Below are 56,489 nucleotides of genomic sequence, written 5' to 3'. Positions count from 1 at the left end.
CACTGGGGACCGCGTTGCTGCTGCCACGCACACGCTGGGCCGATCTGGGCGATCAACTGATCGCGGTGCTCGGGTTCTTCCAGAACTGGCAGCTCGCCAGCACCGCAAGCGACTACCTGGCCGCCGACGGCTCGGTCACTCCCCTGCAGCACCTGTGGTCGATGGCCGTACAAGGTCAGTTCTATCTCCTGGCCATCGCACTGGTCTCCGTGATCGCTTATGTCGCTTCACGCGTGAATCCCAACTATTTCCGCCCGTCACTCGCGGTCACCCTTCTGGTTCTGACCGCAGGATCTTTTCTCTACGCACTCGCCAAATCTTCGCGTCACCAAGCCTGGGCGTACTACGACTCCGGCGCCAGGTTGTGGGAATTGACCCTCGGTGGTCTGCTGGCCGTTCTGATGACCAGCACACGCAGTCGGCAGATCGCATCCCTGCCGTTCTCGGTCAGAGCGACGATCGGCTGGGCGGGTCTTTCGTCGATCCTGTTGTGCGGCATAGTGCTCGACGGCGCCCAGCAGTTCCCCGGCCCGTGGGCGCTGGTGCCGGTGCTGGCCACTCTTGCGCTGATCCTGTCCGGAGTCGGCGACGACACGCCTTGGACGTCGAAGGCGCTCGCCCATCCGGCACTGACGTGGCTCGGCTCGTTCGCATTCGCGCTGTACCTGATTCACTGGCCGATTCTGGTGTTTGCACTCGTGATCACCGGACGCCCCGAAGCCGGCCTGCTCGGCGGGGCACTGATCATCGCCCTCTCCGTCGCCGGGGCGCTTGCACTCCGACGCCTGATCGAGGTTCCGGTGGAACGTGGAGGCCGCTCGCGCCGGTACACCGTCCTGGCATGCGTCGTCACCGCTGCCGTGGTCCTCGCCGCTTCGGTCGCCTGGCAGTCGTACGCGAGCAGCCAGACGACGGGCCAGCGGGCGGTCGACACCCTCGACCTCCCGACCCATCCCGGCGCACTCGCGCTCACCGACGGTGCCGAAGTACCCAAGGCGTCGATGGTTCCCTCGATCTTCGATGCGCCACTGGACCTTCCGGCCAGTACGCTCGACGGCTGTATCGCCGATTTTCTCGAGCGGGACGTCGTCCACTGCACCTACGGCGAGGCCGACGCCGACAGAACCATCGCCCTCGCAGGTGGTTCGCACTCCGAGCACTGGCTCACTGCGCTCGACGAACTCGGCAAGAGTCACGGGTTCCGCGTCGACACGTATCTGAAGATGGGCTGCCCGCTCACCATCGACTCCATGCAGACGTTGTCGGACAACGACTATCCGGATTGCGTCGACTGGTCGCGTGGAGTGCTGACCGAGTTGGCCGACGCCTCACCCGATTTCGTGTTCACGACGGCAACCAGGCCGAGTTCCGACGGCCCTGGCGACGTGACGCCCGAGTCTTACGTACACGTGTGGGAGGAACTGGAGCGCGACGGTATCGACGTACTCGCCATCCGCGATACCCCCTGGCTGCACCACGACGGCGTCGCCTACCGCGCGATCGACTGTCTGGCGACAACCACGTCACCCGATCACTGCGCGATGCCACGGTCCGAAATGCTCAGCGACGTCAATCCGGCGCTGTCGGCAATCGGCGATCTGACCAACGTCCGTCTACTCGACCTCAGCGACGGCGTGTGCGGACCGGAGCTGTGCCGCGTCGTGGAGGGAAATGTGTTGGTGTATCACGATTCCCACCACCTGACAGCCAGCTACGTGAGAACGCTGTCCGCTGAACTAGGGCGCCAACTGAGCGTCCAGACCGGTTGGTGGTGACGCCGGCCGTCAGCCCATCACATCGTCGGCACCGGGGATGAGTCGGTGCTCGAACGGCGGGTTGACGGTTCCCCAGCGCAGGCACTCCCAACCGCCGTCGACCGAAGGCAACAGTTCGACAGTCTCGGTGTTGGCCAAGTGGTTGTTGGCTGCGAACAGACCGGGGACACCGGCAAGCTGGGCTGCGACAAGACGGATCGCTGCACCATGACTGACCACGACGATGTCGCCGCCGTCTCGGGAGCCTTCGAGAAATTCTTCGCGCAGCGCATTGACGACGGGGACGTATCGCTCCAGGACGTCGTATCCCGTTTCACCACCGGGGATGCGAGCGCCGAGGTTGCCGGTGTGCCAGTGATGGAACGTCTCCATGAACAGTCGGTGCGCGGCCTCGTCGGTACGATCTTCGAGGTCACCGGCCTGCACCTCGTGCAATCCGTCCCGCACATCCAGGGAGACACCGGCGGCCTGCTCCACGAAACCTGCGGTCTGCCGGGCACGCAAAGCCAAGGACGATACGAGCGCCAGAGGAGGCGCCGAAGCCAGTCCGATGCCCAAAGTCTCGGCCTGTGCCAACCCTTCCGGCGTGAGCTTTGCTCCGGGTAGTGCGGTGTCGAGACGTTTGGCGACATTCGCCTCCGTCTGACCGTGCCGAACGAGGATAAGCCTTCCGGTCATCGTTCTCCCCCTCCATGCTTGAGTTCGTCGATCCACCGAATCGCTTCTTCGTCCGAAGGAGGTTGTGGCCCGGTCGAATTCGCTGTCGCCCACGACCCCAGGAAGCGGACTCCGGATTTACGATGCAGCGCACGCATCGCCTCGGCCACCAGCGAGTCCTCGACGTGTCCGACGCAGTCCACGAAGAACCGGTACGTGCCCAATTCCGTTCGCATCGGCCGTGATTCGATCCGAGTCAGATCGATACCGCGAGCGGCGAATTCGGAGAGTGCACGCACCAGGGAGCCGGGCGCGTTGTCGAGGTGAAGCACCAGCGCGGTGCGATCGGCACCGGTCCGCGCCGGAACCGGGGCCGGCTTGGTGACCAACACGAAACGTGTGCGGGCGCCGCCTACATCGGCGACGTTGTCCGCCAGGCTCTCGAGTCCGAGCATCTGACCGGCCAAAGCCGTGGACACACCGGCGTCGACGGTTCCGGCCTGCACATCCAGGGCCGCACCGGCGTTGGACGAGGCCAACACCACCTCGGCCTGGGGCAGGTTCTCGGCGATCCATCCGCGGACCTGCGCGCCCGCATGCGGGTACGCGCCGATCGTTCGGACCTGATCGGCGGTGGTCCCGGCCCGAACCAGGATGGAGAAACTCACGTCCAGATCGGTTTCGGCGACGATCTGCAGCGGCGAACCGAGAGCGAGTGAATCGAGCGTCGGAGCTACGCCGCCTTCCACCGAGTTCTCGAAGGGAACCACGGCTCCGTCCACGGAACCGTCGCGAACCATGTCGAGAGTCGCCGGCGGACTGCCTGCCGGTACTCGCTCGACGGTTTCGCCGAACGCGCCCTCAGCCTCCAACTGGGCGAGAGCTATCTCCGTGAAGGTTCCCGACGGACCGAAATACGCGATTCTTGGCACGCCTAAAAGATTACGCACCGACCCACGCCGGTCACTGCAAACCCGCGGCACGCAAAGCCGTTTCCACTGCAGGCAGATCCGCGACCTCGATCGTGAGCAGCACCTCACGCATGGCCGACGCGGCTTCGGGGATCAGCGCGGCAAGTTTTTCCGGCTTCGGATCGACCATCGCGGCGCGCACGTCGTCGCCGCGCAGTGCAGCGACGGTGCCACACAGCAGGGCGATCACCTCGTCGCCGTCGGCCGCGCGGGCTACGAAACCGACGGACTCGTGCGCGAGTACCGCCAGGAAATCAGCCACTTCGGTGGGCGTAAGACCGGCGGCGAGTCCGGGGATCCGGCCACCTTCGCACAGACGCAGCGCCGCTTCAGCGGGTGTCAGATCCTCTTCGCCGCCGTCGACGTACACAGCGAGCGGAGCGGGCAGGCGCAGTGCGATCGCGTCGTCGATCTGGTCGGTGGTGACGTCGACGTCGAAACGGACGGCCTCGTACGACGCTTCCGTGTCCGCACGCAGTTCTTCCGGATCGATATCGAGACGGACGACAACCCGGCCTGCTGCTTCGCCGCCGATCAGAGCCGACGCCGGAACAACCGGGAGAAAGAGTGCTTCGAGGAGTCCGCGCGAGTTTCTCGGGGCTGGCAGCCCGAGTGAGAGAGGAATGGCCACAGACAAACCGTAACCCCGGCGCAGGCGGCGGATTCCACGCGAGTTGCGCAAAAGTCTTGCGATTCACACCGAAGCGCCTTAGGTTAGGGTTACCTCATCATCCGATGGAGTTCGAGAGAACACCCGCCAAGGGGGCAGCATGGCAACGAAGACCAGCACCGGCCCGTCCACCGCCGAACGCGTCCGCAGCGCCTGTGTGCGCGCACAAGACGCAGTTCTCGCCATCGAAGGCAGCGATCCCACCGTCACGTCGGTGCATCACCTGCGTTCGAACGGTGACGTCGTCGTTGCAGTCCCACATGCCTCCGCAGCTGCGGCCCTGGCCTGGAACTCCGGCGGCGGCGGCCTGCCTGCCGTCCTCGAGATCACCGATCACGCACCACTGCGGCTGCGTGAGCCCGTACGCTCCCTCGTGTGGCTTCGCGGCTCGTTGCACGCCGTGCCCGACTACGAGGCACGCGTTCTCGCCGACGACGTCGCATCCGAACATCCACACCCGGGGCTCCTCGACATCGGCCACACCTCGGTCCTCCTTCGCTTGAGCCTGGCCTCGGCTGTAGTCGCTGATTCAACGGGGGCAGAACCCGTCGCCGTGGACGAACTGCTGAACGCCAGCCCCGATCCCTTCTGGGAAATGGAGACCGCATGGCTGCAGCATCTCGACGAAGACCACCGCGACCTCGTGGACCTGCTCGTGCGCAAGCTTCCCCCGTACATGCGCACCGGACGCGTTCGCCCACTCGGCATCGACCGCTACGGACTTCGCCTGCGGGTCGAGGATCACACCGGTGACCGCGACGTGTGGATGCCGTTCGCCAACCCCGTCGACGACGCTCCCGCGCTGAGCCGCGCCATCCGCATGCTGGTCGGGTGCCCTTTCCTCAACGGCCTCCGATCGGGCGGCGCATCAAACGGCTAGCGTTGCGCGGGTGAATGCCCGCGAAACCGTCCGCACCTGGTTACGGCCGCCGACTCCCGTCCCGGCCGGCCCGGCCCTCGATCCGGCCGCCAGACGCGGAGTCTGGATCGAGATCACGATCGTCCTGCTGGTCACCTTCGGACTCAGCGGATTGTCCGGGATCCTCTCGCTCGCCGAATCCTTGGCGACGCCGGTTGCGCTCTCGGATCAGACGGTTGCACTCAACCCGTCGCGGGCCGCCATCGACTGGATCGACCTGGCGCGCCAATTGCTGGGCGTCGCAAAGCTTCTCGCGTGGGCAGCGCTGGGACTCTATCTACTGTGGCGTTCGGGGGTCGGTCCACGTGCTGCGGGACTGACCCCCAAGCCTCGATTCGGGCGCGACATAGCACCGGGATTCGGCCTCGCCGCTGTGATCGGTCTCCCCGGTCTGCTGTTCTATCTCGTGGCTCAGGCACTGAGCATCAACCTCACCGTCCAGGCCAGTGCGCTCGACGATCACTGGTGGCGGGTGCCGATCCTCGTACTGTCCGCGATCGCGAACTCCGGTGCCGAAGAGGTGCTGGTCGTCGCCTACCTGATCACTCGCCTCCGAACGCTGGGTTGGAGCGAGAACAAATCACTGCTCGCGTCGTCACTCCTGCGCGGCAGTTACCACCTCTATCAGGGGTTCGGTGGCGGCGTCGGAAACGTGATCATGGGGCTCGTGTTCGGCCGGTACTGGCAGCGCACCGGGAAACTCTGGCCGCTGGTCATCGCCCACGCTCTCATCGACATGGTGGCGTTCATCGGTTACGCCCTCCTGCGCGATCACGTCTCCTGGCTGCCGTGACCGGTACCGTGAACTGGTGACCGGCGACTCCGAATATCCTCAGCGCCCTCCGCGGCGCCAGCCGCCAGGGCCACCTCCGCGTGGACCGATGCCTCCGAGGCAGAACCCTCCACGCCAGAATCCACCCCGTCAGGGCCCACCCCCGCAGCGGCGTCCACCGATGCCGCCGGAAGGGCCGACGGTCATTCGCCGCGACGGACGCCCGCAGCAGCAGAATCCGGCCAATCAGGCCTGGTCACAGGTCCCACCACAAGCGCCGCAGCAGCCCAGGCGTGAGGACTGGGCGCCGACCCAGCGCCCGCAACCGTTTCAGGACGACCCGCGCAGGCAGGGTCCGCCGCGTCAGGATCCGCAGCGCCAGGCGAAGTACGCGCCCGCACCGCCGCGCCGTACCCCGCCGAACGCCCCGCCGCGCCCTCCAGAACCTCCGAAGCAGCGACGCCCCCGCAAGCGTCGTAGCTGGGGTAAACGTATCGGCATCACGTTGTTGGTCTTGCTGCTCGCGCTGGCCGGCGCGATCTACTACGTCGACAGTTCGCTCAATCGAATCGACGCGCTGCCCGACTACGCGGGACGCGTCGCCGATACTCCGGGCACGAACTGGCTGATCGTCGGCTCCGACAGTCGTGAGGGGCTCACCCCCGAGCAGGAGCAAGCCCTTGCGACGGGCGGTGACACCGGCCCCAAGCGCACTGACACGGTCATCTTGGTCCACGTCCCCAAAAGTGGGAAGACGACCATGGTCAGCATCCCTCGCGATTCGTACGTTCCGATTCCCGGCTACGGGTCGGACAAGATCAACGCCGCCTTCGCCTTCGGTGGCGCTCCATTGCTGGTGCAGACCGTCGAAGAGGCAACGGGGCTTCGCATCGACCACTACGCCGAGATCGGATTCAGCGGGTTCGCCGGCATCGTCGACGCCGTCGGTGGCGTCAACGTGTGCCTGGCACAGCCGATCGACGATCCGCTGGCCGGGATCAACCTCCCCGCCGGATGCCAGGACTTGAAGGGTTCGGATGCACTCGGGTTCGTGCGAACTCGCGCGACGGCGCTCGCCGACCTCGACCGCATGAACAACCAGCGCCAGTTCATGTCGGCGTTGCTGTCGAAGGCGACGAGTCCGACCACGTTCCTCAATCCGTTCCGGTTGTGGCCACTCGTCTCCGATACCGCCAAATCTCTACAGGTCGACGAAGGCGATCACATCTGGAATCTGGCCTCACTCGCCTGGGCGCTTCGCGGCGGGATGACCACCACGACGGTTCCGGTCGCCGGTTTCGAGGACGTGGACGGTTCGGGCAACGTGTTGTTGTGGGACAAGGCGCGCGCTTCGCAGTTCTTCGACGCCCTGGCCAACGATCAGCAGATTCCACAGGATCTGATCACCACGGGGTAATCGCCCTGAGTTCCGGTAGTACCGCGGGAGGACAAGCCCGGCGAACAAATCGCTTTCCGGCAGGACGCGGAATCGGCGGCCGAAAAATACCGTGAAGGTATGAACACAACACACCGCCGATTCCGCACTCTCGCCGTCGTTGCCGCCGCCGTCGGAGCTGCTGCACTCGTGACGTCCTGCTCCGGAACCTTCGAGAAGTTCGACGACTCCAAGGCGTACAAGAAAACCGAAACCTTCTCTTTTGCACAAGCATCCAACGGAATCGACACACTGCCGAGTTGGGTTCCCGCCGGCGCAACGGGTATCGACGAGGTCATCCGCACCACCGGCAACGAACGCATCCTGCGAATGACTGCGAACATCGCGGAGATAGATCACAACAGCTGCATCGCACGACCCACCGTCGAAACTCGTCCCGCATCGTTGTCCGCACAGTGGTGGCCGACGGGGGTCGAGAAGGGCAGTTCTTTTCAGTGCGGCGATTGGTACGTCGGCGAAAAGGACTCGTTCGTCTACGGGTACCGACCGGAAACTGTGGGCTTCGTCATCGATCAGCTCGACAAGAAGTAGCTCCCTCTCAGCGGCGACGACCCAGTAACCTGTTGGGATGACACAGGCGAAGAACTCGAGCGAATTCACCACTCTGCTGCGTCAGCAGATCCGTAACGAGTTCACTGCATCGCAGCAGTACATCGCGGTAGCGGTGTACTTCGATGCACACGATCTTCCGCAGATGGCCGCGCGCTTCTACAGCCAGGCCACCGAGGAACGCGGTCACGCGATGATGATGATCCAGTACCTGCTCGACAACGACCTCGACGTGGACGTTCCGGGCATCGACGACGTCGTGACGAAGTTCGACAGTGTCCGGGCTCCGGTCGAGTTGGCACTCGAGCAGGAGAAGACGGTCACGGAGCAGATCACGCAGCTGGCACGCACCGCGCGCGATACCGGCGACTACCTGGGCGAGCAGTTCATGCAGTGGTTCCTCAAGGAACAGGTCGAGGAAGTGGCAAGCATGACAACACTTCTCACCATCGTCGACCGCGCCGGCGACAACCTGTTCCACCTCGAAACATTTGTCGCACGCGAGATGAACACCCCGGCCGCTGCCGACGCAATGGCGCCGACGCCCGCCGGCGGCGGCGTCTGAGGGCCACCGGCCTACCGAGTCTCAGGCCGCTCGGCGGCGTTCAGTGATCTGAGGAAATTGTTGTACGCCTCCAGATCACTGTCGCCGTCGATCTCGGCGCGGCGGTCCAGGTCGGCATTCATCCGTTTGTCGTCGCGGTTCCAGCGCATCGCGAAGATCACGACCACCACCAGCGCGACGGGCTCTCCGTACGACCACGCGAGGGCGCCCGCCAGCTGCTGATCCTGCATCACGTCCACGCCCCACTCGGGAGGCGGATCCACGAACGTGGTCAGCAGCGGCTTTGTCGCCATCATGAGTACGACGCCGATGAACACGTGCAGCGGCATCTCCACGAACAGGTCGAAACACCGGCCGAGGTAGCTCTGTCGCACCGGCAGTGGGCCGGTGGCGAGCACCGGCATGATGAAGAGCAGACCGCTGGCGAGAAAGAAGATTTCGAGAAAGACGTGTCCAGCCGGTAACGCCGAGACGGTGTCGAAGATCGGCGACAGGTAGATCCCGTAGTAGCTGAACAGAAATACCGGGATCGTGAACCCGGGGTGCAGCATCCACCGCGCCGGTGGGCTACGCAATGCCGAGAGGGCAAGCGCGAGAATGCCTTTTCCTATTCCTCGGTGCGGCGTCGAACGTAGTAGCAGCAGTCCCGGCGAGCCCAGTACCCAGAGCGGCGGGATCGCCATCGAGAGCGTCAGGTGTTGGAACATCCAGACGCTGAAGAGTTCGTAGCCGTAGCTCTCGACCTTCAGTCCGGTTACCGCGATCAGCAGCAGGCACCCACCGAGGAAACACGCTGTCCGATACCACGGCCATGGTCGCCCACTCGCGCGAACTCGCTGAGCGCCAGTCCAATACCAGAGTGCAAGAACAACTCCCAGGGCAGGAAGAAGCGGGAGGGATGAGGTATCCCACTCCAGCATCTGCCCGATCGACGGCGGCGGCGTGTCATTCACGAACGCTTCACCGGCGGGTCCTCCTTCGTCTCCATGCGGGTACCGTCGACTCTACACCTAACTACTATGTTGGATAGTATTTAGGAATTCGACGGAAGGTACGGGTGCACAGCAGTGTCCAGAAGCATGAAGATATCCGCCGCCCTGATCGCGGTGTTCGCGGTAGCACTGATCACGTTCATCACCGTCGATCCGATTCGGGCAGACAACGAGAACGCCGATCGGGCAGCACAATCCACCGCCGTCCTCACCGACGACGCGTACCGATTGACCTCGGCCGCCGATGGCAAGGTGAACCTGGTCGAATTCCTCGACTTCGAATGCGAAGCCTGCCTCGCACTGTACCCGACGATGGAGCGGATCAGAGCGGAGTACGAGGATCGAATCACGTTCGGCATCAGATACTTTCCGATTCCGAGTCACACCAACAGCACTCTCGCGGCGCAGGTCGTCGAATCCGCATCTCGCCAGGGCAAATTCGTCGAGATGTACAAGCGAATGTACGAGACGCAGTCGCAATGGGGTGAATCCGCCGAATCACAGGAGGCGCTGTTCCGTTCCTACGCACAAGATCTCGGACTTGACATGGCCCGATTCGAATCCGACCTCGGCAGCCGCGGCGTCCGCGAGCGGGTCGAGCGCGACTTCGAAGAAGGCCGACGCCTCGGCGTCCAAGGTACTCCGACGCTGTTCCTCAACGACGTGAAGCTGGACCAGATGCCGAGCTACGAGCAGTTGAAAGCCCAGATCGATTCGGCCTTGGGAGAATGATCAGGTCAGAACAGCGCAGATCCCCGCGGAGACGGCCACCGTCACGGCTGCGGCAACGGCCGTCGTGACAGCGGCCGGCACACAGGCCGCCACCGCGCAGGTCAGTCGCCGAGGCGACGCCACGTCGCCGTCGACCAGGGAACTCAATCGCACCGCGGTCGCGCTGCCGCGATCGCTCAAGCTCCAGTCCGGCTGAGGAAGCGGCGATTTCGACACCACGGCAAGGGCGGAACGCACCGCAGCCGGGCTGGTGACGCGAGCGGCGTGTCTGTCCGCCGACAGTTCGACGATCGCGCCGACGGCAGCGGGTGCCGCCGCGAACAACGGCACTCGCGGAAGAACAGCGGCCAAGACTTCGCACGCACCGACAATTCGGTGATGACCGCCGCTCAGGTGTGCACGCTCGTGCGCGAGGACAGCATCCCGCTCGCCTCCACTGAGAGCGGATGACAAGCCTTGCGTCGCAACAACAAATCCAGGCTTTCCGGCGACGCTGTACGCCATAGGCAGCGGATGATCCAACCACAACACGTCGGACTCCGAGTTGTCGCGGCGCGCGACGATCGAGAGAACATCACGATGGAAATCTCGGACCCTCGCGTGCTCACGTGCCTGCTTGCGGCCGGCCAGCACGATCCGAACGGCGATCACACCCACCACAGCAACGGCTGTGCCGGTGATCAGTTCACCCACCCATGAACTCGTGCCGTGCGCGAAGGCGCTGAAACACCGAGCGATACCGTCGACCAGCCCCTCGACCGGCGCGTGGCTCGGCCACACCAGAACCAAGACCGCGGAGAGAGCGAGATACAAAGCCGACGCCATGCTGCCGAGCCACGCCGCGAGCAGCACCGCCGGTGACAACGCCGAGGAAACGGCTCGCAACACTCTCGGAACCAGGAATCCCACGAGCATCGCACCGAGAAACATCGGCAACGCCAATGTCATTGCACACCTTCCCCGGAAAGACCCCGGCGCAGGGCCTCGTTCTCGGCATCTGTCATGGTCTTGGCGAAGTGCAACAGCACGGCAGCGGAATCGGAACTGCTGTCCAACAATTCGCGCAGTGCTCTGGATGTGGCCTCTTCACGGCTGCGACTCGGCCGATAGAAGTAGGCGCGACTCTTCTTCTCACGACTCACCCAGCCCTTGTCGTAGAGATGCGTCACGACGGTCAGGATGGTGGTGTACGCAAGTTGTCGACGCTCACCCAGGGTCTCGACCAGATCCTTGACCGAGAGCGCGTCGTCGGACTGCCAGAGCACATCCATGACCTCGGCTTCGAGTCCGCCAAGCCCCTGCATTGCTCCTCCATCGCGTCGTGACAGAACTTCAGTCGCCCGTGGTCTTCTCCCCGAACGACACGCCCCGGGAATTCAGGTACGCGAGCGGATCGGTCTTCTGTCCGTCAGATTGCCACACCTCGTAGTGCAGGTGTGGTCCTGTCGATTGTCCACGATTGCCCACGGTCGCGATCAACTCACCCGCCCGCACCTTCTGACCCGCAACCACGAGCGCCTCGTTGATGTGTCCGTAGACGCCGACGGTCCCGTCGTCCTGCTGGATGCGGACCCAGAGCCCGAATCCCGCGGCGGGACCGGATTCGAGCACAACACCGTCGGTCGCCGACACGATGGGCGTTCCGATCGCGTTCGCGATGTCGAGGCCGTAGTGGGTGGTTCCCCACCGTGGACCGAAGTTGGACGTCATCGTCCCGCTGACGGGGGCCATCACCTGTGGCTTTTCGGCCTCGAACGCCAGCGCCGCTCGCTCGGATTCGAGTTGTCGCGTCTTGCCGAGTTGTTCGGCTATTCCAGCAAGATCCGTCGGCCGGACAAGGTCGAGGATCTCCGGCGCCGACACCGCAGATGCATCCTCGACTGCAATCGGCGGCGGCGACGCGTGCCCGATGGAAGTGCCGGACGCGAGGATTGCACCCGTCGCCACGGAAACCGCGGCCATGCGCCCGCCGGGTCTGATCGGCTCGGATTTTCGATGTCTTCCCACTTCTCGGTCCTCGCGTCGATGACAAATGAAGGTCTACGCCGCCACCTTACAACTATGTTGCATAGTTTTTAAGACATGCACTATTGCGCATATATGCATATGTGTCTAGGCTGGCGTCGACGAAAGGACCTTCGATGTCACACGGACACGGGCACGGAATCTCCCCCGCCGAGGCTGCGACCAGCAACAGCGGCAAGCATGTCAACAAACTGTGGATCGCCGCCGGCCTCGGGTTGGTGACCTTCGTGCTGCAGGTGACGGTCGGCCTCTTGACCTCGTCACTGGCCCTGCTCTCGGACTCGGCGCACGTGTTCACAGACATCTTCGGCATCTTCATGGCGCTCGCCGCGATCCTCGTCGCACAGCGTGCCGCCCGGCGCCCCGACCGTACTTTCGGCATGTACCGCACGGAAGTGTTTGCGGCACTGGCCAATGCGATCCTGCTCTTCGCAGTCGCCGGGTGGGTGCTTTACGAGGCCGCCAGCCGCTTCACGGATCCGCCCGAGGTTCCCGGCCTTCCCGTCGCGACAGTCGCCGTCGTCGGTCTGGCGATGAACGTCATCGCCTTCCTCATGCTGCGCAGCGGCGCGAAGGAAAGCATCAACATCCGCGGCGCCTACCTCGAAGTCATGGCGGACATGGTCGGGTCCATCGGCGTCCTGGTCAGCGGCTTGGTCACGCTCGCGTTCGGTTGGCGCTACGCCGACCCCGTCATCGGCGTCGCGATCGGCCTCTTCGTCTTGCCACGTGCCTTCAACCTGGGCCGCCACGCCGTTCGCATCCTCCTCCAGCAGGCTCCCGACCGCATCGACGTCACCTCGATCATCGAGAAGATCAACGCTCTGCCGGGAGTCGTCGACGCGCACGATCTGCACGTCTGGACACTCACCTCGGGGATGGAAGTTGCTTCCGTTCACGTCACCGCGGTCAGTGACGCCGATCCCACAACGGTGCTCGCAGCAACCCGAACCTTGCTTGCCGAGGAATTCGAACTGGGGCACGCCACCGTACAGGTGGAACAACAGGGAAGCGACGGTAAATGCGCGGAACTCGCCTGGTGAAATGGACATTCCAAAATGAAACATTCGAATTCACCAGGCTCGATAACCTCACCGAATTCGAAGAAAAATTAGGTCTTCTTTAGTTTGGGAACGCTTACCACAATAAGGTCATACTGGGATGACAGGGCCTCTGACCTGCACTATCTTGGAATTCATGACTTCTGGGGAGACTCACATGACCAAATTCCACGCACTACTCCGAGACCAGATTCGCAACGAGTTCAACGCTTCGCATCAGTACATCGCGACAGCGGTTTACTTCGACAATGCGGACCTGCCACAGCTGGCAAAGCACTTCTACAAGCAGGCTGTGGAAGAGCGTAACCACGCCATGATGATCGTTCAGTATTTCCTCGATCGCGACATCAACGTCGAACTCACCGGCGTCGACGCCGCGAAGGCCGACTTCAAGGATGCCCGTGAGCCCATCGCTCTCGCGCTGACGCAGGAGAAGACGGTCACCGAGCAAATCGTCCAGCTCGCGAGCACTGCCCGCGAAGAAGGCGACTACCTCGGCGAGCAGTTCATGCAGTGGTTCCTCAAGGAGCAGGTCGAGGAAGTTGCAAGCATGACAACACTTCTCACCATCGCGGACCGCGCAGGCGCCAACCTGTTCGACCTCGAAGACTTCGTGTCCCGCGAGATGAGCACCGTCGGTGACACCACCGGTGCACCGAGCGCAGCCGGCGGAACCATCTAGCCTGCAGCACTCACGGATTTTGCCCTCGAGCCGAACGGTTCGCTTCCTGCCAGCAGGATCGAACTGATCAGCTCGGGGGCATCTGTCATCGGTACGTGCCCAAGGCCGGGCAGAACCATCAACTTTGCCTGCGGGAACGGCTTTTTCACGCGCTGCGCCTGATACACGGGCAGGATGAGATCGCGTCGACCCCACGCAACCGTCACCGGCACAGTGGGATCCACGATGGGCGGCAGCACGAAGTCCATCTCGAGACCGAGATCGACGAGTTCGTTCGACACGAGCGAACGGCAGTCGGCCAACGCCGCCGCATAACCGACATGACTCGGATGAGCGAAGAACGCGGCGAGCGCCGGATAGCGAATCAGCTTGTACCGCAATGCGCGTGGCAATCCGTCACCCATGAGCTTGGCCGTGCCGCGCAGTGCACGGAACGTGTTGATCGCTCGCACCTGATCGAGGTGATTGACAAAGAACCCGGCCGGCGAAAGAGCTGTCGCCGACGCGACATCTCCGCGCGCTGCCAGCGAGAGGGCAATCCAGCCGCCGAGGGAGTTTCCCGCGACGTGGGCACGCTCCCCCGCCGGCGTCACTTCCTTGACGAACTCACTGACATCGTCGATCAGCTGTCCCATGACGTCCGGACCGAGTTCGGGCAGCAGCGACTCTCCGTGACCCGGCAGGTCGACGGTGACGACGCGGCGGTACGGCGTCAGCTGGTCCAAAAGCGAATCCCACGCCTGCCGTCGATGGACGATGCCATGGACGAGCACAAGCGTGGGACCACTACCGGAGATGTCATGCGACAAGGTCATGTCACCAACATTAACCGTAACTTCGCGTAACGCCTATAGTTCGGGCGAAAAAATCAGCGCAGCGTGACCTGACGACCACGAAGTCCGTCGCGCGAGCGAAGCTCGGCCGAGGTCAGCGGAGCATCGACGGCCAGAGCCTCGGCAAGACGCTCACCGAGCTCGACGGTTGCCGCTACCCACTCGTTTGCATGCTTTTCGCGGTCGAGGTCGAAGACGGGAACCAACAGGCCGTGGGTGCGGAACGAGCCTGCGTAGCGCGAGCCCTCACCCAGATGCAGTCCACCGGTCGCGTGCACGCGCGCCAGCGCGAGCATCAGGTCGTCTTCGCTCTCGGGACGAACCCAACGCAGGTGCGCCTTCTCGCCGGCGTCGACCCACCACGCGGCAACGAGGCCGTCGCCTTCGAGGCGTGCAGAGGGCATGATCGCCGAGTTGGCGTGCTGCACGGTGGCGGCAACCTCGGGATCGGTTTCGACGCCCTCGGGGATCCACCAGTTGAAGTTCTGGTGCACGGTGATGTCGAGCAGGGCCGAGGGATCGACGACAGCGGTGACTGCGGGGGTCTCGGAATCGGGGTTCGCGGCAGAAAGCGCGTCGCCGGGGGCCGCGTCCTTGATCCAGTTCACCGAAGCGGCGAGGTCTGCGCCGAGGTCGGCCGAGTGCGCCTGAACCTGGACACCGACAAATCCTGTGGCCGTCTCGCCCTCGTCACGGACGAGTGCGGCAACAGCGCCGGGGAGGACCGTTGCCAACGTGACGGGACGGTCGGAGCCGATGACCGGCAACGGAGCCGTGGCGGACGGAACGAATTCGCGCAGCGCAACCAGATCGCACTCGGCGGCAAGGCCCTCGAACGGGCGGCTGACTACGCCGGCAGCGGCTTCACGCTCTGCTTGGCGTGCCGCCAGCTTCTCTGCGCGTGCGCTGCCCTGCTTCGGTCCACTGTTTCTTTTGCTCTTCTTGGCCACGAGGGCAAAATCTACACGCTGCCCAGCCATTGCTTCGTGCGCCCGGGATGGTTGGTGGCAACCCAACTGACCCCGAGCTCACGACACAGGTCCACATCCGCCTTGTCGTCGACGGTCCAGCAGTACGTCGCGCGACCCGCAGCAGCGGCCCGATCGACCAGATCGGGATGTTCGCGCAGTGCCTTGATCGACGGCCCGATCGCCGTAGCGCCCACAGCCGTCGACGCACCGCCGCCGAGGTACCGCGACGCGTCACCGAGCAGGACCGTCGGCAGCAGCGGTGCCGAACGACGCACTCGCCAGACCGCACTCGCCGAGAAAGACATGACGACAGCGCGCGAGTGATCGGCCGACGGCGGTGACGCGATCCCGAAGCGGTGCAGTTCCGCCAGGAGTTTGGCTTCGACCAATCCGCCGAACCTCACGGGGTGCTTGGTCTCGATGAACAGCTTCACCGGGCGCGCAAAATCCAGAGCGAGGGTGATGAGGTCGGAGAGAGTCAGCAGTTCGGCCGGTTCGCTCGTCGACCCGTAGTCCAGAGCGTTCAGCGAATCGAGCGTCATCTCGCTGACGATCCCCGTCCCGCTGGAGGTGCGGTCGACCTTGCGGTCGTGAACGCAGACCAGGTGTCCGTCGCGGGTGAGCCGGACGTCGCATTCGAGCCCGTCGGCACCCTCCTCGAGGGCCAGTTCGTAGGCGGCGAGGGTGTGCTCCGGCCGCGCAGCCGACGCACCTCGGTGCGCAACGACGAGTGGACCTCGACGATCTGGGCTCACAGGGCAGCGGTCTCCTTCTCCTCCAGCACCGTCTTCTCTTCCAGCACCGTCTTTTCTTCCAGCACCGAGCGCGGCACTGGCACCCACCGGGTTTCCGATTCCGGTTCACCGCGCCAGCTCTTGCGCTCGATCCGGCGGATCACGACGAGTGTCAACGCCGCGGTGACGGCAGCGATCAGTGCGATGAAAGCGTTCAGCAGAACCCCGTCGGCCATTGCCTGAATCCCCGGGCGTGATCGCCAGTACGCGTTGACCACCAGCAGCAGAGCGCTGAATGCCCAGAAGCCCCACCAGATCTTGACCAACAGGGTTCCGCGCGGATCGCGGCGGACCAACTCGAAGAGATAAACGGCCGGCATCACCAGGTTGAGGATCGGCACAGCGCAGCCGACGACAACTTCCGACGCTGTGCGTGGATCGGATTCCCGGGCACCTGCGAAGTGTTCACGACGCCGACGAAGCAGCCAGCACACAGCGGCGATTGCCGCGAAGACCGAGATCAGCAGTCCACCCAACTGAGTGAAGTACACGGCGGCGTCGGAGACCGTGAGCAGCGGCTGCGGGATCAGCCTGGTGCGGTTGCGGACCAGGATCGCGTATCTGCCCAGTTCGGCGAACACTGCCAGTCCGTAGAGGATCGTTGCGAGCGTCAGCAACGGCCCGACTCGGTCGGCCATCCGGTCCGCTCGCGAGGGCGGCACCGGTGAGTTGTCGACGACGTCCTGGAGTCCCCACTGCGGGACAGCGTCGTAGCGCGGAGTGGAGAAGCTACGACGCACTGGTGCGTCCCCCACGCCGCGGGGGTCGGACGGGGAGCGCGCGATCCAGCGGAAGCCACGGCGGTTGGGCGGTTGGTAGATCTCGGTGCGGGTGGGGATCAGCAGGACGCCGCTGCAGCGCGGGCACCACTGCGTCGGGCCGCCGACGACAGGCCAGCGTGCGGCGCACCGGGCGCAGACCTGAACGACACTCACAACTTCGATTCTGTCACGCCGTATCGGTAACGGCAGCAAATGGATTCACTCCCGATTTGTGATCGAACCTCCACCGCGTTCACCTGCATTGTTCGAATAATGTGACCTCCGCCACTTAAAAACTCGAGTTATCCACAGTTTCCACAGGTTCATCCACAGTTCTGGATGAATGAATCGGGCTTTATCCACAGGTCACGGGCAAGACCCTGAGAATTTGCTGACAGGTGTTAGCGAACGATGCACAGGCTCGAGGATGAATTTGACACCGCAGGTCAGTGAACTTTCGGGCGTCGACGTCATTTATCCCGGCAAAGTTCACAATCCATTCAGAAATTGCTCCCGAAAAGACAGAAAAGACCGGTATCCCCTTTTTGTGAGAAGTCGGTTTTTGACACACCTGGAAGCATGACCGTCGATGACTTCTCCACAGCCCGAGCCAACTCTGACGTTCACCCCGAGACGGGTCACGCAGCTCGCGTTCGTGTTGATCGGATGTCAGCTCGTCATTCGCGTCTGGGTTGCCGCGAGCAATTACTTCTACTGGGACGACCTCATCCTGATGGGCCGCGGAGGACGCTTCCCACTCTTCGCGAGCGAACTCCTGCTCTACGACCACGACGGTCACTTCATGCCCGCGGCCTTCTTCTTCACCGGGTTGATCGCCCGTATCGCGCCGTACAACTGGGCGCTGTCGGCAACGCTGCTCGTCATCGGTCAGGCCGCCGCGTCGTTGGCGCTTCTGCGCACTCTTCGGTTGGTCCTCGGCCGGCGACCGGCACTGTTGATTCCGCTGCTCCTGTATCTGTTCGTCCCGCTGACACTTCCGGCGTTCTCGTGGTGGGCAGCCGCGCTCAATGCATTGCCGCTCCAGATCGCGCTGGCCTGGGCATGCGGCGACGCGATCAAGCTGTACCGCACCGGGCAGGTGCGCTACGTGTTCTCGGGCACCGCGGTTTTTGTCGTCTCCTTGCTGTTCTTCGAGAAAGCAGTGCTCGTTCCGTTCGTGGCACTCGCTTTTCTGGTGCTGTACTTGCGCACACAAGGTGAAGGAACGCCGATACGAAGTGCGGTCACGAAGTGCCGACGCCTGTGGACGGCCTGCGCCGCCGTGCTCGCGATCTGGATTCCGGTGTATCTGACAACTGTCGAATCTCCGATCACCGGATACGGCCGTTCGATGTCCACCGAACTGCTGCATCACGGAACGTCTTTGGGGATGCTTCCCACTCTTCTCGGCGGCCCCTGGCGCTGGGAGCGGTGGATCCCCAGCCCCGCCTGGGCCGATCCGCCGACGCTTTTGGTGGTCGCAGCCTGGGCCGCGCTGCTGACGACGGCCGTGATGACAGTGCGTGCCCGACGCGGCGCTGCCTGGATCTGGGCTGCCGCGGCGCTGTACTTCCTGGCCTCCGTGGTGGCGATGACCGCTACCCGATCCGACGCCGACACCACTTACGAGTTGGCGCAGACCTTGCGTTACTTCACGGATTCGGCGACGGTGTTCGCCCTCGCCGCCGCTCTTATTCTCGCTGCGCCTCGGCGACGTCCGGCCCGTTTGCCCGTCGCAGTCGCCGCCGGCCTGTCAGTGCTCTTCGTGATCAGTTCGCTCGTCTCGACCGTCACGTTCGTCGACATCTGGCGCGAGAACCCGACCCGCGACTACCTCGCGAACGCGCGAATGTCGTTGTCACAGAATCAGGATGCTCCACTGCTCGAGCAACCCGTCGCGATCGAAGTGCTCCTTCCCGTCGCCTTTCCGAACAATTTGGCAAGCAACGTTCTCGCGCCGCTGCCTGATCGCCCCGAATTCTCTTCCAGCACTCCGATTCTGCGCACCATCGACGGCAGCGGTCAGATCGTCGATGCCGAAGTGACCTGGACGAGAAGGATTCCCGAAGGAACGGCGCCGAACTGCGGCACCCGTGCCGAAGGCCCGACCGAGCTCCCCCTCGACGGCCCCCTGGCCGGCTGGGAATGGACGGTTCAGCTCAATTACCTCGCCAGCGCCGACGGAACGATCGATGTTGCGTTGGAGTCCGGCGACGCAGTATCCGTACCCGTCACCCAAGGTTTGCACTCGGTGTTCGTGCGCCTGGTCGGCCACGGAAACAGTGTGAAGATCACGCCGACAACACCGGGACCGACCCTGTGTTTCGGCGCCGGACAAGTCGGTGCCGTCGTCCCGACCTCCGCAAAATAGTGGCAGAGTGGAAGTCATGGAGCTGCGTATATTCACCGAACCCCAGCAGGGCGCTACCTACGAACAACTACTGACTGTTGCCCAGACCGCCGAAAAACTCGGCTACGGCGCATTTTTCCGCTCGGACCACTATCTCGCCATGAATTCCGACGGCCTTCCCGGGCCCACCGACGCGTGGATCACGCTCGCCGGAATCGCCCGCGAAACATCCACCATCCGCCTCGGCACTCTGGTGACGTCGGCTACGTTCCGTCACGCCGGACCGCTGGCCATCTCGGTCGCACAGGTCGATCAGATGAGTGGTGGCCGCGTAGACCTCGGCATCGGTGCCGGCTGGTACGAGGAAGAGCACCAGGCGTACGGCATCCCGTTTCCGGCGCTCAAGGATCGCTTCGAATTGCTCGAGGAAACTCTCGACGTCGTGACCGGTCTGTGGCGTACGACGGTCGGCGACACGTTCGACTACGACGGTAAGCACGTGCAGATCAAGAACTCTCCCGCGCTTCCCAAACCGCACCAGGTCGACGGTCCGCCGATCCTGATCGGTGGCACGGGCAAGAAGAAGACTCCAGCGCTCGCCGCTCGGTTCGCAAACGAGTTCAACATCCCGTTCAAGTCCCTCGAGGAAACGAAGGACATCTTTGCGCGGGTTCGTCAGGCTTGCGTCGAGCACGAGCGCGATCCGAACGAATTGGTGTACTCCAACGCTCTCGTCCTGTGCTGCGGCCGCGACGAGGCGGAGATCAAGAAGCGCGCCGAGGCTATCGGACGCGACGTCGACGAGCTACGTGAGAACGGTCTGGCCGGAACACCTTCGGAGCTGGTCGACAAGATCGGCACTTTCGCCGACGCCGGTTCACAGCGCGTGTATCTGCAGACTCTCGATCTCGCCGATCTGGATCATCTCGAACTCGTCGCAAGCGAGGTCATGCCCCAACTGCAGTAAGGAATGGGCCGGGATCTACAGCGCGTTCGCGTCGAGGAACGCGCGTAGGTCTCGGTCCCACTGGGCCGAGCGGGAACGGTCGAGAAAGACGCGCACCAGCATGAAAGCGATGACCAGCAGCGACATCACGCTGAACCAGGTGAAAACCCCGGTCACCACGGCTGCGACGTCGGCAGCACTCTGAGTGATCGGAGCTACGGTCTTGTCGCCCTGATCATTGACGTAGATGGGGACCTCGGTGCCGGCGGGCGTCGCCGAGTCGACAGTGACATCACCCGTGTGAACCTGGCCGTTCCAGTTCCACTGCGCGCTGGCCATTTCGGTGGTCGGCGCAATGTAATCGGCTGTCGAGGCGGTGGTCTGCGTCGAATCTGCTGTCGTCGTCGCCGAAATACTGTGTAATTCGGCGGATTGTTTGGCGATCAGTGCGTTCTGGCTCGAAGCAGTCGCAGCCCCTGCCCATACCGCGAGAGGCAGGAGAAGAATCGCGAAAATGATCAGACCGAAGGACATGAACCCTTCGATCCGATCACTGCGGCGAACCATCGGATCGTGGCCTACATGAATGGTGCGTCGGAGCAGCGACGCAGTTCCTCGCGTACTACCTGACATTGTGAGCTCAGTTCTCTCGACGACACACTCTTACATCGAGATTCCCTTTGTTTCGATCTAGTTGCAAGTGTTAACGAGCTGAATCACATGTGTCCTCCAACACCTGTCCAGTTATTCGCTCGGCGGAAGGATGTCCGTCTGCGCCGGAACCTGATCCTGACGGAGCAATCCGACCGGGCAACTGACGCCCGTGGCATGCACCGGGCAGTAACCGCCGGGATTCTTCGCCAGATACTGCTGGTGGTAATCCTCCGCGTAGAAGAAGTCGCGCAGCGGGCCGATTTCGGTGGTGATCGCTCCATATCCGGCTTCGGCAAGCCGTTCACCGAAAGCGACGGCCGACGCATGAGCGATTTCTTCCTGCTCCGCGGACGTCGTGAAGATCGCCGAACGGTACTGCGAGCCCTGGTCGTTACCCTGACGCATCCCCTGCGTCGGATCGTGGTTCTCCCAGAAGTGCGCCAGGATCTGCTCGTAGGAGATCACTGCGGGATCGAAGACCACCAGCACGACTTCGGTGTGACCCGTACGTCCGGAGCACGTCTCTTCGTACGTCGGGTTGGGCGTGAAGCCGCCCGCATAACCCGCAGCGGTCGTGTACACGCCGGGAAGCTGCCAGAACTCCTTCTCGGCGCCCCAGAAACAACCCATCCCTACGACGACGGTCTGCAGTTCGGCCGGAAACGGCGGCGTCAACGGATGCCCGTTGACGTAGTGCGCGGTCGGAACCGGCATTTTCTGCTCTCGGCCCGGGAGTGCGTCCTCAGGCGCGATCAGCGTGGATTTTGCGGACGCTCGTCCCAGAATGTCGTCGTACCAGCTCATGCTTCGATGCTACGCGCGAGCGACTGTTTCGCCACGCCGTGATCGCGCGGGCGCCGGGCAGCTCCACCCACCGGTAGCCGATTTCTGCTACCGCGGCCGTGGCCAGAAGGAAGAGCGCAAACGCCAGCGTCGGTCCGACGTACAAAACAGTGTTCTCGACGACGCGGTACAGGATCAGGGTGTGCACGAGATAGATGACGTAACTACGCGTCGAGAGCCACTTCACGACCGGCCAGCGCGTCGGGACGCCGTCGTAGCGGCCGATGAGAACTACCGCTGCGGCGACTACCGAAATGGTCCACAGATAGTGCTCACCGGCCCAGTAGACGCGGAACTGGGTCGCCACGATGATGACGTGCATCTGGACGAGGACGGCCGCGATCAGCCAGCGGCCGGGAGCGAGCTTCGCCCACGCGAGGTACATGATCTGGCCGAGGAAGACGGCCGGCAGCGTCGCGGCGATCTTGGACAGCATCGGCACGGTGTACGGCAGCGGCGCGTAGACGTTGTAGAGCAGCACCAGCGAGCACAGCGCACCACCGGCGAGCGGCATGACGATCGGTCGCAGCCGCAGTATCGGGCGAGCCGCTACGCATGCGAGATAAAAGAGGAATTGGACGGTGAGTGTCCAGGTCACTCCCAGAACTGCCACCTCGGGCTTGAGAAAGAATCCGCCGAGAAAAAAGCTCATCAACGCTTCGGTATCGGAAATACCTTCCTGACCGCTGAACATTCCGTTGATTCCGAGGCGGACCAGAAGAATGGCAATCGCGGTCGCCACCCAGAATGCGGGCAGCAGTCGACTGAATCGGTTGGTCAAGAACTTTCCGGGGCCGTCGCGAATCGCGGATCGCGTCACCAGAGCGCCGGTAAGCATCATGAATACTGCGACGCCGACAAAAGAGAGGTGCTGGTTGAGTTCGGCAGGCTCGATCAAAACGCCGTAGACGACGTCGATCACCCACCAACCCGAGCCGAGATCGTCGATGACGTAGAAAGAGATGTGGGAGTAGATCACGGCGGCAACCGCCAGGGCTCGCAACAGGTCAGCGCCCGGAAGATTCACCCGAGGCGCGGCCGCCTCTGGTGATTCCGGGAGGAAAACTGGTGCGGGCATCGCGCAAGTTTAAGGTTCCGTTCACCTTTACGACGAATTTGCGCATATTAGCTTACCCTTAGATCGGGGCAAGTTCGGTTTCCCAAACTTTATTCTTTGGTGATTACTACCTGAGCCGGACTGTTGCGGACGGTGTACGAATGTTATTGGGTGGAAACCCGAAGAATGATTTGCACATACGCGAGTGACGTCACGCCGTGACCGGTGATCGACGCACTCTAAAGCACCAGGGCTCACCAGCCCGCAAAGAAGGGACCCTCGTGTCTGTTTACACGCTGCCGGAACTCCCCTACGACTACGCAGCCCTCGAGCCGCACATCTCGGGCAAGATCATGGAGCTGCATCACGACAAGCACCACGCGGCTTACGTTGCCGGTGCCAACGCTGCACTCGAGAAGCTGGCCGAGGCTCGTGAGAACGACACCATCGCAGCGCAGGCCAACCTGCTCGAGAAGAACCTGGCGTTCCACCTCGGTGGCCACACCAACCACACCGTTTTCTGGAACAACCTCAGCGCTGACGGTGGCGACAAGCCCGAAGGTGAACTCGCCGCAGCGATCGACGACAACTTCGGTTCGTTCGATCTCTTCCGCGCTCACTTCTCCGCGAACGCCAACGCCATCCAGGGCTCCGGCTGGTCCATCCTCGCGTGGGACTCGATCGGACAGCGTCTGATCATCGTCCAGCTCTACGATCAGCAGGGCAACATCTCCATCGGCCTCACGCCGCTGCTGCTCCTCGACATGTGGGAGCACGCTTTCTACCTCGACTACCAGAACGTCAAGGGCGACTACGTCAAGGCATTCTGGAACATCGTCAACTGGAACGACGTTTCGGCTCGCTTCGACCGTGCACGTACCCAGACCGCAGGTCTGATCGTCTAGTCACGCTCTTCTTGCGAACGGCGGCGCCTCACCAGGGGCGCCGCCGTTCGTGTCAGCAGAGCACCACCGAGCAGGACCGTCGTGGCTCCGAAGACCAATGCCAGTGTGCGAGTTCCGGAGTCACCGCTGCCCGCGGTGGTCTGATTCACGGCCACCGGATCCGACAGCACCGAGGTCAGCTGAACCTGCTGCGGGGTGGTCATCGCGGGAATACCGGATTTTGCGCCGTCGAGGCCCGTGACCAGTGACTTGGCGATTCCTTGCAGCGTCGTGAATCCCTGGGTGATCTGATCGGTCACGTCACCGAGCATCTGCGGCGCCTGATCAGCGATGGGAATGAGGCCGTCGTTCAATTGTCCGGCAGCACTGCTCAGTTGATCGCTCGCGCCTTGCAGCTGCCCGACAGCGGTGCGGACTAGATCACCGAGCTCCGTATCGGGCCCGACCGAGCCACCCAACAGCGCCGGAACGGTGCCCAATTGCGCATTCAGCGCACCGAGATCCGAACTCACACCGGCCAGTTGCGCTGTCACGTCAGGCGGGATCGGAAGGCCGTTCAGCGCAGTCTGCAGCGCGTCGATTCGTGTCTTCAGTTCCGCGGTCGAGGTCGACGCCTCCCCAAGCGTCAGGCCCAGTGAGTCCGCGCGCGTGGCCAGCTCTTCCGCCGACCCCGACGCCTGATCGACAACACCGGACACCTGATCCGCGACGCTCATCAGCTCCAACGCCCCGGACCGTGCGGTCTCGAGGTACGGCAGCAGAGTGCCTGCGCCTGCTTTCACCTGATCGATGGACTTTCCGGCCTCGTTGGTTCCGGCGACCAGAATCTGTGCGGTGGTGAGGTTTTGATCGATCGAGCGTCTGGCGGCCGACGTCTGAGCCAGCAGACCCTTGATGCCGTCCGCGCCGACCTGCGCCGACACGGCCCGAGTCAACTCGGCCGACTTCTCCGAATCCGAGCCCTTCACCTCGAGGTCGACGCTCGCCTGCCGTGGATCCATGCCGAACATCGACGCGACGGTTTCGCTGAAGTCCTCCGGCACGGTCAACGTCGCGAAGTAGTTCCCGCCGGGGTTGTCGACCACCTGGAAGTCGAAGTCTTCGTTCTTGCCCAACGTGTCCACCAGCGTGTCGCCGGCCCGAAGTTCCTTGCCGTCGAGCGTGGTTCCCGCGTCGGCGTTCACGATCGCGACGGTGTTCGAGGTGTCGGCACCGCCCGCGAAGATCACGAACCCGATCCCCGCCACCGCAGCCGCGACGATCGCGGCCACACCACCGACTGCCAGCCGTCGACCGAGTCGTGACGGCCGGCGATGGGAGTTTTCTGTGGTGTTCTCGGCGCTCATGGGCGAGACGATAAAGCAACAACTTGTAGAAACACTGAGAGCCCTAGCCTGCGGGCGTGGCCGGCTTCTCAGACTCCTCTGGTTCCTCGTTCGACATGTCCCGAGGTCCACTGATCAGGATGTCGGCCCAGCGCGTGGCTGGGTCGATATCGAGCAGGACGGCCTTCACCAACAACGAGAGCGGGATCGCCAGCAGCGCTCCGAGCGCCCCGAGAACCCACGACCAGAAGACAAGTGAGAGGAACGTCATCGTCACCGACAGTCCGACGGCGTCGCCGACGAACTTGGGTTGGATGATGGACTGGATCACGAAGTTGATGACGGAGTAGACGACGATCACCCACAGCATCAGCCACGGCCCGCCCTGCAACAGTCCCAGGAGCGCCGGTGGAATCACGCCGATGACGAACCCGATGTTGGGGATGTAGTTGGTGATGAAGGACAGCAACGCCCACAGGACGGGCAGCTGAATGCCCATGAGCCACAGCGCGCCACCGTCGAGTACCGCCACGATGAGGCCGAAGACCGTCGAGACCACCAGGTATTTGCGAGTTCCGGCGGCAAAGGTGGAGAGCGCGTAGGAGATTTCTGGACGTTGCTCGGACAGCACATGCAACCGCGAGCGGATGCTCATCCCGTCGAAGGCCATGAACAACAACAACGCGAGAATGAACACCAGATCCGACAGGATGCCGAGCAGGCCCTCCAGCCCGCTTTCGAGGACACCCACAACCTTCGTGAGATCGACACTGCTGAGCGTGCTTTGGATCTGTTCGGTGCTCACGCCGAAGTCGGCCAACTTGTCGCGGCCCTCGTTGAGGAGGTTGGTCATCTCCTCGGAGTACTGCGGCAGGATCGTCGCCAACTGAGCCGTCGACACGATCAACGACGCCGCCAACCCGAGCAGGATCAAGTACACGGTGACCAGTGAGCCCAACATCCCGACCCACTTGGGCCACCCTCGGCGCTGTGACCAATCCTGAATGGGCTGAACGGCAATCGTCAGCACCAGGGCCAGGAATACCGGCCCGAGGATGCCGCCGAACACCTTCATTCCGCCGACGGCGACCACGGTGGCGGCAATACCGAGCAGGACGATCAAACCGCGCGGGATCGACCAGTTCTCACTACCGGACAGCGTGGGGATCGGAGTGGGAGCCTCGACGGCCGGCTTTCCCTTCTTAGAGAACACCGGCTTCCTTTGCCCGGCTCCTGATCTGGAATGCTCCCACGATCATGAAGAGGCCGAACAGGATTGCGTACCAACCCAACAACCAGATGAGGCTGATGATGCCTTCGCCGGGCGCGATGAGAAGAATGATGCCGAAGATGACAGCAAGCACCGATGCGGCGAGCAACCATCCCCAACTGGATCCGGGCAGCGCCTTCATCTTGAAGGCGCCGACAATTCCGAAGATTCCGAACATGATGGCGTAGAAGGCAATTATGTACAGCAGCACCAGCGCAGTGATGCCCGGCCAGACCAGCGCGACGATGCCGGCTCCGACTGAGACGACGCCCGTGAACACCCACCAACCCCACGAGCTCAGATGCTCGCGGTCCCGGATGGCGCGAACTATCGTGATCAAACCGTCGGCGATGGAGTAGATACCGAACAGGAAAACCAAGGCCACCACGGTAATTCCCGGCCACACGAGCGCGATGATTCCGAAGATCACGCCGAAGATTCCGCGGATCAGGATCATCCACCAGATCTCTTTGCCGTACTGCACGAACGGATTCTGCGTGACCATCAGTAGCCTCCGAAACAAGCGGGTGTCTCTGACCGATTCAACAGCTCTTCAAACAGGGCAATACCGACAGATCGTATGACTCTTGTGACCTTTCCGCCCATCGAAACGCGCGGCTGATACCGAGTTGTGCTCTTCGGGTACGAAGCGAGGGGACTTTCAGCCTGCTTCTCGAATACTTGCTTCTCGAATACCGGGCGCAGTCCACGATCCCGACAGCACTGCCGCCTTCGGCCAGTACAGGCGCAGAAAGACGTTGAAGTCGCCGGACGGAGCCGGCAGCCAGTTCCGCTCCTTCTCACCACCAGGGGATTCGTGCTGGAGATAGATGTCAAGGGAACCGTCGTCGGCAAACACCAGATCGCTTCGATCGCCAATCGCGTATCGGTCGATCGGGTTGTCCACGAAGAACTGCCGCTCGTTCATCATCGTGAGCGACCAGAAGCCCTCGACCGGTGGCAGCTCGTCCTTCTCGAAGTGCAGGACGTACTTCTTCGCCCCGGTCAGCGGCTTCCCGTCGACGTCCGTCGTGGCATGCGGGTACACGGCATCAGCGTCGAGATTGGCCCCGAAACCGAGCCAGACGATCAGAGCCCGCTGAGCGTAATGGGTTCCGTAGTGCCCCAAGCCGCGGTGCATCGTCCAGCCGTTCTTCGGACTGCCCTCGGCCTCTTCGGCGATCTCGCTCAGCACGTCCATACCGGTTCGCGCAGCTCTATCGAGGGCATCACGTACCTCCTGCGGACGCGACCTCCAGGGCAAGGAGGAGCCGATTCCTATGTCGGACAGTTGTTTCATCATCTCGGTGTCCTCCGGACGCGGAGGATTGTCGTCGAGAAGTGCGTCGAGTCTGGTGAAGAATGCCTCGCCGTCCATGGCGGCCACCTGGTCCACCGGCGGCGTCCGCGTGTCGACGGCAGGGTTCACCGGCATTTCACCAGGCGTGTAGTCCTGCGGGTCACCCGTCCACTCCGACAGAGGAGTGAGTCGCGTCCGGTCCTGCAGGCTGTGCACTTCTGCCAGGTCTGTTCCCCCCGACGTCGCGTAGCGGGCGACTATCCAGTTCATCGCCGTCGGAGACCGCAGCAGCGTCAAACCCTTGGGCACGTTGCCTTTCCAATTCGGCCCGGCCACCAGGTACGGTCCCCCGGTCCGCCCGACTGTCCGAGATCCCGGAACCGTGAACACGTCGCTCCACGCGTCGAGGATGGGGACCAGCCAGTACCGCGTGCCGAAGTCCGGCAGTGAGAGCACCTGCGGTTCCGTCGAGACGTCCAGCCACCCCGACGAGTAGAGAGTGTCCGCGTTGGGTGAGACGACATCGGTGAAGGTCGCATCCGGCGTCGTACGCGCGTATGCGAACTGGTTGAGCGGGGCTTTCATCGCCACCGGCGAAGGCACCGCCGTCATGACATCCCGCGATACCGCAGCAATCAACAGGGGATATCCGAAGATCCACGCCTGCGTTGCCAGGTCTTCCAGCCGAGAACGGTTCTTCGACAGAGTCATGTCTGCGCATACCACCGCCCTCACCAGCGCAAACCTGGCTGGCACTCTCCCTCTCTTGTGTGCCAGTACCGAATGGGTGCATATTTCGATTACCCAACGAGGTGTGCCGGACCGACGCATGCGCGTCTGCCCGAGATTTGCCCCAGCACCGAGGGAGGAACAGAAATGAACAGAAACGAAGCAATAGGCATTTCTCCGTTCCAAGCCGCTGGGTCTTTGCAGGGGTTCGTCATTTCCGGTCGTTGGCCGGACACCACCCAGGAGTGGGCGCAGCTTCTCGCATTGGCTGTCCGCGTGGCCTCGATGCCAGGTTTGTTGCCGACCACGACGGTCTTCGGGGTCCGTGAAGACGTTCCCGAAGATCCGCAGCCGGGCACCGTCGGTCTGGTGGTTGCCGAAGGTCCGGTACTCGGCGATTTCGCCTTGACACCCGGCCGTTTCTCCGACCATCAGCCACCGGCGCTGATCATGCTGCACCCACCGTCGGAAACCACGCCCAGCCTGCCGGAATGCGAGGGCAGCGCGTCGGGGTGCGTACTGCTGCCAGGCCTTCCCTATCTGGGTTTGGAGCATCGTGCGGCGTGGGTCGAGGCTGAGCCGGACGGCACAGTCGTCTCCATGATCAGTCGTGTCGGCATCGATCCGATCAGCGATCCCGACACCGCTGTTTTGGCCATGCTCCTCGCCTCGTGACGGCCCCGGTAAGCGATAAGTTCGGACTCCCAAACTTGCTGTGCGCTTTGCCAATTCGTTTCAGGCGCGCTAACGTGGGCAGCAACGAAGGGGAGTAGCCCCCAATCGCCCGTGTCGACATACTGGTTCGACGCGCTCCGCCTGGTGCGGATCGCGAAGCACCCGGCCTGGCGAACCGAAGGTCCTGTGGCCTCGGTGGGCGAGACCTTCGGCCGGACAAGCGCACCCACTGCGCCTGCCCAGGCCGGAGGCTCGCATTTTTCCTCCGACCTACACCGACCGGAGGAGTAAATCTTGCTTGCCGCAATACTTTTGAGTTTCGGCGTCATTTTTGTCGCAGAACTCGGTGACAAGTCCCAACTGATGGCAATGACGTTTGCCTTGCGCTATCGCTGGTGGGTCGTCCTCGGCGGAATCACCGTCGCCACCACCCTTGTTCACCTCGTCTCGGTCGCCGTCGGCCACTACCTGGGCGTCGCCCTCCCCACCGCGGCGATTTCCATCGTCGGCGGTATCGCTTTCCTGATCTTCGGCCTCTGGACCTTGCGCGGTGACGATCTCACCGACGACGAGCAGAACAAGGCCGGTCGCGTCACGCGATCCGCCTTCATCGCCGTCGCCTCGGCCTTCTTCCTGGCAGAACTCGGCGACAAGACCATGCTCGCCACCATCACCCTTGCCACCGACAACGACTGGATCGGCGTCTGGATCGGGTCGACGGTAGGCATGGTGGCGGCCGACGCTCTCGCCATCATCGTCGGCTCGGTGCTGGGCAAGCACCTTCCGGACGGATTCATCAAGATCGGCGCCGCGGTGCTGTTCTTCGTCTTCGGTGTCTGGCTGCTGCTCGAGGGCATCTTCCCGGACTCGTCGGCCGGCATCATCGGCGGTGGCGTTGTCCTGGCAGTGTCCGTACTGGGTGCGCTGGCACGGATGATCTGGAAGCGCTCCCGTGCGACCGACTCCGCTACACACCTCGTCGACGACAATCGGACGCCGATCGACTGACGCTCAACGAATAACGTCGCCGGCACCCCAAATTGCGACCGGGACATGACCTTCCGCCACTCCGCTCGGTCCGAGTAGCTGCCCGAACCGCTTCATCGGGTACAGCGAGACACGTCGATCGAGGATCCGCACACTACCGATTCGGCGGAGTCGATCCTCGACGACAAGACTCTGCGCGAGGCTGCTCAGCCACACGCTGATCAACATGTTCGCTGTTCCGGTAGTCGCCACCAACAATCTGATCTCCGGCCAACTCGACACAAGATTGCCGAGTTCGTCGGTGGAACCGTCCACAGCGACATCGAAGATCACTTCGAACGGTGAACCGACAGCCTGTTGCGAGACATCGCAGCGGAAAATCAACTGTTGCGACGCAGTCAGTTGGGCCAAGCGCCGTCGAATCGCAGTCTCGTTCGTTCCACAAATCGCGGCGAGGCGCGCGTAGCTGGCACGTCCGTCACGGCCGAGCGCCTCCAACAGGGCACCGTCGGACTCGCGGAACTCTGTCGGATCTGCCGGCACCGCAGCGCCCTTTGTCGATGCCGTTGCCAGCCGAGCCCGACCCGCTTGCCCCAGAGCGCCCGGCTCCCAGCTGAACCCGTCCCGGTACACCTTCACCCCGACCCGGCTTCTGATCGACAGAATTCCAGGATCGGCGGCAAGGTGCTCACACACCAAGGCGTCCAAACTCTTGTGGTCGGCGGCCACGACTCCGACGAAGTACTCGTACTCGCCTTCCGTCCTGGCCAACAGATAGGCACAGGAGAGTTGACGTAACAGCTCCCCCACGTCGGCAACGGAATCCTGTGTGGTCCTGATCAGGAGATAGCCGAATATGTGGGTTCGACCGATTGCGACCGCGTTGACCCACGAATGACCGTTCGAGACGAGGCGACGCCACCGGCGGGCGATCGTCGTCGAATCCATGTCGAGCACTGACGACAACTGCGTCCACGACGCGCGGGGGTTGAGCTGAAGTGCATTGATGATCTCCAGATCAGATTCCGCGATCACGAATGTGTCGGATTCCGGCTTCATCAGGCCAGTATTGCCGGATTACTGCATTCTGGTCGGTGATCCCTGCCTGTTTGCCAAAGATGTGTGAATCACTTCACAGGTTCACCACTTGGAGGCCCAGTGCTTCGCTCCACCAAAGTCACGGTCGCGTTGCTGTTCGTCGCGTACGCGATCGACTACATAGATCGGCTGGCGATCAACCTCGCTCTCCCCTTGCTCGGTGAGGAGTTCGATCTCGACTACTCCCAGCGCGGATTGATCATCTCCACGTTCTTCATTGCATACACGCTGGCCCAACTGCCTGGTGGACTGCTCGCCGATCGATACGGCGCAGTCCGGATGGCTCTGATCGGATTGGTGGCGTGGAGTGTCTTCACCGGCCTCACTGCCCTTGCCTGGTCGTTCGGGACGCTTCTGGTTGTTCGCTTTCTCTTCGGTCTCGCGCAGGGCGTGTTTCCGGCAGCTGCAGTAAAGCTCGTTGCCGAGCGGAGCATCCCGGAGCAACGTGCCACTGCCACAGGATGGATGAACAGTTCCAACGCCGTCGGTACGCTTCTCGCCATCGTTGTTGCGGCAGCTCTTCTCCCGTTGATCGGCTGGCGTGGAATGTTTCTGGCCGTCGCGGCGCTCGGCGTACTCTCGCTCGTCAGCATCAAGTTGTGGCTCCCGCCGGCACTTCCGGCGGAGAACGACCACGGTCCGGATTCCTCCTGGGACAACATGCGCACCGTACTTCGCTCCCGCGCGATGTGGCTCTTCGCCTTGATGTTCTTCGGATACGACTTCGTGATCTGGGGGATGTCGTCGTGGGTTCCGTCCTACCTCCATGACGAACGTGGAATCGCCCTCTCGAGTGCAAGCCTCCTTCTGATTCCGGCTACCGTGGTGGCCGCCGTGACCACCGTCATCGGCGGGCGAATCTCCGATCGACTGGCAAGCAACAGTCGTGTCGTCGTGGTGCCGTCCATGCTCGCGTGCATCGTGATGCTCGTTTCGATTCCTTTCGCCTCCAACACGGCCTTGTTCGTCGTTCTCGTCACCCTCGGATCTGCCGCTGCCTCTTTCGCTTTCATGCCGTGTTTTGCACTGCCCCTGCGGGCTCTGCCTTCTTCGGTGGTCTGGGCCGCGTCGTCGATGATCATTTTCGGCGGCATGGTCGCCGGAATAGTCGCACCGCTTGTATTCGGATTCATCGTGGACCATCTCTCCTGGTCAGCGGCGTTCGTATCGCTCGCACTCGGGCCCGTCGTGGCGATCGTCGCGGTCATGGCAGCACCACAAACCCGAGAAAAGATGCTGAACCTGGTGCAACTGAAAACCGCCAACTGAAAGAAGATCAACCATGAATCAACTGCTTTCGAATCTCGAGTTCGGAGACCCGTCGCGGTTGCGAACCGTCGAGCCGCACTGGTTCGAGCTCTACCGGGACCTACACGCACACCCCGAGTTGTCCGGCGACGAAACTCGCACCGCCGCAATTGTTGCCGAGGAACTTCGGCGAATCGGCGGCTGGGACGTCACGGTCGGGGTCGGCGGTACGGGTGTCGTCGGTGTTCTCGAAGGGAGCAGCGGTCCGGTGATCCTGCTACGCGCCGACATGGACGCGTTGCCGGTGGCAGAAGACACCGGGCTGTCCTACGCCTCCAGAACTGATGGAGTCATGCATGCGTGTGGCCACGATGTCCACGTAACCGCGCTACTTGCCACGTGCGCCGCACTTTCCGCGGATCCGACATCGATCACCGGGACTGTTGTCGCGGTCTTCCAGCCTGCCGAGGAGACCGGCTCCGGCGCTCGTGCGATGGTCGACGACGGAATCTTCGACCGCTTCCCGCGACCGGACCTCTGTCTGGGACAGCACGTGGGCCCGACTCCGGCGGGGATGTTGGTCAGCAAACCCGACATCTTGATGGCAGCATCCGACACGATACGAGTGGTCTTTCACGGCCGTGGTGGACACGCGTCCTCACCGTACGCATGCATCGACCCTTTGTTGATGGCAGCGTCTTTCGCGCTGCGCATTCAAAGTCTGGTGGCTCATGAAGCGGCAACCCCGACAGCACCTGTGCTCACGGTGGGAGCCTTGCACGCCGGCACAGCTGCGAACATCATTGCCGACGACGCCGAACTGCTACTCAGCCTGCGAACTTTCAGTGCGTCGTCGCGAGATCACATGCTCGAATCGGTGGGCAGGATCGCTCGCGCAGAAGCTGACGGGGCAGGCGCCGTCGAACAGCCGGACGTTCATGCGTACAACGGCTTTCCGGCCACGGTCAACACTCCGGACGCCACGTCCACGGTGATGTCCGACCTGCGACAGGCCGGCTTGGGAATGCATACTCTGTCACAACCACTTTCGGCTAGCGAGGACTTCGGCATCTTCGGCACCGCCGCCCAATGCCCCTCCGTATTCTGGCATTTCGGCGGAACGGCACTTCAAAGTTTCGACGGAACCGCCCTTGCCGCGCTCACCGAGGGACGGATACCACCCGGCACGCCGTCGAATCATTCACCGCGCTTCGCCCCAGATCCCGCCGCGGCCCTACCCGAAGGTGTTACAGCCATGACCGCGGCCGCGCTGGGAGCCCTTGCGCGGAGCGCGTGATTCCCACACATACTGTCCCAGGGAGATAACGCCATGTCAGACGAACTGCACTACCTCAGCGCCACCGAAGCCATTGCTCACTTTCGCGCGCGGGAATTGTCTCCGGTCGAACTGCTACAGGCAATCATCGACCGAACCCAGAAGCTCGAACCTCACATCAATGCCTTCACCGAAGAGATGTTCGACGAGGCACTCGCACGCGCCCGGGATGCCGAGAGCCGGTATCGCGGCCAAGGACCCGACCCGCGGCCGCTGGAGGGAATTCCGGTAGCTGCCAAGGAAAAACACTCCATTGCCGGAAAGTCGCTGACCGAAGGCTCTCTGGCGGGGCGCGGCAACATCGCCCGCGAGAACGCACCCGTGATCGACCGAGTTCTGGCAGCAGGCGGCCTGATTCACGCACGCACGACGACACCGGAATTCTGCGTCGCGGCGTTCACACACTCTCCTTTGTGGGGCGTGACCCGCAATCCCTGGAACCTCGATTACAGTCCCGGCGGCTCCTCCGGCGGAGCCGGCGCCGCACTGTCCGCCGGAACTTCTACTCTGGCAACAGCATCCGACATCGGCGGGTCGACAAGAGGCCCGGCAGGCTTTACCGGCACCGTCGGCCTCAAGGCCTCGTACGGGCGTATCGCCGGAGTCGCCCCGCTGTCCATGGATTCCTACCGTGGCGACGGTCCGATGGCCCGAACTGTTGACGACGCAATTCTTTTGGCCAACGTTCTGATCGGGCCGGACCCGCGTGACCATTCTTCGCTGAAGCCGGCGATCACGCTGCCACACGAGTACCCGTCGGTCGAGGGAATGCGAATTGCCCTGTGCCTGCGGCTCGGTGACTTCCCCATCGAACCTGACATCGAGGCGAACACACGGGCTCTCGCACAGTCGTTGGTCGATGCCGGCGCGATCGTCGAGGAGATCGAGTTGCCGTGGACTCGTGATTCGATGGCAGCAGCGGTGAAAGTCCATTTCGGAACGATCATGGGTGCATCCGTCGCGGAAGTTGCTCGCGTCCACGGTGATCTTCTTGCCGATTACACGCTCGACAACGTCGCGATCACGTCGAAGGGCGCTGCGGAAATGTCATTTCTGGACGGCCTTCGCAAAGAAACCCAAATGCAACGAGAGCTCGCCGAGGCGATGGCTCCATTCGATGCGCTGATCTGCCCGACTTCGGGCACCATCGCCTTCCCGGCAGGCGAGTCTTTGCTCGACGGCCTCACTGTGGCGGGTCAGCACGTGAACACCACCGCCGAAGCACTTCTCACATTGCCGTTCAACGTCGCCAATCGGTGCCCCGTATTGGCGGTGCCGAGTGGACACGCACACAACGGCGTTCCCACGGGCGTCCAGATCGTCGGCCATACGTACGACGAACCGACCGTGTTCCGGATCGGCAAAGCACTGGAGAAGATCCGCCCGTGGGCATACACCGACCAGCATCAACCGAAGCTGAATGTGGTGACGCCGGCGTCCTCTTGATTGCTGAGGAGATCAGAGCTTGGCTCTGATCTCCTCAGCGATCGGCTGGAACTGCTCGAGGAATGTCAGGGCCCAACCGAAGGACGCGACGCCCTCGTAGTCGAACGAGTACACCTGATCGTTCTTGACGGCGCGCAGACGCTGGAAGATGGTGTCGTTCGCCAACTTCTCGTTGATGGGACCCTTGCCACTGTTGGTGATGATGACGTCGGCCTCGTCGAGTAGCTCTAACTGCTCCTTCGGGAACCACTCGTTGCTGCCGGCGGGAATTGCGAGCGAACGGTCGTTGAACTGGAACCCGGCCTCGCTGATGACCGTCGTCTGATACTTGGTCGGCGAGTACAGCGAGAAACCACTCTCCTCGAAGTACGTGGTGTAGACGACCTTCACCTTGCTCAGCACATCAGCGTTGTCGCTGCGGAACTTGGCGATCCGCGCCTCGTACCGATCTGCCAACTCTTGAACCTTCGCGCTCTGGTTCAGCGCGTCCGCGACTCCGAAGGCGCGCTCCTTCCATGCGTACTGCCCGTCTTCGGCAAAAACCGCGGTCGGTGCGATCGACCGGATCTGCTCGTAAAGATCCGGGTTGTTCTCCGACAGCAGGTTGGTCATCACGATCAGGTCGGGAGACAAAGCCGCTATCGCCTCGGCGTTGGGCTCGTACCAGCGTCCCACCTTCGGGAGAGACCGCAGAGCGGACGCATAGGGTTCCGGGACGCCGTCGGCGTTCTCGTAGTCGACCGGCAATCCGACCGGTGTGAACCCGGCGTCGAACATCGCGGGGCCCGTGTAGTAATCGGCGCTGACCACCCGTTGCGGGTTGGTGGGCACTTCCACCTGCCCCAGAGCCGTGTTGATGGTGCGCATCGAACCCTCGGCCGATTCACCGGAGCTGGTTCCGCAGGCCGTGAGCAATCCGATCCCCGCCAAGGCACCGGCTCCGAGGAAACCGCGTCGGGTAAGTGCTGCGGTGATGCGAGCGAATTCGGCATCGGTGTCAGCGGTGGGCAATAGAAGTGATGTCATGAAAGTGCCTCCAAGGCGCCCGTTTCGAGTTCGTTGAGCCAGTTGATTGCAGTGCCGTAGTCGGTGACCTGAGTGCTGATTCCGAATACCCGGGCCGAAGCTGCTGCCGGAATGCGGCTCCACAGCGGGCTGGCGAAGACGGATTTCATTCCTGCAGAATCAGTTCCGTTCGGCTGCTTCGGGTAGATGACGACGGTGACGTCCCGCAGCATTTCGAGTTGTTCGAGCGGGAAGGCTTCGAAGCCGGTGGCTGGGCGCAGATCCGGGATGAATTCGCCGCGGGTCACGTTCAGGTCAGCGAGCATCGCGCCGGTCACTCCGGTTGGATACAAGATGGAGAAGTGCCCTTCCGAACCACCGATAGCAACCTGGGCCCACCGATTCTCGCCAAGCTGCGCGGCGTATTCGGTGCGGATTCGCTCTTGCATCGCCTGATACTTCTCACGATTCGACGTCAATGCCGAACCCTTGTTGACCGCGTCTGCGACACCCTCGGCGACAGCGCGCCAATCCGATCGGTTCGTGCCCGAATACACCGCTGTCGGAGCAATTTTCGAGAGCTCGCGGAACATGTCCTCGTCGATCTCGTACGCATCGCCGACGATGAGATCAGGCGCGGCAGCCACGACGGCTTCGCGGTTGACCTCGAGGAAAACCCCCACCGTGGACAAGCCGTCGATGAACTTCTGCTGTGTCGGGGTGAACTGGTCGATGTAAGCGCTGTAGTCGAGCGTCGCCACGGGTCGGGCGCCGACGGCTTGCAACTGCCACGGGGTGTTGTATGAGACGGCGACGATGCGCTGCGGATCGACGGGAACATCCACGGATCCGTAGTGCGTCTGCACAGTACGAGTTGCGTCGTCCGCACCGTCCCCGCCCTCCCCACTACTGCATCCGACGAGAGCAAGTGTGGACAGCGCGGCGGCACTTCCGCCGAGAAAGCCGCGTCGAGTCAGGGCAGCGGTGATGCGAGCGAACTCTGCATCGGTATCTGGAGTCGGTAACAGGAGCGATGTCATGGGTTTCCTGACGGTTATCCGAATTAGGGCTACCTAAAATTACTCTCACCTGCGCCGTTACGGTGAAGCCTCTTGGCCAAGACATATCTCTTTCGCGCCAAGCCTCCAATCGTTGAACTGGTATTACCACTTGACCTCTTACCGAGAATCAGGTTACGGTCGGTACATGTTTCAACCCGTTGCACGTACCTCGGCCTCCGGCGCAGTCTTCGATCAGATATCGGTGAAAGTGCTGGCCGGAGAGCTGGCTGCGGGTGAGGCACTACCCAGCGAGCGCAAGCTCGCCGAGGCATTCGGCGTCTCGCGGCCCGCAGTCCGCGAGGCAATTCAGAAGCTCGCCCAGGCCGGACTCGTCGAGGTCCGCCAGGGCGAGTCCACGTCGGTGCGCGATTTTCGACGCCAGGCCGGACCCGAACTTCTCCCCCAGCTGCTGGTGCGCGACGGCGTCCCCGACCTGAGCGTGGTGCGCAGCGTGCTGGAAACTCGCGAGTTGATGGGACCGCAGATCGCTGTGCTGGCCGCCCGTCGCATCTCCGCGGAATCCGCCCGAGAACTCGACACGGCCGTTGATCAACTAGGCGCCACCGAAGATCCAATGGAGTTGCAAGACCGCGCTCTGGCGTTCTGGGACGTCGTCGTCGACAGCGCAGATTCCATTGCCTTCCGTTTAATCTTCAACAGCCTTCGGGCTGCATACGAGCCGGCTATGACTGCACTTGCATCCGTCATGGTCGCCGAAGTCGGCCAGACCGACCTGTATCGAAAACTGGCCTCCGCCATCACTTCACACGACGAGCCAACTGCCGAGGCGTCAGCCGCACAGCTCCTTCACACCGGCACGACGGCAATCGGCGACGCTCTCACCTTCCTGGAAGGACTGAAACCATGAGCAAGCCTCTTACTCTCGCCGATGCGGCACGGACGTTCCGCAAGTCACCGACGCCGTGGATGATCGGCACCATGCTGCTGGCCGCCGCGGCGGCGCGCATCGCAGTGGGCAACTGGCAGATCACCGACGCCCTCGTTCCGCTCGTGATGCTTGCCGCATTCCCCTTCGTGGAGTGGATCATTCACGTCTTCGTTCTCCATTGGAAGCCGCGAACCATTGCCGGCGTCACACTCGATTCACGGCTGGCGCGCAGCCATCGGGAACACCACTTTGCGCCGCGAACCGTCTCACTCATCTTCATCCCGTGGCAGACGCTCCTGATCGTGATTCCCGTTCTGACAGCCGTCGCCCTCCTGGCATTTCCCCGCGTCGAACTCGGTCTGACGTTCCTGACCTGCATTTCCCTGCTCGGCCTCGGTTACGAGTGGACACATTTCCTCATCCACAGTGACTACAAGCCGAAAACTGCTCTCTACCGGTCGGTTTGGCGCAATCACCGCAACCACCACTTCAAGAACGAGCACTACTGGTTCACCGTCACCACCGCGGGAACTGCCGATCGCGTACTGGGCACGTACCCCGATCCCAAATCCGTCGAGACCTCCCCGACAGCCAAGAACCTGCACGGCGCAGCGTCCAAGCTGTGAAGGAAGACCGGTTCCTGGCCCCCAGCTGGCAATGAACTTGAACTTGACTGTGTATCAGCAATTTTCGTTGAAACTCGTCAGAACCGTGCTTAGTGTCGATGGAGTCAGAAGTTCGAAAAACGCTGTAACCGAAGGACACAACACATGTTCAACGATGTATTCAACAACGTGATCCACCCGATGGTCACGAACTTCCAGCAGTTGGGCCCCCAGCAGTTCATTCCGCAGCAGTTCATCCCCCAGGGAGTGTTCCAGCAGGCGCCGCAGGCGGCCGAGCAGGCAGTGACGATCTTCGGTAGCTGATACCGCAATCCACAGATAGCGCCACTCAGGGGTCGTCCGTCCAATATGCTGGACGGACGACCTGAGTGCCTCCGCCTGACAAGGATCCCCATGACCGCGAACACCCCCATCCACGCTTTCACCGACGACGCCCTGGGCGACCTCGACGCCACCGGCGTCGCCGCCCGGATCGAATCGGGTGAGGTGACCGCACGGGAAGTCATGGAGGCATCGATCGCCCGCGCCGAGGCGGTGCAGGGGCAATTGAACGGTCTGGCCTGCACTGATTTCGATCGTGCCCTCGCCAGGAGCAACCGGCCCGCCAAGGGCGTCTTTGCCGGTGTCCCCACCGCGATCAAGGACAACACCGACAGCGCCGGCCTTCCCACCCAGCAGGGCAGTACCGCCTTCACCGCGATCCCCGCCAAAGCCGACAGCGATTTCGCGAAGCAGTTCCTCTCCACCGGGGCCATTTCGATCGGCAAGACCCGACTGCCCGAGTTCGGATTCAGTGCGTCCACCGAATACATGACGGAAGAACCCGTGCACAACCCGTGGAATCCGGCGTACTCGTCGGGCGCTTCCTCGGGAGGCGCAGCCGCGCTTGTTGCTGCCGGCGTACTCCCGATCGCGCACGCCAACGACGGCGGTGGATCGATTCGCATTCCCGCCGCTGCCTGCGGACTCGTCGGACTCAAACCCACTCGCGGACGCACCATCGCCGATCCGGCCGACAAGTCGATGCCGATCCGGTTGATCGCCCAGGGCGCCGTTACTCGGACTGTTCGCGACACTGCACGATGGATGTCTGCGGCTGAGAACTACTACCGCAATCCGCGACTCGCACCGGTTCGCTTGATCGAAGGACCCAGCTCAACCCGCCTGCGCGTCGGCGTGATCGCCGATTCCGTCACCGTCACCAAGACGGACGACGAGACGCGCAAGTCCGTCGAAGCTACGGCCGAACTCCTTGCAAGCCTTGGCCATCATGTCGAGGACGCAGCACTGCCCGTCGGCCCCGAATTCATCGACGACTTCAGCATTTACTGGGGCTTTCTGTCGTTTGCCATCTCCACCGGTGGCAAACAAATGCTCGGACCCGACTTCGACAAGTCCGGTACCGACAATCTCACCAAGGGCCTCTACACGCTGTACCGGAAGAACCTGGTGAAGACGCCGCGCGTGCTCTATCGTCTGCGACGGCTCCAGCAGCAGTACAGCGCCATGTTCTTGAAGTACGACGTCGTGCTCTCGCCGGCCCTGGGGCACACCACCCCCGAGCTGGGATACCTCTCTCCCGCTCAGCCTTTCGAGGAACTCTTCGACAAGCTGATCGCGTACACATCGTTCACGCCACTGAACAACATCTCCGGAGGTCCCGCGATTTCGCTACCGATGCATCAGACCAGCAATGGTTTGCCGTTGGCTGCGCATTTCTCCGCCGATCTCGGCGACGAGCGCACGCTCCTCGAATTGGCCTTCGAACTGGAAGAGGCTCAGCCCTGGAGAAGAATCCAGGACTGAGCCTCGCCGGTAAATACCCTCAGTCTCGCGGCAATCCGAGCATGCGCTCACCGATCACGTTGAGCTGCACCTCGGTTGTGCCGCCGTAAATGGTGGTGGCGCGGCCCGAAATGAGCTGCTCCATCGCCTTGTCGCTTGGCTGACCTGGGATGCTGACCGCTCCGGCAGCACCCAGTTCGGCGACGACGAACTCGGCGATCGACTGGCTGATCTTCATCGCCAACAGCTTGCCGACGCTCGACGTCGTACTCACGTCGATCCCCGAAAGTTGCTTGAGCACAACGCGGGAGCCGATGAGGTCGATGGCCTGGCTCTCGGCAACCAGCTCGCCGACACGGTAGCGTCCGATCGGGCTCAGGTCTGCCGACTTCGCGAACTTCAGCAGATCGGAGTCCGAGGCGTACGCCTCCATCTTCTGGCTCAGTGCGACGCGCTCGCCGGCCAGCGTCGTCCGGGCGACGTTCCACCCGTCGTTGACCTCACCGACCACGTTCTCGTCGGGGATGAACACGTCGTCGAGGAACACCTCGTTGAACAGCGCCGAGCCCGTCATCTCACGCAGCGGGCGGACGGTGATGCCCGGTGTCGACATATCGAGCACGAAGTAGGTGATGCCCTGATGCTTCGGCTTGCCGGCGTCCGTACGGGCGATCAGCATCGCCCAGTCGGAGAACTGAGCAACCGTGGTCCAGATCTTCTGACCGGTGATCTTCCAACCGCCGTCGACCTTTTCGGCCTTCGTCGACAGTGATGCGAGGTCGGAACCAGCACCGGGCTCACTGAAGAGCTGGCACCACACCAGCTCACCCTGCAGGGTCGGTACTGCCAATTCCTGCTTCTGCTTGTCCGAACCATGCGCTACGACGGCCTGCACGGCCCAGGTGCCCATCAGGAGCTGCGGCATCGAGATACCCGCAGCCTTGATCTCCTGGGAGATGACGATCTGCTCGAGCGGAGCGGCGCTGCGCCCGTACGGCTTCGGCAGGTGAGGCTGAACCCAGCCGCCGTCGCCGAGCGCGATCAGCTGGTCGTCCTCGTCGAGCTCGACCAACTTGGCAAGCTCGGCCGCGATGCCGCCGCGGATCTCCTCTGCCTCCGGCGGCAGTTCGAGAACCGAAGCCCGGCTGACACCGTCAAGTGCTTGCTGCGCAACACGATTGGCTCGATCCTCGCGGGTGCCGAGAATGCCGCGGATCGAGAGCGCGCGGCGGTAGTACAGGTGTGCGTCGTGCTCCCACGTGAATCCGATGCCGCCGTGAACCTGCACGCAGTCCTGCGCTACCTGCACTGCGGCGTCCGGCACGATGACTGCGGCGATGTCGGCGGCAAAATCTGCCGTGTCGTCGCCCTTGTCCAATGCGCTTGCCGCATCCCACACAACGGCGCGTGCCTGCTCGAGCGCAATGCCCATCTGCGCACACTTGTGCTTGACGCCCTGGAACTGGCCGATGGGTCGCCCGAACTGCACACGGGTCTTGGCGTACTCCGACGCAGTGGAAACACACCAGGACATGACGCCGACGTCTTCGGCGCCGAGAACGACTGCGGCAATGGACCGTACCCGCGCCTCGGTGAGACCGTCGAGTACCCGTTCGGCGCTGATCTGAACATTGTCAGCTTCGATCCGCGCACTACCGCGCAGCACGTCGATGCTGTCCTGCACGGTGATCGCGACTGCGCTGCTCTCGAGCACCGCGTAGCGAACGCCCTCGGGCAACTGGATCGGAACCAGAAGTACGTCGGCGTGCTCACCACCGAGCACACCGTCGAGTGCGCCCGTGATCTTGTACCCACCGTCCGACGACTCGGCCGCCAACGGTGCACCCAAGGCGACTGCTGCCGTACGACTTCCGTCGATCAGACCGGGCAGGAACTCGGGTCCCGCCTTGGAATCGGCGACACCGAGAACGGCACTTGCCAATACCGTCGGAACGAACGGGCCGGGAGAGACTGTGCGGCCCAATGCTTCCAGTGCCACCGCCAAGGTCAGCAGGCCGGCGCCGTGACCACCTTGCTCTTCCGGAACCGCGAGCCCAAGAAGGTCCTGCCCGACGAGTGCCGTCCAGAACTGGGGGAACTTGTCCTCGGTCCGCGACTCCACGGCCGCGCGTACCTGCTCGGTGGTGATGGTGCGCTCGGCGAAGGAGCGCACCGAATCTGCAAGCGCGGTGTGCTCCTCACTCAGCCCGAGGCCGAGTTCGTATGCGTTGCGTGCCATGCGCTTACAGTCGTTCTGCGAGGTCAGCGGTGGTCCAGGGACCCTCGCTCTCGATGGTGTTCACACCGTGCCAGCCGGCGAGTTCCGTGATGGCCCCACCCTGAACGGCATACACCTTGCCGGTGAGCTTGCAGTCCGCCGCCGCGAGATAGGCCACGAGCGGCGAGATGTTGGACGGCGCAAACGCGTCGAACTCACCCTCGGGGACCTCGGCCGCGAAGAGCGCACCCATACCGGGTGTCGCCAGCGTCAGTCGAGTACGCGCGATCGGCGCAATTGCGTTGACGCGCACGCCGTATCGATCGAGCTCGTCAGCGGCCACCAACGTCAGGGCTGCGATGCCCGCCTTGGCTGCACCGTAGTTGCCCTGGCCCGCATTGGGCATGAAGGTACCCGAAGCCGAAGCAGTGTTGATGACCGAAGCGTTGACGGTCTCGCCTGCCTTGCTCTGGTCCTTCCAGTATGCGGCAGCGTGGTGCAGTGTCGCGGCATGCCCTTTGAGGTGCACGGCAATGACTGCGTCCCACTGGCTCTCGTCCATACCCGCGATGAAGGCGTCACGAAGAATGCCGGCGTTGTTGACCAGGACGTCGAGTCGGCCGAACTCACTGACGGCCTGCTTGACGAGGCCCTCGGCACCGTCCCAGGTGGCGATGTTGTCGGTGTTGGCAACGGCCTTGCCGCCTGCGGCAACGATCTCGTCGACTACCTGCTGCGCGGGGCCGGCATCTGCACCGGAACCGTCGTTTGCGCCGCCGAGGTCATTGACCACGACGCTCGCACCCTCACGAGCGAAGAGCAGCGCATGCTCACGGCCGATGCCGCGTCCTGCTCCGGTGATGATCGCTACGCGACCGTCGAGACTTCCCATCAGTTCAGATTCCCATCAGTTCAGTTGTCGGACATGAAGACTCATTTGTCGGCGATGACCGCGAGGCCGTCCTTGATCACGAGGTCGCCTACCGCACTGGTTTCGTACGAGTACGACGTGGCTCCGTCTGCCGAACCCGACTTGTAGAACACCGTCTCGATGTCCTGGGTCGGGAGTACGGGTTTCGCGAATCGCACTGCGAGACGGCGCAACCGCTCGGTCTCGCCGCCTGCCAGTTCGGTCAGGGCTCCCCACGACGTGAACGCCATCGTGCACAGTCCATGGTTGATGATTCCGGGGAGACCGGACATCCGAGCGATCTCCTCGTCGAGGTGAATCGGCATCGGATCGCCGGAAGCCGGTGAGTACCGGAATGTCTGGTCCTCGTCGATGTGCTGGTTCACCACCGCTGCGGGACTACCAGCGCGAAGAGCGTCGTCGAATCGGTGTTCGGGAGCCTTCTCGCCAAGTCCGGGGCCCGCGTCGACCTTGCGGAAGAAGGCCGTCATCCATTGCTCGTTGACCAATTCACCCTTGTCGGTTTTGGTTTCGACGTAGATGACGACGGTGGATCCGTTGTCCCGGCCCTCGAATCCGATGGGCTTGGCGCGAGCGACAAGGTGGTCACCGGGGTAGATCGGACGGTGGAACAGGAAGTCCTGCTCACCGTGAACGAGCTTCATCAGCAGTTCGACCGGCGCCACCGACAGCGCAGCGGGTGCCATCGACATGAAGACGGGTACCACCGCGAAGACCGGCGGAGCGATCTCGCCTTTCAGGTGTCGCTCGATGGGGTCGTTTGTGGCAGCGGCATATTCGGCGATGCGCTCGGCTGCCACCTCGAAGTGCTCCGGATCGGTCCATACGTCCAGCCCGGACGTATCGAATTCGACCGCGTTGGTCTTCGGTGTCGTCATCGAGCCGTTACCCGACCAGCTCGGCGAACTTGGCCAGCGAGGCCTCGAGATCAGCCTTGGCGTTCTTGGCAACTGCCTTGCCGATCGGCCCGACGATCATGGTGCCCTTGAAGCTGGCGTCGACGGTTGCCTTCGAACCCGCACCGTCGGCCTCGACCGAGAGGATGAATTCGACGGTGACGCCGGCCATTCCGGTTCCGGCGATCTTGACCATCTTCGGAACCTCGACCTCTTCGACGGTCCACTCGATCTTGTTGGCCATACCCATCACCGAGACGACCTCGGTGAACTTGGCGCCCAAAGCCACCTCGGTGGGGAGTTCACTCTTCCAGCCCTGGTGAATGGTGAGCCACTCTTCCCAGCGAGACAGATCGGAGAGCGCATCCCAGGTCTTCTCGGGGGATGCGGGCAGTACGGCGGAGACGGAAACGGAAGCCATGATGAAACTCCTAGTGGGTAGCTAGCGGGTTGAGGGTGTGATTCAGCGTGCGTAGGGCTTGTATGCGGTCACGACAACTGCACCGCCGAGTCCGATGTTGTGCTGGAGGGCGACCTTCGCGCCGTCGACCTGACGCTTGTCCGCGGTTCCGCGGAGCTGCCAGGTGAGTTCGGCGCACTGCGCGAGGCCTGTTGCTCCGAGGGGGTGGCCCTTCGAGATGAGGCCGCCGGACGGGTTGACCACCCAGCGTCCGCCGTAGGTGGTGTCGTCGGCGTCGACGAGCTTGCCGCCGTCACCTTCGGCGCACAGTCCAAGTGCCTCGTAGGTCAGCAACTCGTTAGTGGAGAAGCAGTCGTGGAGTTCGATGACGTCGACGTCGTCGGCGGTGATCCCGGCCTGGGCGTATACCTTCTCGGCGGCCTTGCGGGTCATGTCTGCGCCGACGAGGCTGATGGCGCTCTTGTCCTCGAAAGTGCTGTTCATGTCGGTGACCATGGCCTGCCCGACGATCTCGATCGCCTGAGCAGCGAGGCCGTGCTTCTCGACGAATGCTTCGCTGGCGATGATCGCCGCGCCGGATCCGTCCGAGGTGGGCGAGCACTGGAGCTTGGTGAGCGGCCCGTGAATCTGGCGTGCTTCGAGGATCTGCTCGAGGGTGTACTCGTCCTGGAACTGCGCGTACGGGTTGTTCAGTGAGTGCTTGTGGTTCTTGACGGCGATCTTCGCGAACTGCTCGGCAGTGGTTCCGAAGCGTTCCATGTGCTCGACGCCCGCGGCGCCGAACATGTACGGAGCCGGCGGCATCGCGAACTCCTGCAGTTCGGCGAGAGCGAGGAGGTGCCGCATGAGTGGCTGTTCACGGTCGTCGTAGGTGGATCCGAGGGACCCGGACTGCATCTTCTCGAAGCCCAGCGCCAGTGCGCAGTCGGCCTGGCCACTCTTGACTGCCTGCGTGGCGAGGTAGAGCGCGGTCGATCCCGTCGAACAGTTGTTGTTCACGTTGACGATGGGGATACCTGTCAGACCGAGCTCGTAGACAGCGCGCTGACCTGCGGTGGACTCGCCGTAGACGTAGCCGACGTATGCCTGCTCGACCTCGGTGTAGTCGATACCCGCGTCTTCGAGCGCCTTGGTACCCGACTCGCGTGCCATGTCGGGGTAGTCCCACTCGCGGGCTCCCGGCTTCTCGAACTTCGTCATGCCGACGCCGACGACAAAAACCCTGTTACTCATTGCCACTCCTGAAGAGAACGGTATCTGTGTGTGACACGCTGTCCCACCAAAGTATGTGAGACATCTTGTCCAGTCAATGGCGGGGTGAGTATCGTTCGATTTATGACAAAAACAGCCGAGTCGGCGCAGCCCGACGGGCGCAGCACTCGCTGGAACGATCACAAGGAGCAGCGCAAAGCGCGAATCCTCGACGCAGCACTCGATGCAGTCAACGAAGGTGGCGCCGACGTCGGCGTCCAGCAGATCGCCGAGCGCGCCGACGTCCCCCGCTCTGTTGTCTACCGGATTTTCAAGGATCGAGCCGACCTCGACGAGCAGCTGCGAGTCCGCATCCTCGAGATGATGATGACCGACCTGGCCCCCACTCTCACGCCGAAGGGCACCGTCGGCGAGGCCATCTCACGGGCCGTCGAGACCTACCTTCAGTGGATTGTGAAATATCCACGACTGCACCACTTTTTAGGCAAGGGCTCGCCGAGTACGCGGGCCACCGGTTCGAAAGTGGTGACCGGAACCAAGACGGCCATCGCCGTCCAATTGGGAAATTTGTTGGGCACGATCCTCACCAGCCGTGGCAAACCGTCGAAGATGGCGGAGCCCTTGGCTTTCGGCGTCATCGGATTGGTCGACGTCAGCGTCAACCGTTGGCTCAGCCAGCCGGGTTCCGATGTGACCAGTGCGGAATTGGCCGAATTCCTCGAACGCTCCATCTGGCAAGTCCTCGACGGCAATCTCCGGAGCATCGGTGTCGACATAACGCTGTCGACTCCGATCGCCGACCTGTGACAGTCACCGAACTACCCTGGACACTCGGCGGACGTGGACTTCAACTGGTCCAGGTTCCATCACTCGCCCTGCACGCACTGGGTGAAGACAACGCCACTCTTGCAATGGAACTCGCACCCGACCTCCTGACCCCGTATCTCCTCGGCGAAGAATGCCAGGGCTTGTGGCGCTACCGGAGCAAGCAGATAGCAGAGAATCCCCTCGACAGCGCGTGGATCACCCGCATCGCCGTCGATGCCCGCACCTCGACGCCGGTGGGGTTGGCCGGATTCCACGGTCGCCCCGATGCGCGCGGGATGGTGGAGGTCGGATATCGCATCGACCCGGCGTTCCGGCGTCAGGGCTACGCACGAACCGCCCTCGAGATACTTCTCGACGTCGCGAGTCGCGAATCCGAAGTACACATCGTTCGCGCGACCATCAGCCCGGACAATGCCGCATCTCGAAACCTGATCAGCCAGTACAATTTTTGCGAAGTCGGTGAGCAGTGGGACGAAGAAGACGGTCTGGAAACCATCTTCGAAGTCAGTGCCTCTCCGGAACCGTGACCGCCGTCAACCCGCTGGTTTTATCGGTCCAGTGAATGGCACGGTCCTCCAGCATCACCGGCGTCCACAACCTGTATGTCTTCACCTGATGGTGATGACGACACAGGCATTGGAGGTTGCTCGCAATGGTCCACCCACCGCGTCTCGGATCGGAAGGATCGAACTCGGTGACGTGGTCGAGTTGGCACCTGTTCGCGGGCACCGAACAACCAGGGAACCGGCAGTGACCGTCGACGGCCCGCACCAATGCGGCCAGAGCCGCTCCCGGAGCATAGGTCAGCGCGCCGGGAGGCGGATCGGCTTGGGTGCCATGCCCATCCGATCTTCGAACGATGTCCGGTGATCGCGCGACCAACCGTTGCATTGCCCGAATCCGATCCCCGCAGCCGTTCGGTTCGCGACTTGGGCGATCACGTCGGGTGACAAGCGGCAGGACAGTCGGAGCATGCTGCCGACGCGGTCGGTTCCCCGCGGCCTGGGCGCGGAAATCGACGAACAAGGCCTGCCAGGTGGAATCAGCGGCGAGCTCGCGAGCAAAATCAGGATCGATCGGCCCGTATCCGTCGATGCTCGCGGGATCTGACGTCAATCCGAGGAGCGTCGCCAGATCACACACGATGTGCAACACCGGCTTCCGACGTGAGGGCGCAGTCGATCGAGCTGCTGGGGATACTGCCTCGCACGTTTCGCTGCCACACTGGCACGTCAGCCCCTGTTCGCCGTGCAGCAGAGCGACCAGTGCGTCGGCCCTACGGGTCGAGACATTTCGTGGATCGTGGTTGCAGACGCTTCCGGCGGCCTCGTTGATCAGGCCAAGCGCTTCGACGGCCTCGGTCGCGCTGAGTGTTGCCTGCAACTGGGCGAGTCCGTGACGGTCTGCACGCGTGCGAACATCGCGGTGTTCCAGCATCTTCCGGCGACGTTCGGCGGCAGCATCCGGATCGTAGGCAAAGAGCTGGCGCTCGATGTCGCGCTCCAGTTGCCCGGGCGGAAGACGGTGCGCCGAGGCAAGTACCCGGCGCTCGAGTGCTGCGATCGCCTCCGGGTCGGCCCCGGTGAGTCCGTCGACAATCTTGCGCACGCGCGCATAGTCCAGCTCGCCGGCAGCGAAGGCGGCCTTGGTGAACGGAAGGAACTCCCGCAGGGCATCACCGATCTCGATGTGGACTTCGGCAGTACGACGCGAGCACGTGAGCATGACCGCGATCTCGTTGCATGCGATCCGCCACGCCTTGTCGACATCACCGGACACGTCGAGTTCGGCGTTGAATCTCGACTCCGACAACATGGATGCACCGAGCACCTTTTGCGCGGCAAGCATGTTCTCGCTCTGCGCCGTCGCAAAGAGCATGTCCGGCAACACGAGTGGGTCGACGACAGGACAGCCGTCATCGACGGATGTCCCCACACCGCTCGTCAATCCCTTATCGAACATACATTCGACAATAGACCTGCCCACCGACAAGAAAACTAGGGTGCCGGTTTGTATCCCTTACCCTGCATCCAGGCGAGCACATCCAACACCCGGATCGCCGGAATGGCATCGTCCAGTCCGGCCCGAACTCGCAAGTCGAGCAATCGCACGTGTAATTCTCCGTCGTGCAAGGCCTCTCGTACCGGTTCCAGATGGGCAGCCTTCGTTCCCAACTCCCGCCCGATGACGTCGTCGTAGATCGGGAAGAGTCGCGGACGCTTGCGCGCGATCAGTTTGGACGCCATGGTTCGCCCGACACCGTGAATCTCTCGAAGCGCCGTCTCCAACCGCCACACCGGGGATTCCGGAGTGAAGGGATCGGCTTCGTTCGACAGATCGCGATCCGGGCCCACGTCCGCCAGGAGTCGGTTCAGTTCGGCATTGTTCTCCCCGAGCAGGAAGAAGGCTCCTTGCGCCGGAACCTGAACCGACAGAAGAGTCACCGCAACAAGATCTTCCGCGGTGAAGATGTTCGCATCACGATCGCGATTGCCACTGGGATCCCAGGAATCCCACAACGCACCGGTTCGGAGATAACCGGTCTTTCGGAGCGGCCTCGTGAAATATTCCTGCAGCACGTCGACCGCGCCGTCATCGTCCCCGTCTCGCAGCACACGCGGGAGTCGGATGGGCAACTGATCAACCATGGTCGAGCGACCTTTCCAGTACATATTTGGCGAACCCGGCGTTGTGATACTGCCGAAATGGGCCCTTGCCCTTGGCAACAAGATGCTCCGCGAGCGGACGAACCGTCGTCATGTCGACGGGCAGTTGAGCAAACTGTTCCAACGCATCCGAATCCTCGAGACTGCAGTCGATCACGGTCCCGTCGCCGTCGGCGGACGCCAACTCGGTGCGTCTGATGGCGACCAGATCGTGCTTGGCATCGAGTTCTTCGATGCTGCAGCCGGTTCGCGATTCCAGTGCCGAACTGGATACGTACACGGACATGACGTGCTCGATCGGCTTACCGCCGACCAGATGGCACTCGACGCTCAGAATCTCCATCGGACCGATATTGAGCGTGAACAAGCGATGGCGCTCCGCGGATCGGTTGGTCGACGGCAGGCAACTGATCGTCCACTGTTCGATCTCGACGGCGGCCGGAGCGTCGAACGCGTAGGAGAGAACCTCGGCAATCAGCTCGGCAAGATCTTCGAAGAGCGGGTCGCGCTGCAACCGCTCGAAATTCTCGACAGAAGCGGCGGGACGCACAGGCGCCTTGCTCACGCAGGTCCCCTCTCGTCCAGTGCTTTGCTCTCAGACCTCGCGTCCAAGGTACCCAGCCCTACGCGGGTCTCGCGCGTTCGCCCTCACATACACCCTCGCGTTATGGTTCTCGACACGTACCACCGCCTTACCGATCGCTAACTCGAGGAGCACACGAAGTGGAAATCAAGGGAACCGCAGCACTGGTCACCGGAGCGGCATCAGGCCTCGGCGCCGCAACAGCCAAGCGCCTCGCCGACGCCGGCGCTACCGTCTTCGGCCTGGATCTGCCCGCGTCGATCGAGCGCGCAGGCGACAACGTCCCCGCCGGCGTCACCCTCATCCCCACCGACGTGACCAGCGGCGAAGAGGTCGAAGCAGCGATCAACCAGATCGTCGAGTCGGGCTCCCCGCTGCGCATCGTCGTCAACTGTGCCGGTGTCGGCTGGGCCGGACGCATCCTGTCCAAGAAGGGTCCGCACGACCTCGAGCTGTTCCGCACGGTCATCACCGTCAACCTGCTCGGCACCTTCAACGTCATGCGCCTGGCCGCCGACGCCATCGCCAAGACCGAGGCCGTCGACGAGTCGGGCCAGCGCGGCGTCGTCATCAACACCGCTTCCGTTGCTGCCTTCGAAGGCCAGATCGGCCAGATCGCGTACTCCGCCTCCAAGGGCGGCGTGCACGGCATGACGGTTCCGGCTGCCCGTGACCTTGCGCAGTTCGGCATCCGCGTCAACACGATCGCTCCCGGCATCATCGACACCCCGATGCTCGCAGGCGTCACCGACGAGTACCGCAAGGGCCTCGAGGCCGGCGTTCCGTTCCCGTCCCGCCTGGGCCAGCCGTCCGAGTACGCGCAGCTCGCGCAGATGATCGTCGAGCACGACTACCTCAACGGCGAGACCATCCGCATGGACGGCGCACTGCGCATGGCGCCGCGCTAACCTCCCTGCTGTGCGCCTTTATTAACCGCCCACGGTTAATAAAGGCGCACAGTTGTCAGAACGAATGAAAATACCCACCGTTGGAGTGGGCAGTTGCGCTGAGGTACTCGGCTACTTCCTTCGCCGGCATCGGTCGGCTGATGTAGTAACCCTGAACCAATTCACAACCGGCGGTAAGCAAGAGCCTCAGCTGGTCGGCCGTCTCCACGCCTTCCGCCAATGACTGCATACCGAGCGCCTTCGCCACCTCGACCACCGAAGTGACAACTGCCGAATCACCCTCGCTCAGTTCGGTGATGAACGACCGGTCGATTTTCAGAATGTCCAACGGCAGTTTCTTCAAACTCTCGAAAGACGAATAGCCGGTTCCGAAGTCGTCCAGGGCAATCGCAATTCCGGTGGCACGCAGGCGATCCAACTCGGCGACGGCAAGCTCCTCCACTGCTCCCGTCTCTGTGATTTCCAGCTGAAGCCGTTTGCCGGAAAGACCGCTTGCCTCCAGCGCATCGTTCACGGCCGATCCGAACCCGGACGACATCAGTTGCACCGGAGAGACGTTCACCGTCACGTAAGTGTCGTCGGGCCACGTCGCGGCTTCGGCGCACGCCATGTTCAGTACCTGAAGCCCCAGAGGGACTATCAAGCCGGTCTCCTCCGCGACATCGATGAAAATGTGCGGTGCAAGCACGCCCCGCACCGGGTGATTCCAGCGAAGCAGTGCCTCGAAACCCTCGACGCGGCCGGTGTCCGCACGAACCTGCGGTTGGTAGTACAGCTCGAACTGCCGAGACTCGATCGCAAGCCCAAGTTCTTGCAGGGCCGATGCTCGCTCCCTGGCCCGCGCCCGCAGCACCGGTGAGTATCTTCCTACCCGGTTCTTGCCGGCGGATTTTGCCGCATACAGCGCCAGGTCGGCGGACATGACAAGCGTGTCCGCATCTTCGGAATCTGCGGGTGCGCCGGCATAGCCGATCGATGCACGAACCTCGATGCGATTCCCCCGCACGTAAAACGGCTCACGCAATGCATCCAGATAGCGAGCGAACACCTCTCCGCCGTCCCCTGTTCCCCGCAAGACGACGCCGAATTCGTCACCACCGATTCGCGCACACATGGCGCCGTCGACCACCCGATTGAGCCGTGCAGCAACGGAAATCAACAATTTGTCACCGACAGGGTGCCCTAACGTGTCGTTCACCGACTTGAAATTGTCCAGGTCGAGGATTCCGACAAGGACTTCCTCGCCGGTTCGGACGGTGCCGAGCGCGTCGGACAGCTCCGAGCCGAACGTCCGGCGATTCGGGAGCCCGGTCAGTCCGTCGGTTGCAGCAAGCCACAGAATTCGCCGCTCGTAGTTGTACTTCTCGGTGATGTCCGAGCCCACGCCTCGCCAACCCACGAACTCCGTGGCCTCGGATAGCCTGGGGTGACCCGACAGAGACCACCATCGGTCGACGCCGTCGACACGAACGGGAATGACGACCTCTCGAAACGGCATGAGGCGGTCGAGGTGGTCTCCGATGACCTGGACCGCGGCTCGGCCACTCTTCGTCGAACCCACGTCGAGCCGATCCAACAATCCGCGCAGCGACAGGGTTCGCAAGTCGGAGACGGGAACTCCCGAGATCTGCGACAGCCGAGCGGAGGTGTGCGACAACGTCCCGGTGGTGTCGACTTCCCACAGCCAGTCGCGTGACCCACCCTCGAAATCGTCGAGAAGCAAACTGACCGTCTGGCGCTCGGCAGCAGCCTCGAACTCGGCAAGACAACGACTTCGGAACGACGCCCAGAGGTACACGACGCCGATAATCAGTGTCACCGAGTAAACGACCAACTGGAACGAGAGGACAGCGTATTCCGTGGTTCTCTTGGGCAGGATAACGACGAGCAATCCGATGCTGTGCACCAGAATCCACGCTACCGCTATCGACCGAACCGTCGACAACGCTACGGCGCCGGCGCCCATGACTCCGGCGAATGTCGCTAGAAGCACAAGCTTTCGCGAGTTGTCCGTCACGGGAAGCATCGCGGCGGCGAGAACGACAAGCAGAAGCCCGAGCAGGATCACCTCGAGCATGAGCGCCCAGTAGTCGTACCTCGTCGTATGTTTGGGCGTGTACCGGCCCTTCAGGACGACTCGCGGTATCCAGACGCGCACCGAATTGAGGACGACCAAGAAGGCCGCAGAACCCCAGATCACCCGAAACTCGTTGTGACCGGGGGGTACGACATACACAAGCAAAGCGCACACGCTGAGTACATTGACCATGTTGGCCAGTGGCGCGACCGTCGTCACCTGCAGTATCTGGCGTGCGAAGAGGTCGCGCCGCTCGACGTCAGACAGTTCGGCGTCGCTCGCACTCGAAGTCAGCCTGCTCAGCATGCAACACCCTCCATCGTGGAGCCGACCAGATGAAGGTAGCGCGGATGCGGGTTCCGGACACACGATGACGAGAAACTACGAGTTGAAACATACTGTTAAATAGGATGTTTCAGACAATCGCGACAGAACGGATCAGCGCTACAACTCGGAAGCCAGCGGAATTTCCTTCTCCGCGCGGTCCGTCATCCACTCACGGAGGACCTTGGTGGCAATGACGTCGTCCTCGTTGTACTGCAGGATGCGTGTCCGCTGCGTCTCGTCCGGCTCACCGTCGTAGCCGACCGCCTCGCGGTACCACGCCATCGACGCTTCACCCCCGGCCTCGGCGTCACGCCAGTTGAATCCGGCAACGGGGGCAATCTTCTTGAGTCCCTTGCCGTTCGGGCAGATGAACTGATCACTCACCGCTTGATAGATGTCGACCCACTGCGGACTGTCGATGAACTCGCGGATCTCGTCCTTACTCGGAATCCCGGGTTCACCGGCAAACCTGCGCGCCGAGTCCAACAACCATTTGTCCTCGGCCGAACGCGAATAGCAGTACGCGGCAAAGGTTTTACCCGAAGCGGCGGCTGCGGCACGCTCCGCCATCAGCCAGCCCCAGAACTCTGCGAACGACCGCGCCTCGTCACGTGTCGGCAACGGGTCCCACGTCGCAAATCCTCGATACATCGAGAAGCCACCGACATTGAGCAACGTCCCCCACAGGTAGGCGCCGTGCTCCTGATAGCTCTCCATGTCGACGTCGATCTCGATGTCCGCCCGAGTCACCGAGATTTTCTCGAACCGCCGCACCAACGGAGCATCCACCAACCACGCCTTGGCGATCACTACTGCGTCGTCGAAATTTCCGTGCGGCCAATCCTCGAGCGGCTCACCGTCCCAGGCGGCCAGCTGATCGATCGTGTTGCAGCCCACGTCGCGCAGAAGCTCGGCCCGCGATCCGACAGCCACCAGGCTGACGTCGCGGTTGCGGACCAACTCCTGCTTGCATTCGGTCCACCACGGGCACGACTTGCACTCGCTCACCTGTGACGGAGACGTCAGCACCTCACCGCGGGCCACAGCGATACGGTCGGCGAAACGCTTGTCGTAATCGTCGAGAATCGCGCTGAGGTCGTGGACGAGGATGCAGTCTCCGTTGTATCCGATCGCGCCTGCCGTCAGCGACGGGCTCGCCAGCCCACGACGCTCGAGCATCCGATAGACCTGCGCGACGCGCATCTGATCGCGGACCTGACTGCGGACCTTGCGTTTGGGATCGGCCGCGGGCTCCCATTCGAAGAGCCCCGAGGTGATCGCGCCCTGGCCGGGATCGGTCACCTTGTGATTGACGACAATGACGGGGATGTACCCGCCACCCTCGTCGTCACGGATGAGCATTTCGCAGCGGCCCTTGCGTCCGGTGTCGCGCTCGACCGGCAAGACCGCGCCCCAGATCCGGTCTGCGCCGGCCTCACAGGCAGCCAAGGTGTCGCGAGCCTGAGCCGACGCCGATTGGTCGGGGTTGATCTTCACCCAACGCTCGGGAGCAGCACCGATCACGAGTTCGGCGATCTCCGCGCGCTTCGCGATCGCGGCATCCTGGCGCTGCTTGATGCCGGTGTCGACGGGTTCCGAAGCCGATTTCCCGGGAAACAACCCGTCCAGACGCACCCGATGACGGCATCGGGTCAACGCCCCCGAATCGATGATCGGGAGCTGGGGCGCGGGGTTGTTAACGGAACACACGATGACGAAGATTATGTGCTCCCCTAGGCTGAAGCCGAAGCGCAGGTACCTGGCAACACACAAACACCTGGAAACGGGGTCCTTTTCGATGGGGTTGTTCAAGAAGCGAAAGTCTCGTGCCACCCGCAAGGCGGAGGCAAAGGCTCTCAAGCACAAGGCTGAGGTCGAGGCGAAGCTCAACGCCAAGAGCCAGCGTAAGCGCGACAAGGTCGAGACCAAGTCGCTCAAGAAGCTGGAGAAAGCCGAGATCGAGTCACAGCACAAGATCGAAAAGGCGCAGATCGCGACCCTGAAGGCGCAGGAGAAGGCCGCTGCGAATCAGGGCCTGACCGTCGCCAAGGTGCGTAAGTACCTGGGAGTGGCACGTCTGCTTGCCCCCGTTCTCCTGCCGATCGGTTACCGCGCAGCCACGGCGGTGCGCGCCCAGCTCGACACCACGCGTGCACAGAAGATGGGCATCGCCGTCGACCAGCTCGGTGACTACACCGGTCACGGCGCGAAGTTGAGCGCTCGTATCGCCGGCGCCGAGAGCTCGGTCACCGAGATCCTCAGCCGCAAGCCCGACGACGCGGAGACGCAGCGTTTCGCCGCCGCCATCCGTGAGCGCCTCGGCGACCTCAGCACGGCAGTTCGCGCTGCCGAGCAGATGCCGCAGGCTCGCCGTAAAGCAGCTCACCAGGCGATTTCTTCCGAACTCGACGGCGTCGAAGCAGATCTGCTCGCACGTCTCGGCGTGCGCTAGACCTGAGAACTCCAGTGAGAGCAGCCGAGCAGACCGCGACCCTCCGGGGGACAGCTGTCGGTTCCGCTTCGGCTGCTCTCGCTGTCGCCGCGCACGGGATCGGCGGAGGCGAGCTGCCACAGTCGTCGTCGCTGACCCTGTTGCTCGCCGTCTGCGCAACCGTCGGCGCCGTGACGGCCACCCTTCCCGCCCTCTCTCGGGGGCCCGCTGCCTTGATCGTTGCTCTGGGTCTGGGTCAGCTCGCCGCTCA

General features: G+C 62.8%; 57 protein-coding genes (2 of these 57 cut by a window edge). 26 read left to right on the top strand and 31 right to left on the bottom strand.

Translation table 11 applies throughout. The features are described 5' to 3' along the window. Positions 1 to 1,775: the 3' portion of an acyltransferase family protein gene (locus ATN37_RS15275; RefSeq protein WP_218695356.1), read on the top strand. It extends 328 nt beyond the left edge of the window; only the last 1,775 of its 2,103 coding nucleotides appear in the window; the start codon falls outside the window, past its left edge; its stop codon occupies positions 1,773 to 1,775. Between the two features lie 9 nt (positions 1,776 to 1,784). Here the strand turns inward: ATN37_RS15275 and ATN37_RS15270 are convergent, their stop codons facing one another. From ATN37_RS15270 to ATN37_RS15260, 3 genes are read right to left on the bottom strand one after another with little or no spacing between them, the layout of a single operon-like run. Then, entirely contained in the window at positions 1,785 to 2,453 is a 669-nt protein-coding gene (locus tag ATN37_RS15270) for a histidine phosphatase family protein (RefSeq protein WP_042453186.1), read from the bottom strand. Next, positions 2,450 to 3,364 (bottom strand): prephenate dehydratase, encoded by a 915-nt coding sequence (gene pheA / locus ATN37_RS15265; protein WP_007736017.1) that lies wholly within the window; start codon positions 3,362 to 3,364, stop codon positions 2,450 to 2,452. Before pheA ends, ATN37_RS15270 begins: the two co-directional genes overlap by 4 nt. Before the next feature lie 31 nt (positions 3,365 to 3,395). Then, entirely contained in the window at positions 3,396 to 4,034 is a 639-nt protein-coding gene (locus tag ATN37_RS15260) for a hypothetical protein (protein ID WP_003945395.1), read from the bottom strand. Positions 4,035 to 4,173: 139 nt separating this feature from the next. Between ATN37_RS15260 and ATN37_RS15255 the strand changes: the two genes are divergently transcribed. The 5 genes from ATN37_RS15255 to ATN37_RS15235 all read left to right on the top strand — a co-directional run bounded on the left by ATN37_RS15255 (position 4,174) and on the right by ATN37_RS15235 (position 8,334). Next, on the top strand, positions 4,174 to 4,953 hold the full coding sequence (locus tag ATN37_RS15255; protein WP_003945406.1) for a DUF2470 domain-containing protein: 780 nt from the start codon (positions 4,174 to 4,176) through the stop codon (positions 4,951 to 4,953). 10 nt (positions 4,954 to 4,963) lie between these two features. Next, positions 4,964 to 5,785, top strand: a complete 822-nt coding sequence (locus ATN37_RS15250; RefSeq protein WP_058038062.1) for a CPBP family intramembrane glutamic endopeptidase — start codon at positions 4,964 to 4,966, stop codon at positions 5,783 to 5,785. Positions 5,786 to 5,945: 160 nt separating this feature from the next. Then, positions 5,946 to 7,181 carry an LCP family protein gene (locus ATN37_RS15245; protein ID WP_007736010.1) on the top strand — a complete coding sequence of 412 codons (1,236 nt, stop codon included), beginning with the start codon at positions 5,946 to 5,948 and terminating at the stop codon, positions 7,179 to 7,181. A 99-nt stretch (positions 7,182 to 7,280) separates the two neighbouring features. Then, a complete protein-coding gene (locus ATN37_RS15240) occupies positions 7,281 to 7,751 on the top strand; it encodes a hypothetical protein (protein WP_042453189.1) in 471 nt (156 codons plus the stop codon). A 37-nt stretch (positions 7,752 to 7,788) separates the two neighbouring features. Then, positions 7,789 to 8,334, top strand: a complete 546-nt coding sequence (locus ATN37_RS15235; RefSeq protein ID WP_003944176.1) for a ferritin — start codon at positions 7,789 to 7,791, stop codon at positions 8,332 to 8,334. An 11-nt stretch (positions 8,335 to 8,345) separates the two neighbouring features. Here ATN37_RS15235 and ATN37_RS15230 read toward each other — a convergent pair whose 3' ends face one another. After that, entirely contained in the window at positions 8,346 to 9,287 is a 942-nt protein-coding gene (locus ATN37_RS15230; RefSeq protein ID WP_064113812.1) for a cytochrome c oxidase assembly protein, read from the bottom strand. A 126-nt stretch (positions 9,288 to 9,413) separates the two neighbouring features. Here ATN37_RS15230 and ATN37_RS15225 point away from each other — a divergent pair, with 126 nt between their 5' ends. Next, the gene (locus tag ATN37_RS15225; RefSeq protein ID WP_030535837.1) at positions 9,414 to 10,058 is read left to right on the top strand and encodes a thioredoxin domain-containing protein; all 645 of its coding nucleotides are present in this window, start codon (positions 9,414 to 9,416) and stop codon (positions 10,056 to 10,058) included. On the opposite strand, the gene ATN37_RS15220 is transcribed toward ATN37_RS15225, so the two are convergent. Genes ATN37_RS15220 through ATN37_RS15210 form a run of 3 tightly spaced genes read right to left on the bottom strand, consistent with a single transcriptional unit; the run spans position 10,059 to position 12,020 of the window. Beyond that, the gene (locus ATN37_RS15220; RefSeq protein WP_007736002.1) at positions 10,059 to 11,006 is read right to left on the bottom strand and encodes a M56 family metallopeptidase; all 948 of its coding nucleotides are present in this window, start codon (positions 11,004 to 11,006) and stop codon (positions 10,059 to 10,061) included. Then, positions 11,003 to 11,362, bottom strand: coding sequence for a BlaI/MecI/CopY family transcriptional regulator (locus ATN37_RS15215; RefSeq protein ID WP_003944179.1), 360 nt, complete (start codon positions 11,360 to 11,362; stop codon positions 11,003 to 11,005). Before ATN37_RS15215 ends, ATN37_RS15220 begins: the two co-directional genes overlap by 4 nt. Before the next feature lie 28 nt (positions 11,363 to 11,390). Further along, complete coding sequence (locus tag ATN37_RS15210; protein ID WP_042453198.1) at positions 11,391 to 12,020, bottom strand: M23 family metallopeptidase; 630 nt, start codon at positions 12,018 to 12,020, stop codon at positions 11,391 to 11,393. Between the two features lie 179 nt (positions 12,021 to 12,199). Here ATN37_RS15210 and ATN37_RS15205 point away from each other — a divergent pair, with 179 nt between their 5' ends. Both ATN37_RS15205 and ATN37_RS15200 read left to right on the top strand, forming a co-directional pair. Beyond that, positions 12,200 to 13,126 (top strand): cation diffusion facilitator family transporter, encoded by a 927-nt coding sequence (locus tag ATN37_RS15205; RefSeq protein WP_058038064.1) that lies wholly within the window; start codon positions 12,200 to 12,202, stop codon positions 13,124 to 13,126. A 154-nt stretch (positions 13,127 to 13,280) separates the two neighbouring features. Beyond that, the gene (locus ATN37_RS15200; RefSeq protein ID WP_030535839.1) at positions 13,281 to 13,826 is read left to right on the top strand and encodes a ferritin; all 546 of its coding nucleotides are present in this window, start codon (positions 13,281 to 13,283) and stop codon (positions 13,824 to 13,826) included. Here the strand turns inward: ATN37_RS15200 and ATN37_RS15195 are convergent. The 4 genes from ATN37_RS15195 to ATN37_RS15180 are packed head-to-tail and all read right to left on the bottom strand — an operon-like array spanning position 13,823 to position 17,359. Then, positions 13,823 to 14,641 carry an alpha/beta fold hydrolase gene (locus ATN37_RS15195; RefSeq protein ID WP_003944129.1) on the bottom strand — a complete coding sequence of 273 codons (819 nt, stop codon included), beginning with the start codon at positions 14,639 to 14,641 and terminating at the stop codon, positions 13,823 to 13,825. The two genes, ATN37_RS15200 and ATN37_RS15195, sit on opposite strands and share 4 nt — an antisense overlap. Before the next feature lie 53 nt (positions 14,642 to 14,694). Continuing rightward, positions 14,695 to 15,609: a DUF5926 family protein gene (locus ATN37_RS15190; protein ID WP_003944127.1), complete on the bottom strand. Its 915-nt coding sequence runs from the start codon at positions 15,607 to 15,609 to the stop codon at positions 14,695 to 14,697. Between the two features lie 11 nt (positions 15,610 to 15,620). After that, on the bottom strand, positions 15,621 to 16,385 hold the full coding sequence (locus tag ATN37_RS15185; protein ID WP_003944175.1) for a glycerophosphodiester phosphodiesterase: 765 nt from the start codon (positions 16,383 to 16,385) through the stop codon (positions 15,621 to 15,623). Beyond that, positions 16,382 to 17,359 carry a DUF4328 domain-containing protein gene (locus tag ATN37_RS15180; protein ID WP_058038065.1) on the bottom strand — a complete coding sequence of 326 codons (978 nt, stop codon included), beginning with the start codon at positions 17,357 to 17,359 and terminating at the stop codon, positions 16,382 to 16,384. The genes ATN37_RS15185 and ATN37_RS15180 overlap by 4 nt, the downstream gene beginning before the upstream one ends. Positions 17,360 to 17,774: 415 nt before the next feature. Here ATN37_RS15180 and ATN37_RS15175 point away from each other — a divergent pair, with 415 nt between their 5' ends. Continuing rightward, positions 17,775 to 19,556 carry a hypothetical protein gene (locus ATN37_RS15175; protein WP_218695355.1) on the top strand — a complete coding sequence of 594 codons (1,782 nt, stop codon included), beginning with the start codon at positions 17,775 to 17,777 and terminating at the stop codon, positions 19,554 to 19,556. A 16-nt stretch (positions 19,557 to 19,572) separates the two neighbouring features. Further along, the gene (locus ATN37_RS15170) at positions 19,573 to 20,502 is read left to right on the top strand and encodes an LLM class F420-dependent oxidoreductase (protein WP_003944174.1); all 930 of its coding nucleotides are present in this window, start codon (positions 19,573 to 19,575) and stop codon (positions 20,500 to 20,502) included. 15 nt (positions 20,503 to 20,517) lie between these two features. Here ATN37_RS15170 and ATN37_RS15165 read toward each other — a convergent pair whose 3' ends face one another. The 3 genes from ATN37_RS15165 to ATN37_RS15155 form a co-directional block, all read right to left on the bottom strand. Then, on the bottom strand, positions 20,518 to 21,114 hold the full coding sequence (locus tag ATN37_RS15165; protein WP_223304488.1) for a hypothetical protein: 597 nt from the start codon (positions 21,112 to 21,114) through the stop codon (positions 20,518 to 20,520). A gap of 111 nt (positions 21,115 to 21,225) precedes the next feature. Next, on the bottom strand, positions 21,226 to 21,939 hold the full coding sequence (gene msrA, locus ATN37_RS15160; protein WP_020905733.1) for a peptide-methionine (S)-S-oxide reductase MsrA: 714 nt from the start codon (positions 21,937 to 21,939) through the stop codon (positions 21,226 to 21,228). Beyond that, positions 21,878 to 23,056, bottom strand: a complete 1,179-nt coding sequence (locus ATN37_RS15155; RefSeq protein ID WP_047272742.1) for an acyltransferase — start codon at positions 23,054 to 23,056, stop codon at positions 21,878 to 21,880. The genes msrA and ATN37_RS15155 overlap by 62 nt, the downstream gene beginning before the upstream one ends. A gap of 260 nt (positions 23,057 to 23,316) precedes the next feature. On the opposite strand from ATN37_RS15155, the gene ATN37_RS15150 reads away from it, so the two are divergent. Beyond that, entirely contained in the window at positions 23,317 to 23,940 is a 624-nt protein-coding gene (locus tag ATN37_RS15150) for a superoxide dismutase (RefSeq protein ID WP_003944189.1), read from the top strand. On the opposite strand, the gene ATN37_RS15145 is transcribed toward ATN37_RS15150, so the two are convergent. The 4 genes from ATN37_RS15145 to ATN37_RS15130 form a co-directional block, all read right to left on the bottom strand. After that, positions 23,937 to 25,286, bottom strand: coding sequence for a membrane protein (locus tag ATN37_RS15145; RefSeq protein WP_030535844.1), 1,350 nt, complete (start codon positions 25,284 to 25,286; stop codon positions 23,937 to 23,939). The two genes, ATN37_RS15150 and ATN37_RS15145, sit on opposite strands and share 4 nt — an antisense overlap. 43 nt (positions 25,287 to 25,329) lie before the next feature. Then, positions 25,330 to 26,478 (bottom strand): AI-2E family transporter, encoded by a 1,149-nt coding sequence (locus ATN37_RS15140; protein ID WP_218695354.1) that lies wholly within the window; start codon positions 26,476 to 26,478, stop codon positions 25,330 to 25,332. Next, on the bottom strand, positions 26,468 to 27,040 hold the full coding sequence (locus ATN37_RS15135) for an HdeD family acid-resistance protein (protein ID WP_003944155.1): 573 nt from the start codon (positions 27,038 to 27,040) through the stop codon (positions 26,468 to 26,470). The genes ATN37_RS15140 and ATN37_RS15135 overlap by 11 nt, the downstream gene beginning before the upstream one ends. Before the next feature lie 156 nt (positions 27,041 to 27,196). Further along, a complete protein-coding gene (locus ATN37_RS15130) occupies positions 27,197 to 28,546 on the bottom strand; it encodes a DUF1254 domain-containing protein (RefSeq protein ID WP_003944160.1) in 1,350 nt (449 codons plus the stop codon). 165 nt (positions 28,547 to 28,711) lie between these two features. Between ATN37_RS15130 and ATN37_RS15125 the strand changes: the two genes are divergently transcribed. Both ATN37_RS15125 and ATN37_RS15120 read left to right on the top strand, forming a co-directional pair. Continuing rightward, entirely contained in the window at positions 28,712 to 29,239 is a 528-nt protein-coding gene (locus tag ATN37_RS15125; protein ID WP_003944138.1) for a hypothetical protein, read from the top strand. A 294-nt stretch (positions 29,240 to 29,533) separates the two neighbouring features. Then, positions 29,534 to 30,247: a TMEM165/GDT1 family protein gene (locus ATN37_RS15120; protein ID WP_058227350.1), complete on the top strand. Its 714-nt coding sequence runs from the start codon at positions 29,534 to 29,536 to the stop codon at positions 30,245 to 30,247. A gap of 3 nt (positions 30,248 to 30,250) precedes the next feature. On the opposite strand, the gene ATN37_RS15115 is transcribed toward ATN37_RS15120, so the two are convergent. Further along, the gene (locus ATN37_RS15115) at positions 30,251 to 31,285 is read right to left on the bottom strand and encodes an Lrp/AsnC family transcriptional regulator (protein WP_075831778.1); all 1,035 of its coding nucleotides are present in this window, start codon (positions 31,283 to 31,285) and stop codon (positions 30,251 to 30,253) included. Positions 31,286 to 31,384: 99 nt separating this feature from the next. Between ATN37_RS15115 and ATN37_RS15110 the strand changes: the two genes are divergently transcribed. Genes ATN37_RS15110 through ATN37_RS15100 form a run of 3 tightly spaced genes read left to right on the top strand, consistent with a single transcriptional unit; the run spans position 31,385 to position 35,354 of the window. Further along, the gene (locus ATN37_RS15110) at positions 31,385 to 32,593 is read left to right on the top strand and encodes an MFS transporter (RefSeq protein WP_218695353.1); all 1,209 of its coding nucleotides are present in this window, start codon (positions 31,385 to 31,387) and stop codon (positions 32,591 to 32,593) included. A gap of 13 nt (positions 32,594 to 32,606) precedes the next feature. Further along, entirely contained in the window at positions 32,607 to 33,869 is a 1,263-nt protein-coding gene (locus ATN37_RS15105; protein ID WP_218695352.1) for an amidohydrolase, read from the top strand. A 33-nt stretch (positions 33,870 to 33,902) separates the two neighbouring features. After that, positions 33,903 to 35,354: an amidase gene (locus tag ATN37_RS15100; RefSeq protein WP_218695351.1), complete on the top strand. Its 1,452-nt coding sequence runs from the start codon at positions 33,903 to 33,905 to the stop codon at positions 35,352 to 35,354. 12 nt (positions 35,355 to 35,366) lie between these two features. Here ATN37_RS15100 and ATN37_RS15095 read toward each other — a convergent pair whose 3' ends face one another. After that, complete coding sequence (locus tag ATN37_RS15095) at positions 35,367 to 36,380, bottom strand: ABC transporter substrate-binding protein (RefSeq protein WP_054831752.1); 1,014 nt, start codon at positions 36,378 to 36,380, stop codon at positions 35,367 to 35,369. Beyond that, on the bottom strand, positions 36,377 to 37,399 hold the full coding sequence (locus ATN37_RS15090) for an ABC transporter substrate-binding protein (protein WP_218695350.1): 1,023 nt from the start codon (positions 37,397 to 37,399) through the stop codon (positions 36,377 to 36,379). The genes ATN37_RS15095 and ATN37_RS15090 overlap by 4 nt, the downstream gene beginning before the upstream one ends. Positions 37,400 to 37,565: 166 nt before the next feature. Here ATN37_RS15090 and ATN37_RS15085 point away from each other — a divergent pair, with 166 nt between their 5' ends. From ATN37_RS15085 to ATN37_RS15070, 4 genes are all read left to right on the top strand, one after another. Continuing rightward, positions 37,566 to 38,288 (top strand): FadR/GntR family transcriptional regulator, encoded by a 723-nt coding sequence (locus ATN37_RS15085; protein WP_218695349.1) that lies wholly within the window; start codon positions 37,566 to 37,568, stop codon positions 38,286 to 38,288. Further along, a complete protein-coding gene (locus ATN37_RS15080) occupies positions 38,285 to 38,935 on the top strand; it encodes a sterol desaturase family protein (RefSeq protein ID WP_007735968.1) in 651 nt (216 codons plus the stop codon). Before ATN37_RS15085 ends, ATN37_RS15080 begins: the two co-directional genes overlap by 4 nt. 144 nt (positions 38,936 to 39,079) lie before the next feature. Then, positions 39,080 to 39,238, top strand: coding sequence for a hypothetical protein (locus ATN37_RS15075; protein WP_003944172.1), 159 nt, complete (start codon positions 39,080 to 39,082; stop codon positions 39,236 to 39,238). Between the two features lie 90 nt (positions 39,239 to 39,328). Beyond that, positions 39,329 to 40,741, top strand: coding sequence for an amidase (locus tag ATN37_RS15070; RefSeq protein ID WP_042453230.1), 1,413 nt, complete (start codon positions 39,329 to 39,331; stop codon positions 40,739 to 40,741). 19 nt (positions 40,742 to 40,760) lie between these two features. On the opposite strand, the gene ATN37_RS15065 is transcribed toward ATN37_RS15070, so the two are convergent. Genes ATN37_RS15065 through ATN37_RS15045 form a run of 5 tightly spaced genes read right to left on the bottom strand, consistent with a single transcriptional unit; the run spans position 40,761 to position 46,419 of the window. Beyond that, entirely contained in the window at positions 40,761 to 42,959 is a 2,199-nt protein-coding gene (locus ATN37_RS15065; protein WP_218695348.1) for an acyl-CoA dehydrogenase, read from the bottom strand. Between the two features lie 4 nt (positions 42,960 to 42,963). Continuing rightward, entirely contained in the window at positions 42,964 to 43,830 is an 867-nt protein-coding gene (locus ATN37_RS15060; RefSeq protein ID WP_007735961.1) for an SDR family oxidoreductase, read from the bottom strand. A gap of 41 nt (positions 43,831 to 43,871) precedes the next feature. Further along, a complete protein-coding gene (locus ATN37_RS15055; protein ID WP_218695347.1) occupies positions 43,872 to 44,747 on the bottom strand; it encodes a MaoC/PaaZ C-terminal domain-containing protein in 876 nt (291 codons plus the stop codon). A gap of 7 nt (positions 44,748 to 44,754) precedes the next feature. Further along, positions 44,755 to 45,186 carry an SRPBCC family protein gene (locus ATN37_RS15050; protein ID WP_030535858.1) on the bottom strand — a complete coding sequence of 144 codons (432 nt, stop codon included), beginning with the start codon at positions 45,184 to 45,186 and terminating at the stop codon, positions 44,755 to 44,757. 42 nt (positions 45,187 to 45,228) lie between these two features. After that, positions 45,229 to 46,419 carry a lipid-transfer protein gene (locus ATN37_RS15045; protein ID WP_007735955.1) on the bottom strand — a complete coding sequence of 397 codons (1,191 nt, stop codon included), beginning with the start codon at positions 46,417 to 46,419 and terminating at the stop codon, positions 45,229 to 45,231. Between the two features lie 102 nt (positions 46,420 to 46,521). Here ATN37_RS15045 and ATN37_RS15040 point away from each other — a divergent pair, with 102 nt between their 5' ends. Beyond that, positions 46,522 to 47,205, top strand: coding sequence for a TetR/AcrR family transcriptional regulator (locus tag ATN37_RS15040; protein ID WP_158170479.1), 684 nt, complete (start codon positions 46,522 to 46,524; stop codon positions 47,203 to 47,205). Continuing rightward, positions 47,202 to 47,753 carry a GNAT family N-acetyltransferase gene (locus ATN37_RS15035; protein ID WP_063315282.1) on the top strand — a complete coding sequence of 184 codons (552 nt, stop codon included), beginning with the start codon at positions 47,202 to 47,204 and terminating at the stop codon, positions 47,751 to 47,753. Before ATN37_RS15040 ends, ATN37_RS15035 begins: the two co-directional genes overlap by 4 nt. On the opposite strand, the gene ATN37_RS15030 is transcribed toward ATN37_RS15035, so the two are convergent. Genes ATN37_RS15030 through ATN37_RS15020 form a run of 3 tightly spaced genes read right to left on the bottom strand, consistent with a single transcriptional unit; the run spans position 47,731 to position 50,457 of the window. Then, positions 47,731 to 49,188: an HNH endonuclease signature motif containing protein gene (locus ATN37_RS15030; RefSeq protein ID WP_218695346.1), complete on the bottom strand. Its 1,458-nt coding sequence runs from the start codon at positions 49,186 to 49,188 to the stop codon at positions 47,731 to 47,733. The two genes, ATN37_RS15035 and ATN37_RS15030, sit on opposite strands and share 23 nt — an antisense overlap. Positions 49,189 to 49,223: 35 nt before the next feature. After that, a complete protein-coding gene (locus ATN37_RS15025) occupies positions 49,224 to 49,874 on the bottom strand; it encodes a DUF6308 family protein (RefSeq protein WP_064688013.1) in 651 nt (216 codons plus the stop codon). Continuing rightward, on the bottom strand, positions 49,867 to 50,457 hold the full coding sequence (locus ATN37_RS15020; protein WP_030535862.1) for a hypothetical protein: 591 nt from the start codon (positions 50,455 to 50,457) through the stop codon (positions 49,867 to 49,869). The genes ATN37_RS15025 and ATN37_RS15020 overlap by 8 nt, the downstream gene beginning before the upstream one ends. Before the next feature lie 158 nt (positions 50,458 to 50,615). Here ATN37_RS15020 and ATN37_RS15015 point away from each other — a divergent pair, with 158 nt between their 5' ends. After that, on the top strand, positions 50,616 to 51,383 hold the full coding sequence (locus ATN37_RS15015; RefSeq protein WP_003944195.1) for an SDR family NAD(P)-dependent oxidoreductase: 768 nt from the start codon (positions 50,616 to 50,618) through the stop codon (positions 51,381 to 51,383). A gap of 55 nt (positions 51,384 to 51,438) precedes the next feature. Here ATN37_RS15015 and ATN37_RS15010 read toward each other — a convergent pair whose 3' ends face one another. After that, positions 51,439 to 53,766 (bottom strand): bifunctional diguanylate cyclase/phosphodiesterase, encoded by a 2,328-nt coding sequence (locus tag ATN37_RS15010; protein WP_030535863.1) that lies wholly within the window; start codon positions 53,764 to 53,766, stop codon positions 51,439 to 51,441. 138 nt (positions 53,767 to 53,904) lie between these two features. Beyond that, positions 53,905 to 55,461 carry a TM0106 family RecB-like putative nuclease gene (locus ATN37_RS15005; RefSeq protein ID WP_063315974.1) on the bottom strand — a complete coding sequence of 519 codons (1,557 nt, stop codon included), beginning with the start codon at positions 55,459 to 55,461 and terminating at the stop codon, positions 53,905 to 53,907. 124 nt (positions 55,462 to 55,585) lie between these two features. Between ATN37_RS15005 and ATN37_RS15000 the strand changes: the two genes are divergently transcribed. Beyond that, positions 55,586 to 56,239, top strand: a complete 654-nt coding sequence (locus ATN37_RS15000) for a DUF6474 family protein (protein ID WP_218695345.1) — start codon at positions 55,586 to 55,588, stop codon at positions 56,237 to 56,239. 14 nt (positions 56,240 to 56,253) lie between these two features. Further along, positions 56,254 to 56,489, top strand: partial view of a hypothetical protein gene (locus ATN37_RS14995; protein ID WP_003944165.1) — the 5' portion only. It continues 280 nt past the right edge of the window; the window shows 236 of its 516 coding nt (coding positions 1-236); it begins with the start codon at positions 56,254 to 56,256; the stop codon falls past the right edge of the window.

It is taken from the genome of Rhodococcus sp. MH15 (genome assembly GCF_019266045.1).
Classification (GTDB): Bacteria; Actinomycetota; Actinomycetes; order Mycobacteriales; family Mycobacteriaceae; genus Rhodococcus_F; species Rhodococcus_F qingshengii.
Note: the sequence above shows the minus strand (reverse complement) of the source record. Positions and strands in the feature narration are given on the sequence as shown.

Excerpts from the sequence above, each read along its gene's own strand:
- ATN37_RS15270 (WP_042453186.1), bottom strand. The coding sequence starts at position 2,453 with ATGACCGGAAGGCTTATCCTCGTTCGGCACGGTCAGACGGAGGCGAAT.
- ATN37_RS15255 (WP_003945406.1), top strand. The coding sequence starts at position 4,174 with ATGGCAACGAAGACCAGCACCGGCCCGTCCACCGCCGAACGCGTCCGC.
- ATN37_RS15245 (WP_007736010.1), top strand. The coding sequence starts at position 5,946 with ATGCCGCCGGAAGGGCCGACGGTCATTCGCCGCGACGGACGCCCGCAG.
- ATN37_RS15240 (WP_042453189.1), top strand. The coding sequence starts at position 7,281 with ATGAACACAACACACCGCCGATTCCGCACTCTCGCCGTCGTTGCCGCC.
- ATN37_RS15235 (WP_003944176.1), top strand. The coding sequence starts at position 7,789 with ATGACACAGGCGAAGAACTCGAGCGAATTCACCACTCTGCTGCGTCAG.
- ATN37_RS15225 (WP_030535837.1), top strand. The coding sequence starts at position 9,414 with ATGAAGATATCCGCCGCCCTGATCGCGGTGTTCGCGGTAGCACTGATC.
- ATN37_RS15220 (WP_007736002.1), bottom strand. The coding sequence starts at position 11,006 with ATGACATTGGCGTTGCCGATGTTTCTCGGTGCGATGCTCGTGGGATTC.
- ATN37_RS15215 (WP_003944179.1), bottom strand. The coding sequence starts at position 11,362 with ATGCAGGGGCTTGGCGGACTCGAAGCCGAGGTCATGGATGTGCTCTGG.
- ATN37_RS15210 (WP_042453198.1), bottom strand. The coding sequence starts at position 12,020 with ATGGCCGCGGTTTCCGTGGCGACGGGTGCAATCCTCGCGTCCGGCACT.
- ATN37_RS15205 (WP_058038064.1), top strand. The coding sequence starts at position 12,200 with ATGTCACACGGACACGGGCACGGAATCTCCCCCGCCGAGGCTGCGACC.
- ATN37_RS15200 (WP_030535839.1), top strand. The coding sequence starts at position 13,281 with ATGACTTCTGGGGAGACTCACATGACCAAATTCCACGCACTACTCCGA.
- ATN37_RS15195 (WP_003944129.1), bottom strand. The coding sequence starts at position 14,641 with ATGACCTTGTCGCATGACATCTCCGGTAGTGGTCCCACGCTTGTGCTC.
- ATN37_RS15175 (WP_218695355.1), top strand. The coding sequence starts at position 17,775 with ATGACTTCTCCACAGCCCGAGCCAACTCTGACGTTCACCCCGAGACGG.
- ATN37_RS15170 (WP_003944174.1), top strand. The coding sequence starts at position 19,573 with ATGGAGCTGCGTATATTCACCGAACCCCAGCAGGGCGCTACCTACGAA.
- ATN37_RS15165 (WP_223304488.1), bottom strand. The coding sequence starts at position 21,114 with ATGTCAGGTAGTACGCGAGGAACTGCGTCGCTGCTCCGACGCACCATT.
- msrA (WP_020905733.1), bottom strand. The coding sequence starts at position 21,939 with ATGAGCTGGTACGACGACATTCTGGGACGAGCGTCCGCAAAATCCACG.
- ATN37_RS15155 (WP_047272742.1), bottom strand. The coding sequence starts at position 23,056 with ATGCCCGCACCAGTTTTCCTCCCGGAATCACCAGAGGCGGCCGCGCCT.
- ATN37_RS15145 (WP_030535844.1), bottom strand. The coding sequence starts at position 25,286 with ATGAGCGCCGAGAACACCACAGAAAACTCCCATCGCCGGCCGTCACGA.
- ATN37_RS15135 (WP_003944155.1), bottom strand. The coding sequence starts at position 27,040 with ATGGTCACGCAGAATCCGTTCGTGCAGTACGGCAAAGAGATCTGGTGG.
- ATN37_RS15130 (WP_003944160.1), bottom strand. The coding sequence starts at position 28,546 with ATGACTCTGTCGAAGAACCGTTCTCGGCTGGAAGACCTGGCAACGCAG.
- ATN37_RS15125 (WP_003944138.1), top strand. The coding sequence starts at position 28,712 with ATGAACAGAAACGAAGCAATAGGCATTTCTCCGTTCCAAGCCGCTGGG.
- ATN37_RS15115 (WP_075831778.1), bottom strand. The coding sequence starts at position 31,285 with ATGAAGCCGGAATCCGACACATTCGTGATCGCGGAATCTGATCTGGAG.
- ATN37_RS15105 (WP_218695352.1), top strand. The coding sequence starts at position 32,607 with ATGAATCAACTGCTTTCGAATCTCGAGTTCGGAGACCCGTCGCGGTTG.
- ATN37_RS15100 (WP_218695351.1), top strand. The coding sequence starts at position 33,903 with ATGTCAGACGAACTGCACTACCTCAGCGCCACCGAAGCCATTGCTCAC.
- ATN37_RS15095 (WP_054831752.1), bottom strand. The coding sequence starts at position 36,380 with ATGACATCACTTCTATTGCCCACCGCTGACACCGATGCCGAATTCGCT.
- ATN37_RS15090 (WP_218695350.1), bottom strand. The coding sequence starts at position 37,399 with ATGACATCGCTCCTGTTACCGACTCCAGATACCGATGCAGAGTTCGCT.
- ATN37_RS15085 (WP_218695349.1), top strand. The coding sequence starts at position 37,566 with ATGTTTCAACCCGTTGCACGTACCTCGGCCTCCGGCGCAGTCTTCGAT.
- ATN37_RS15080 (WP_007735968.1), top strand. The coding sequence starts at position 38,285 with ATGAGCAAGCCTCTTACTCTCGCCGATGCGGCACGGACGTTCCGCAAG.
- ATN37_RS15075 (WP_003944172.1), top strand. The coding sequence starts at position 39,080 with ATGTTCAACGATGTATTCAACAACGTGATCCACCCGATGGTCACGAAC.
- ATN37_RS15070 (WP_042453230.1), top strand. The coding sequence starts at position 39,329 with ATGACCGCGAACACCCCCATCCACGCTTTCACCGACGACGCCCTGGGC.
- ATN37_RS15065 (WP_218695348.1), bottom strand. The coding sequence starts at position 42,959 with ATGGCACGCAACGCATACGAACTCGGCCTCGGGCTGAGTGAGGAGCAC.
- ATN37_RS15060 (WP_007735961.1), bottom strand. The coding sequence starts at position 43,830 with ATGGGAAGTCTCGACGGTCGCGTAGCGATCATCACCGGAGCAGGACGC.
- ATN37_RS15055 (WP_218695347.1), bottom strand. The coding sequence starts at position 44,747 with ATGACGACACCGAAGACCAACGCGGTCGAATTCGATACGTCCGGGCTG.
- ATN37_RS15050 (WP_030535858.1), bottom strand. The coding sequence starts at position 45,186 with ATGGCTTCCGTTTCCGTCTCCGCCGTACTGCCCGCATCCCCCGAGAAG.
- ATN37_RS15045 (WP_007735955.1), bottom strand. The coding sequence starts at position 46,419 with ATGAGTAACAGGGTTTTTGTCGTCGGCGTCGGCATGACGAAGTTCGAG.
- ATN37_RS15040 (WP_158170479.1), top strand. The coding sequence starts at position 46,522 with ATGACAAAAACAGCCGAGTCGGCGCAGCCCGACGGGCGCAGCACTCGC.
- ATN37_RS15030 (WP_218695346.1), bottom strand. The coding sequence starts at position 49,188 with ATGTTCGATAAGGGATTGACGAGCGGTGTGGGGACATCCGTCGATGAC.
- ATN37_RS15025 (WP_064688013.1), bottom strand. The coding sequence starts at position 49,874 with ATGGTTGATCAGTTGCCCATCCGACTCCCGCGTGTGCTGCGAGACGGG.
- ATN37_RS15010 (WP_030535863.1), bottom strand. The coding sequence starts at position 53,766 with ATGCTGAGCAGGCTGACTTCGAGTGCGAGCGACGCCGAACTGTCTGAC.
- ATN37_RS15000 (WP_218695345.1), top strand. The coding sequence starts at position 55,586 with ATGGGGTTGTTCAAGAAGCGAAAGTCTCGTGCCACCCGCAAGGCGGAG.